Origin of the sequence: Streptomyces sp. NPDC051133, assembly GCF_040682635.1 — a bacterium.
GTDB lineage: Bacteria > Actinomycetota > Actinomycetes > Streptomycetales > Streptomycetaceae > Streptomyces.
The window spans coordinates 57,143-114,813 of sequence record NZ_JBFBBK010000027.1 but is presented as its reverse complement, the minus strand read 5'-3'; the positions used below and the strand labels follow the sequence as shown (position 1 = coordinate 114,813).

General features: G+C 71.4%; 43 protein-coding genes (2 of these 43 running past the window's edge). 12 read left to right on the top strand and 31 right to left on the bottom strand.

Features of this window, described 5'->3' with window-relative positions; translation table 11 throughout:
- The 4 genes from AB0N17_RS26675 to AB0N17_RS26660 form a co-directional block, all read left to right on the top strand.
- On the top strand, window positions 1–762 hold the 3' portion of the coding sequence (locus AB0N17_RS26675; protein ID WP_366014028.1) for a citrate synthase family protein. Its footprint begins 495 nt before the window's first position; 762 of the gene's 1,257 nt are visible here — the last part of the coding sequence; the start codon falls outside the window, past its left edge; its stop codon occupies window positions 760–762.
- A gap of 54 nt (window positions 763–816) precedes the next feature.
- Window positions 817–1,758: a sucrase ferredoxin gene (locus AB0N17_RS26670; protein WP_366014027.1), complete on the top strand. Its 942-nt coding sequence runs from the start codon at window positions 817–819 to the stop codon at window positions 1,756–1,758.
- A gap of 133 nt (window positions 1,759–1,891) precedes the next feature.
- Complete coding sequence (locus AB0N17_RS26665) at window positions 1,892–3,559, top strand: sensor histidine kinase (RefSeq protein ID WP_366014026.1); 1,668 nt, start codon at window positions 1,892–1,894, stop codon at window positions 3,557–3,559.
- A complete protein-coding gene (locus AB0N17_RS26660) occupies window positions 3,559–4,239 on the top strand; it encodes a response regulator (RefSeq protein ID WP_366014025.1) in 681 nt (226 codons plus the stop codon). The genes AB0N17_RS26665 and AB0N17_RS26660 overlap by 1 nt, the downstream gene beginning before the upstream one ends.
- Window positions 4,240–4,257: 18 nt before the next feature.
- Here the strand turns inward: AB0N17_RS26660 and AB0N17_RS26655 are convergent, their stop codons facing one another.
- The 3 genes from AB0N17_RS26655 to AB0N17_RS26645 form a co-directional block, all read right to left on the bottom strand.
- Window positions 4,258–5,316 (bottom strand): ABC transporter substrate-binding protein, encoded by a 1,059-nt coding sequence (locus AB0N17_RS26655; protein ID WP_366014024.1) that lies wholly within the window; start codon window positions 5,314–5,316, stop codon window positions 4,258–4,260.
- A gap of 79 nt (window positions 5,317–5,395) precedes the next feature.
- Window positions 5,396–6,259, bottom strand: coding sequence for an ABC transporter permease (locus tag AB0N17_RS26650; RefSeq protein WP_366014023.1), 864 nt, complete (start codon window positions 6,257–6,259; stop codon window positions 5,396–5,398).
- Window positions 6,249–7,064: an ABC transporter ATP-binding protein gene (locus tag AB0N17_RS26645; RefSeq protein WP_366014022.1), complete on the bottom strand. Its 816-nt coding sequence runs from the start codon at window positions 7,062–7,064 to the stop codon at window positions 6,249–6,251. The genes AB0N17_RS26650 and AB0N17_RS26645 overlap by 11 nt, the downstream gene beginning before the upstream one ends.
- A gap of 158 nt (window positions 7,065–7,222) precedes the next feature.
- On the opposite strand from AB0N17_RS26645, the gene AB0N17_RS26640 reads away from it, so the two are divergent.
- Window positions 7,223–7,915 carry a response regulator gene (locus AB0N17_RS26640; RefSeq protein WP_366014021.1) on the top strand — a complete coding sequence of 231 codons (693 nt, stop codon included), beginning with the start codon at window positions 7,223–7,225 and terminating at the stop codon, window positions 7,913–7,915.
- Between the two features lie 16 nt (window positions 7,916–7,931).
- Here the strand turns inward: AB0N17_RS26640 and AB0N17_RS26635 are convergent, their stop codons facing one another.
- The 6 genes from AB0N17_RS26635 to AB0N17_RS26610 form a co-directional block, all read right to left on the bottom strand.
- Window positions 7,932–9,524 carry a cation acetate symporter gene (locus AB0N17_RS26635; protein ID WP_366014020.1) on the bottom strand — a complete coding sequence of 531 codons (1,593 nt, stop codon included), beginning with the start codon at window positions 9,522–9,524 and terminating at the stop codon, window positions 7,932–7,934.
- Window positions 9,521–10,069 (bottom strand): DUF485 domain-containing protein, encoded by a 549-nt coding sequence (locus AB0N17_RS26630; protein ID WP_366014019.1) that lies wholly within the window; start codon window positions 10,067–10,069, stop codon window positions 9,521–9,523. The genes AB0N17_RS26635 and AB0N17_RS26630 overlap by 4 nt, the downstream gene beginning before the upstream one ends.
- A gap of 69 nt (window positions 10,070–10,138) precedes the next feature.
- Window positions 10,139–10,834 carry a response regulator transcription factor gene (locus AB0N17_RS26625; RefSeq protein ID WP_366014018.1) on the bottom strand — a complete coding sequence of 232 codons (696 nt, stop codon included), beginning with the start codon at window positions 10,832–10,834 and terminating at the stop codon, window positions 10,139–10,141.
- Window positions 10,831–11,982: a histidine kinase gene (locus tag AB0N17_RS26620; protein WP_366014017.1), complete on the bottom strand. Its 1,152-nt coding sequence runs from the start codon at window positions 11,980–11,982 to the stop codon at window positions 10,831–10,833. The genes AB0N17_RS26625 and AB0N17_RS26620 overlap by 4 nt, the downstream gene beginning before the upstream one ends.
- Window positions 11,979–12,500 (bottom strand): DUF1453 domain-containing protein, encoded by a 522-nt coding sequence (locus tag AB0N17_RS26615; RefSeq protein ID WP_366014016.1) that lies wholly within the window; start codon window positions 12,498–12,500, stop codon window positions 11,979–11,981. The genes AB0N17_RS26620 and AB0N17_RS26615 overlap by 4 nt, the downstream gene beginning before the upstream one ends.
- A 494-nt stretch (window positions 12,501–12,994) precedes the next feature.
- Window positions 12,995–15,118: a DNA topoisomerase IV subunit B gene (locus AB0N17_RS26610; RefSeq protein ID WP_366014015.1), complete on the bottom strand. Its 2,124-nt coding sequence runs from the start codon at window positions 15,116–15,118 to the stop codon at window positions 12,995–12,997.
- A 441-nt stretch (window positions 15,119–15,559) separates the two neighbouring features.
- On the opposite strand from AB0N17_RS26610, the gene AB0N17_RS26605 reads away from it, so the two are divergent.
- Window positions 15,560–15,790, top strand: coding sequence for a hypothetical protein (locus tag AB0N17_RS26605; protein WP_069778326.1), 231 nt, complete (start codon window positions 15,560–15,562; stop codon window positions 15,788–15,790).
- 99 nt (window positions 15,791–15,889) lie between these two features.
- Here the strand turns inward: AB0N17_RS26605 and AB0N17_RS26600 are convergent, their stop codons facing one another.
- The 7 genes from AB0N17_RS26600 to AB0N17_RS26570 form a co-directional block, all read right to left on the bottom strand.
- Window positions 15,890–16,750: a serine protease gene (locus AB0N17_RS26600; protein ID WP_366014014.1), complete on the bottom strand. Its 861-nt coding sequence runs from the start codon at window positions 16,748–16,750 to the stop codon at window positions 15,890–15,892.
- A 120-nt stretch (window positions 16,751–16,870) separates the two neighbouring features.
- The gene (locus tag AB0N17_RS26595; protein ID WP_366014013.1) at window positions 16,871–18,412 is read right to left on the bottom strand and encodes an RNA polymerase sigma factor; all 1,542 of its coding nucleotides are present in this window, start codon (window positions 18,410–18,412) and stop codon (window positions 16,871–16,873) included.
- A gap of 436 nt (window positions 18,413–18,848) precedes the next feature.
- Window positions 18,849–19,736 carry a FadR/GntR family transcriptional regulator gene (locus AB0N17_RS26590; protein ID WP_366014012.1) on the bottom strand — a complete coding sequence of 296 codons (888 nt, stop codon included), beginning with the start codon at window positions 19,734–19,736 and terminating at the stop codon, window positions 18,849–18,851.
- A gap of 162 nt (window positions 19,737–19,898) precedes the next feature.
- A complete protein-coding gene (locus AB0N17_RS26585; RefSeq protein ID WP_366014011.1) occupies window positions 19,899–22,493 on the bottom strand; it encodes an ATP-binding cassette domain-containing protein in 2,595 nt (864 codons plus the stop codon).
- A 164-nt stretch (window positions 22,494–22,657) separates the two neighbouring features.
- On the bottom strand, window positions 22,658–23,416 hold the full coding sequence (locus tag AB0N17_RS26580; RefSeq protein ID WP_366014009.1) for an NUDIX hydrolase: 759 nt from the start codon (window positions 23,414–23,416) through the stop codon (window positions 22,658–22,660).
- 152 nt (window positions 23,417–23,568) lie between these two features.
- Entirely contained in the window at window positions 23,569–25,518 is a 1,950-nt protein-coding gene (locus AB0N17_RS26575; RefSeq protein WP_366014008.1) for a glycogen debranching N-terminal domain-containing protein, read from the bottom strand.
- A gap of 815 nt (window positions 25,519–26,333) precedes the next feature.
- Window positions 26,334–27,917, bottom strand: a complete 1,584-nt coding sequence (locus AB0N17_RS26570; RefSeq protein WP_366014007.1) for a DUF4192 domain-containing protein — start codon at window positions 27,915–27,917, stop codon at window positions 26,334–26,336.
- A gap of 142 nt (window positions 27,918–28,059) precedes the next feature.
- Between AB0N17_RS26570 and AB0N17_RS26565 the strand changes: the two genes are divergently transcribed.
- Together AB0N17_RS26565 and AB0N17_RS26560 are read left to right on the top strand one after the other, a co-directional pair.
- Window positions 28,060–30,225: a RecQ family ATP-dependent DNA helicase gene (locus AB0N17_RS26565; RefSeq protein WP_366014006.1), complete on the top strand. Its 2,166-nt coding sequence runs from the start codon at window positions 28,060–28,062 to the stop codon at window positions 30,223–30,225.
- Between the two features lie 266 nt (window positions 30,226–30,491).
- Window positions 30,492–31,112: a hypothetical protein gene (locus tag AB0N17_RS26560; protein ID WP_366014005.1), complete on the top strand. Its 621-nt coding sequence runs from the start codon at window positions 30,492–30,494 to the stop codon at window positions 31,110–31,112.
- 468 nt (window positions 31,113–31,580) lie between these two features.
- Here the strand turns inward: AB0N17_RS26560 and AB0N17_RS26555 are convergent, their stop codons facing one another.
- The 3 genes from AB0N17_RS26555 to AB0N17_RS26545 form a co-directional block, all read right to left on the bottom strand.
- The gene (locus AB0N17_RS26555; protein ID WP_366014004.1) at window positions 31,581–32,213 is read right to left on the bottom strand and encodes a hypothetical protein; all 633 of its coding nucleotides are present in this window, start codon (window positions 32,211–32,213) and stop codon (window positions 31,581–31,583) included.
- 68 nt (window positions 32,214–32,281) lie between these two features.
- Window positions 32,282–32,983 carry a ribonuclease HII gene (locus AB0N17_RS26550; RefSeq protein WP_366014003.1) on the bottom strand — a complete coding sequence of 234 codons (702 nt, stop codon included), beginning with the start codon at window positions 32,981–32,983 and terminating at the stop codon, window positions 32,282–32,284.
- A gap of 81 nt (window positions 32,984–33,064) precedes the next feature.
- On the bottom strand, window positions 33,065–33,688 hold the full coding sequence (locus AB0N17_RS26545; RefSeq protein ID WP_366014002.1) for a TetR/AcrR family transcriptional regulator: 624 nt from the start codon (window positions 33,686–33,688) through the stop codon (window positions 33,065–33,067).
- Window positions 33,689–33,873: 185 nt separating this feature from the next.
- Here AB0N17_RS26545 and AB0N17_RS26540 point away from each other — a divergent pair, with 185 nt between their 5' ends.
- Complete coding sequence (locus AB0N17_RS26540) at window positions 33,874–35,421, top strand: MFS transporter (protein ID WP_366014001.1); 1,548 nt, start codon at window positions 33,874–33,876, stop codon at window positions 35,419–35,421.
- Between the two features lie 402 nt (window positions 35,422–35,823).
- On the opposite strand, the gene AB0N17_RS26535 is transcribed toward AB0N17_RS26540, so the two are convergent.
- The 3 genes from AB0N17_RS26535 to AB0N17_RS26525 form a co-directional block, all read right to left on the bottom strand.
- Window positions 35,824–36,729, bottom strand: coding sequence for an ADP-ribosylglycohydrolase family protein (locus AB0N17_RS26535; RefSeq protein WP_366014000.1), 906 nt, complete (start codon window positions 36,727–36,729; stop codon window positions 35,824–35,826).
- Window positions 36,730–36,741: 12 nt separating this feature from the next.
- The gene (locus AB0N17_RS26530) at window positions 36,742–37,401 is read right to left on the bottom strand and encodes a phosphoglycerate mutase family protein (protein ID WP_366013999.1); all 660 of its coding nucleotides are present in this window, start codon (window positions 37,399–37,401) and stop codon (window positions 36,742–36,744) included.
- Window positions 37,402–37,595: 194 nt separating this feature from the next.
- On the bottom strand, window positions 37,596–38,201 hold the full coding sequence (locus AB0N17_RS26525; protein ID WP_366013997.1) for a YdbC family protein: 606 nt from the start codon (window positions 38,199–38,201) through the stop codon (window positions 37,596–37,598).
- Between the two features lie 77 nt (window positions 38,202–38,278).
- On the opposite strand from AB0N17_RS26525, the gene AB0N17_RS26520 reads away from it, so the two are divergent.
- A complete protein-coding gene (locus AB0N17_RS26520; protein ID WP_366013996.1) occupies window positions 38,279–38,884 on the top strand; it encodes a TerD family protein in 606 nt (201 codons plus the stop codon).
- A 55-nt stretch (window positions 38,885–38,939) separates the two neighbouring features.
- On the opposite strand, the gene AB0N17_RS26515 is transcribed toward AB0N17_RS26520, so the two are convergent.
- Both AB0N17_RS26515 and nrdR read right to left on the bottom strand, forming a co-directional pair.
- The gene (locus AB0N17_RS26515) at window positions 38,940–41,837 is read right to left on the bottom strand and encodes a vitamin B12-dependent ribonucleotide reductase (protein WP_366013995.1); all 2,898 of its coding nucleotides are present in this window, start codon (window positions 41,835–41,837) and stop codon (window positions 38,940–38,942) included.
- A 166-nt stretch (window positions 41,838–42,003) separates the two neighbouring features.
- Window positions 42,004–42,555, bottom strand: a complete 552-nt coding sequence (gene nrdR, locus AB0N17_RS26510; RefSeq protein ID WP_366013994.1) for a transcriptional regulator NrdR — start codon at window positions 42,553–42,555, stop codon at window positions 42,004–42,006.
- 563 nt (window positions 42,556–43,118) lie between these two features.
- Between nrdR and lexA the strand changes: the two genes are divergently transcribed.
- Window positions 43,119–43,898 carry a transcriptional repressor LexA gene (gene lexA, locus AB0N17_RS26505; RefSeq protein WP_366013993.1) on the top strand — a complete coding sequence of 260 codons (780 nt, stop codon included), beginning with the start codon at window positions 43,119–43,121 and terminating at the stop codon, window positions 43,896–43,898.
- A 184-nt stretch (window positions 43,899–44,082) separates the two neighbouring features.
- Here lexA and AB0N17_RS26500 read toward each other — a convergent pair whose 3' ends face one another.
- From AB0N17_RS26500 to AB0N17_RS26485, 4 genes are all read right to left on the bottom strand, one after another.
- On the bottom strand, window positions 44,083–46,059 hold the full coding sequence (locus tag AB0N17_RS26500; protein WP_366013992.1) for an ATP-dependent DNA helicase: 1,977 nt from the start codon (window positions 46,057–46,059) through the stop codon (window positions 44,083–44,085).
- A gap of 249 nt (window positions 46,060–46,308) precedes the next feature.
- A complete protein-coding gene (locus tag AB0N17_RS26495; RefSeq protein ID WP_366013991.1) occupies window positions 46,309–47,079 on the bottom strand; it encodes a GNAT family N-acetyltransferase in 771 nt (256 codons plus the stop codon).
- A gap of 68 nt (window positions 47,080–47,147) precedes the next feature.
- Entirely contained in the window at window positions 47,148–49,169 is a 2,022-nt protein-coding gene (locus tag AB0N17_RS26490) for an IucA/IucC family protein (RefSeq protein WP_366013990.1), read from the bottom strand.
- A 298-nt stretch (window positions 49,170–49,467) separates the two neighbouring features.
- Window positions 49,468–50,940 carry a diaminobutyrate--2-oxoglutarate transaminase family protein gene (locus AB0N17_RS26485; protein WP_366013988.1) on the bottom strand — a complete coding sequence of 491 codons (1,473 nt, stop codon included), beginning with the start codon at window positions 50,938–50,940 and terminating at the stop codon, window positions 49,468–49,470.
- Between the two features lie 480 nt (window positions 50,941–51,420).
- Between AB0N17_RS26485 and AB0N17_RS26480 the strand changes: the two genes are divergently transcribed.
- Window positions 51,421–52,650: a hypothetical protein gene (locus AB0N17_RS26480; protein WP_366013987.1), complete on the top strand. Its 1,230-nt coding sequence runs from the start codon at window positions 51,421–51,423 to the stop codon at window positions 52,648–52,650.
- 62 nt (window positions 52,651–52,712) lie between these two features.
- Here AB0N17_RS26480 and hflX read toward each other — a convergent pair whose 3' ends face one another.
- The 3 genes from hflX to AB0N17_RS26465 form a co-directional block, all read right to left on the bottom strand.
- The gene (hflX, locus tag AB0N17_RS26475) at window positions 52,713–54,203 is read right to left on the bottom strand and encodes a GTPase HflX (protein ID WP_366013986.1); all 1,491 of its coding nucleotides are present in this window, start codon (window positions 54,201–54,203) and stop codon (window positions 52,713–52,715) included.
- Between the two features lie 157 nt (window positions 54,204–54,360).
- Window positions 54,361–55,854, bottom strand: a complete 1,494-nt coding sequence (locus AB0N17_RS26470; protein ID WP_366013985.1) for a M1 family metallopeptidase — start codon at window positions 55,852–55,854, stop codon at window positions 54,361–54,363.
- 85 nt (window positions 55,855–55,939) lie between these two features.
- A protein-coding gene (locus AB0N17_RS26465) for an HD domain-containing protein (protein ID WP_366013984.1) crosses the window boundary here: on the bottom strand, window positions 55,940–57,671 show its 3' portion. The gene runs 515 nt beyond the window's last position; the window shows 1,732 of its 2,247 coding nt (coding positions 516–2,247); its start codon lies beyond the right edge, outside the window; its stop codon occupies window positions 55,940–55,942.

Genomic DNA, 57,671 nt, shown 5'->3' with positions numbered 1-57,671 from the left:
CCGCTGCGCTTCGACCTGTCCGAGGAGGCCGTGCTGAACACCGCGCGGACCCTCATCCCCACGCTCGTCGCCGCCCTGCCGCCCGTCCTGTACGCCCCCCAGGACGACGGCCCGCTGGCCCACCGCCTGTGGGGCAGGCTGACCGCCCGCTCCGCCGACGAGGCCTCGCTGCGCGTCCTGGACACCGCGCTCGCCCTGCTCGCCGACCACGACCTGGCCGCCTCCACGCTCGCGGTCCGCGTCGCCGCCTCGGCACGCGCCCACCCGTACGCCGCCGTCTCCGCCGGGCTAGGCGTCCTGGAGGGGCCGCTGCACGGTGCCGCGAGCGGCATGGCCCACCGGCTGCTGCTCGACGTGCTCGACCAGGGCACCGCGGTCCCGGTGATCGCCGCGGAACTGCGCGAGGGCCGCCGGATCCCCGGGCTCGGGCATCGGCTGTACCCGGGCGAAGACCCCCGCGCGCGCGTGCTGTTCAGTCTCCTGGAGCAGATCCCGCAGGCGGAGCCCGCCCTGCTCGCGGCCCGCGACATCGTCGCCGTGACCGCCCGGCACACCCCGCTGCACGCCAACGTGGACCTGGCACTGGCGGTGTTCACGACCGCGTGCCGCATGCCGGCCACCGCGGGCGAGACGATCTTCGCCGTCGCCCGGACGGCGGGCTGGATCGCGCACGCCCTGGAGGAGTACGGCGAACGCCCGCTGCGCATGCGGCCCAGCGGTCACTACGTCGGCCCGCGACCGCCGCAGCCCCCGCCCGAGTAGGACACGACCAGGGCCGGAAGTCGCCTCGAGGGCAGTCAGGTTAGGCTCACCTCTGTGAGTAGGTGTGCGACCGTCTCCCGGAGTCTCGACGAGCCTGTTTCCGGTACGGCGGCCACGGCGACGACGTGGCTGCTGCTGGAACAGCCCGGCCCGTGGGGTGCCAAGGCGCTCACTTCGAGCCATCTGGACCCCGCACTCGGCCGGGCGCTGGAGGCCGCCGCCGAGGGGACCGGCGTACGCGTCGCGCTCATCCGCCGCCCGGGACGGCACGCCGACCCCGGCACGCCCCCGGTCCGGCACGTGTACGCCGCGCACACCGTCCCGGGACGCGTGTGGCTGCACGGCGCCGTCACCCGGGATCCGGAGCGGCTGCTCGACCTGGACTTCCCCGCCCTCGGCGCGGGCGACCACCGCGCGTTCGGCGCGGCGCTCGGCGGCCGGGCGCACACCGGCGACCCCTTGGCGCTCGTGTGCACGAACGCCAAGCGCGACCGCTGCTGCGCCCTCCTGGGCCGCCCCCTCGCCGCCGAGCTGGCCGCCTCCGGGGTGCGCGGCGTCTGGGAGGTCACCCATCTGGGTGGACATCGCTTCTCGCCGACCGTGCTGGTCCTGCCGTACGGCTACTCCTACGGCCGCGCCGAGGCGCACACCGTCAAGGAGGCCCTGCACGGCGCCCAGGCGGGGCGCGTGGTCGTCGAGGGGTGCCGGGGCTGCTCGGCCTGGGACCGGCCCGGCCAGGCGGCCGAGCTGGCCGTCCGCTCGGCCGCGGACGAGTACCGGGCGGGTGTGCTGAGCGTCGTACGGACCGACGGCGCCGCCCCGCGCTGGGACGTCACCGTCCTGCACGCGGACGGCCGCCGGTGGCAGGTCACCGTCGCGCAGGGGATGTCGCTCCCGCCCCGCCCGGAGAGCTGTGGCGCGACGGTCCTCGGGACGCCCGCGCGGATGGACGTGGTGGCCGTGCGCGAACTGCGGCCGACGGCGATGGCCGGCTGATCCGGCACCGCTCGTGCCGCCCGGTGGCGAACGTTGATCTTCCGCACGTATTGATCGCAGATCAAGAGTGGGTCAAGAGATCCACACCACATCTCCTGGGGCGGGTCCGGCGCTCCCACGTACCGTCGTGGGTATGAGCCCCACTCCCCCCGCACGCCGTCTCCGCCTCGGTCTGCCACGGCGGGTGTTCTCGCAGGTGCTGCTGATGCAGGTGACGATCGCCGCGGGGGTCGCCGTGCTCGCGACCGGCCTGTTCCTGGCACCCCTGAGCAAGCAGCTGGACCAGGAGGCGGAGCGCCGCGCGCTGTCCATCGCGCAGACGACGGCCCAGGACCCGCAGATCGCCGAGGGCCTGCTGAGCACCCCGCCGTCCGCGGACGGCCCGGTGCAGAAGGAGGCCGAGCGGATCCGGAAGGCCACGCACGCCGAGTACATCGTGGTGCTGGACACCCACAAGGTGCGCTGGTCGCATCCGACCACCTCGAACATCGGCCGTCTGGTCTCCACCAGCCCTCGCGAGGCCCTGGCCGGCAAGGAGGTCATGGAGATCGACAAGGGCACCCTGGGGCGTTCCGCGCGCGGCAAGGTGCCGCTGTACGACGCCCACCACCGCATCATCGGGGCGGTCTCGGTGGGTATCGCCTACGACAGCGTGCGGGCACGGCTGATCAACGCGATCCCGGGGCTGTTCGCGTACGCCGGCGGCGCTCTCGCGGTGGGCGCGCTGGCCGCCTGGCTGATCTCCCGCCGGGTCCAGCGGCAGACGCGGGACCTGGCCTTCTCCGACATCTCGGCGCTGCTCGCGGAGCGCGAGGCGATGCTGCACGGCATCCGGGAGGGCGTGGTCGCCCTGGACCGGGGCGGCCGCGTCCGCCTGCTCAACGACGAGGCGCGGCGGCTGCTGGGCATCGGTGACGAGGCCGTCGGCCGGACCCCTGACGAGGCACTGGGCGCGGGCCGTACGACGGACGTCCTGGCCGGCCGGGTGGCCGGCACCGACCTGCTGACGGTGCGCGGCCAGCGCGTGCTGGTCGCCAACCGCATGCCCACCGAGGACGGCGGCGCCGTGGCCACGCTGCGCGACCGTACCGAGCTGGAGCAGCTGGGGCGCGAACTCGACTCCACGCGCGGGCTGATCGACGCCCTGCGCGCCCAGGACCACGAGCACGCCAACCGCATGCACACCCTGCTCGGGCTGCTGGAACTGGAGATGTACGACGACGCGGTCGAGTTCGTCGGCGAGGTGGTCGGCGACCACCGGGTCACCGCCGAGCAGGTCACCGAGAAGATCCAGGACCCGCTGCTGGCCGCGCTGCTGGTCGGCAAGGCGACCGTGGCGGCCGAGCGCGGCGTCGCCCTGTGGGTCGCCGAGCGCAGCCGGCTGCCGGACCGGCTGATCGACCCGCGGGGTCTGGTCACGGTCATGGGCAATCTCGTGGACAACGCCCTGGACGCGGTCGCGGGCACCCCGCACGCGCGCGTGGAGGTCGAGGTGCGCACGCAGGGCCGGACCGTCGTCCTGCGGGTGCGGGACACCGGCCCCGGCATCCCGGCCGACCAGCGGGAACTGATCTTCACGGACGGGTGGTCCACCAAGAAGCCGCCCGCGCACGGCAAGCGGGGCATCGGGCTCTCCCTGGTGCGCCGGCTCGCCGAAAGGCAGGGCGGCAGCGCGACGGTGGGGACGGCGGACGGTGGCGGCGCGCAGTTCACCGTGGTACTGCCCGAGGCGCTGACCGAGCCGGGGCCGGTGGCGCCCGGGTCCCTGGAGCGCGTCGCCGTCGCCGAGGAGGAGGTGTGATGATCGAGGTGCTGGTCGTGGACGACGACGCCCGGGTCGCCCGGGTCAACGCCGCCTACGTGGAGAAGGTGCCCGGGTTCCATGTGGCCGGTGAGGCGCACAACGCGGCCGAGGCGCTGCAGCAGGTGGAACGGCTGCCGCGGGTCGACCTGGTCCTCATGGACCACTATCTGCCGGACGACACGGGTCTCGCCGTGGTCCGCGAGATGCGCCGGCGCGGCCACCAGACCGACGTGATCATGGTGACGGCGGCACGGGACGTGTCGACCGTGCAGGCCGCCATGCGGCAGGGGGCGCTGCAGTACCTGGTGAAGCCGTTCGCCTTCGCCGGCCTGCGGGCCAAGCTGGAGGCGTACGCCCGGCTGCGGCGCACCCTGGACGGCGGCGGGGAGGCCGAACAGGCGGAGGTGGACCGGATCTTCGGCGCGCTGTCCGCGCCGTCGGAGCCCGCGCTGCCCAAGGGGCACTCGCCCACGACGGCCGGGCTGGTGCGCCAGGCGCTGATGAACGCCGAGGGCGCGCTGTCCGCCCAGGAGATCGCCGAGCGGACGGGCGTGAGCCGGCAGACCGCCCAGCGGTATCTGAAGCTCCTGGAGCGCACGGGGCGGGCCCGGCTGACACTGAAGTACGGCGACGCGGGCCGCCCGGAACACCGTTACGTGTGGGCGACCCGCGCCTGAACGCGGTGACCGTGTGCCTTACTTGACGGCCTTGACGAACTCGGTCGTGTACGTCTTGCTCAGGTCGACCTTGGCGTTCTGGATGTTGGGGTTGAACGCCTTGAGGACCTTCTCGACGGTCTCCGGGCCGCCCTGGGGCATCACACCGTCGTCGGTGAACATGGGCAGGGTGCTCTTGACGGACTGCGCGTAGAGCGCCTTGTCGCCCTGGGAGTAGTCGGCGGGCATCCTGGCGGCGATCTCGTCGGCGCTGTGGGTGGACATCCACTTGAGCGTCTTGACGAATGCGTTGGCCAGCTTCTGGACGGTGTCCTTGTGTCCGTTCACCCAGTCCGTCTGCATGTACAGACTCGACGACGGGTACGGCCCGCCCAGCGCCTTCTGCGAGCCCTCGGGGGTGCGCATGTCGAGCAGGACCTTGCCGGCCTTCTTGTCCAGGATCGTCGCGACCGTCGGGTCGGTGGTCATGCCGCCGTCGATCGCGCCCTTCTGCAGGGCGGCGATGAAGGTCGGGCCGGCTCCTACCGCGACCGGTGTGAACTGGCTGACGTTCACGCCGTTCTTGACCGCCAGGTACTTGGTGAGGAAGTCGGTGGAGGACCCGAGTCCGGTCACGCCCAGCTTGCGGCCCTTGAAGTCCTTCGGAGAGGTGAGATCGCCGGCCGCCTTGTTCGACACGACCTCGACCTCGCCGGGCGCGTGCGAGAACTGCACGACCGACTCCACGGACTTGCCCTTCACCTGGAGGTCGAGGGTGTGGTCGTAGAAGCCGACCGCCCCCTGCACCTGGCCCGAGACGAGCGCGGTCTCGGCCTGGACCCCGGCGGGCTCGCTCAGGAGCTGGACGTTCAGCCCCTCGGCCTGGAAGTAGCCGAGGCGCTGGGTGAGCATCGCCGGCAGGTAGATGACCTTGTCCAGGCCACCGACCATGATCTTGACGTTCTCCCCCTTGCCGCCGCCCCCGCCGCTGCCGGTGTCGGCCGTGGAACTGGCCGCGTCGTTGGCGCAGGCGGTGAGCGAGGAGAGGGCGAGCAGGCCGGCGGCGGCCAGGGAGGCGTATCTGGCGGTCTTGCGCATGGCGGTTCACGTCCTTGTGAGAGGGCGGTGCGAGGTGGGGCGGGGGGTGGTTGCAGGGGTGATCGAGGAGGGGGATGGTTCAGCTGTCGGAACCGGTGGACTTCCAGCGGAAGATGCGGCGCTCGGCGAACGTCAGCAGTCCCTCGGCGGCGAGGGCGACGACGGCGAGGATGACCATCGCGGCGTAGACACCGGCCGGGTTGAACGTGTTCTGCGACTGCGAGACGAGCAGGCCGATGCCCTTGGTCGCACCGATGTACTCGCCGACGATGGCGCCGATGAGCGCGAAGCCGAAGCTCACGTGCAGGCTGGTGAAGATCCACGACGTGGCCGACGGGATGACCACCTGAAGGGTCACCCTGCGGTCGCTGGCGCCGAGGATGCGGGCGTTCGCCACCAGATTGCGGTCCACCTCGCGGGCGCCCTGGAAGGCGTTGAAGAACACCGGGAAGAAGACCAGCACGACGGCGGAGGCGACCTTGGAGATCGGGCCGAGCCCGAACCAGATCAGGAAGATCGGCGCAAGGACGATCCTGGGAATCGAGTTGAGCACCTTGATGTATGGACCAAGGACCTCGGCGAGCAATCTGATCCGTCCGAGCGCGATGCCGAGCAGTACACCGGCGACCACACCGAGGACCCAGCCGAGGAGTGCCTCGTAGAGCGTGTACCAGATCTGTTCGCCCAGCGAGCCGAGCGCGGTCCCGTGCATCACCCAGGTCCAGATCTGGTCCCAGATCTTCGAGGGCATGGAGAAGTTGAACGGGTCGATGATCTTCGCCCGGGACAGCCCCTCCCACAGGCCGAGGACGGCCACCAGGAGCAGCACGCGTGCGGCGTTCACGAACACCTTGCGGCGGCGGGCGGCCTGGGCGCGGGTCTGCGCGCGGTCGGGAACCTTGGCCGTGTCGACGACCGGAGTGCTGAGAACCTCAGGCGACACGAGCGGCACCCCTCTCGCGGGTGATGCGGACCTCTTCGCCGAGGGACTCCCATATCTCGCGGTAGATCTCGATGAACCGCGGTTCCAGGCGCACGGACTCGACCTTGCGCGGCCGGGGCAGATCGATGGCGAAGACCTGCTTCACGGTCGCGGGCCCGGCCGTCATCACGACGACCTTGTCGGCCAGCGCGATGGACTCCTCCAGGTCGTGGGTGACGAAGACGACGGAGGCGCCGGTGCCCTCCCACAGCTCCAGCAACTCGTCCGACATCAGCGCCCGGGTCTGCACGTCGAGCGCCGAGAACGGCTCGTCCATCAGCAGGATCTCGGGGTCGTTGACGAAGGTGGCGGCGAGGGCGACACGCTTGCGCTGGCCGCCGGAGAGCTGGTGCGGGTAACGGTCCTCGAAACCGGCGAGCCCGACCCGGGCCAGCCAGTCCCGTGCCTTCTCCTTCGCCTCCGCCTTGGGCACGCCCCGGAAGCGCGGGCCCGCCATGACGTTGGACAGCACCGTCCGCCAGGGGAACGTGGCGTCCTGCTGGAAGACGAAACCGACCTTGTCGCCGACGCCGTCGACCGGCTCGCCGGCCACCAGCACCTCACCCTCGCTGGGCTCCTCCAGGCCACTGACCAGGGTCAGCGTGGTGGACTTGCCGCAGCCGGTCGGCCCTACGACGGCCACGAACTCGCCGCGCTCGACGGTGAGGTCCAGACCGCGCACGGCCGTGTGCAGTCCCCCTGACGGGGTTCTGAAGGTCTTGCTCGCGCCCCGCAACTCGATGGCGGGGCTGGTGTGTGCGCTCATGGCCCGGGACGGTAGGTGTGGCCCCGGCCACAGCAGCAGTCTTGTGGGCACAAGCCGTTCTTTTGCTCGCAAGAACCTGTTGTGCTCATTTTGCTCGCGTTACAACTGCGGAGCCGAAACACGGGCTCACCGCTCGTCGGCCTTGAAGGAGAGGCCTGATGATTGACGTCCTGGTCGTGGACGACGACTTCCGCGTCGCTGAGATAAACGCCAAGTACGTGGGGAAGGTTCCCGGCTTCCGGGTGACCGCCCGGGCGCACAGCGCTGCCCAGGCCCTGACCGCGGTCGAGCGCGGCGGAATCGACCTGGTCCTGCTCGACCACTATCTGCCGGACGGGACCGGCCTCGACCTGGTCCACCGCATGCGCGAGCAGGGGCATGGCACGGACGTCATCATGATCACCGCGGCCGGCGATGTGACCACCGTCCAGCAGGCGATGCGCCTGGGCGCGCTCCACTACCTGGTGAAGCCCTTCACCTTCGCCGCGCTGCGCGCCCGCCTCGACTCCTACGCCGCCCTGCGCCGCACGGTGGACCGGGTGGGCGGCCGGGGCCTGACCGGCCAGGAGCAGGTCGACCGGATCTTCGGGGCGCTGCGGACGGCCCCCGCACCGTCCGCGCCCGGCCTTCCGAGCGGACACTCGGAGCCCACCACCGATCTCATCTGCGGCGTTCTGCACGGGGCCGGCCATCCGCTGTCCGCCCACGAGGTGGCCGCCAGGACCGGCCTGAGCCGGTCCACGGCCCAGCGCTATCTGCGCCACCTGGAACAGGCGGGCCGCCTCCGGCTGTCGCTGAAGTACGGCGACACCGGCCGCCCGGAGCACCGGTACGCGTGGGTGGCGCCGTGACGGACCGAGTGGCCCGCTAGACGGCCCCGGCGCCGGTCAGCGACCGTACCTCGGTCTCGGCGTACTTGGCCTCGTCTGCGGCCTCGTCCGAGGTAACCGTGCCCAGCCAGCCGGCGAGGAACCCGAGCGGGATGGAGACGATGCCCGGGTTCTGCAGCGGGAAGTACTGGAAGTCGACGTCCGGGAAGAGCGAGCCGGGACTGCCGGACACCACCGGGGACAGCAGCACGAGCACCAGCGCCGGGACCAGCCCGCCGTAGACGGCCCATACCGCGCCACGGGTGGTGAAGGCGCGCCAGAACAGCGAGTAGAGCAGCACCGGCAGGTTCGCCGACGCGGCGACCGCGAAGGCGAGTCCGACCAGGAAGGCGACGTTCATGTCACGGGCGAGCAGCCCGAGCGCGATCGCCACGACGCCGATGCCGACCGCGGCGAACCGTGCCACGGCCACCTCGCTGCGCCCCGCGCCCCGCGACCGTCGCAGCGAGGCGTAGAGGTCGTGGGCCACCGAGGCGGAGGACGCCAGCGTGATACCGGCGACCACGGCGAGGATGGTGGCGAAGGCGACGGCGGCGACGACCGCGAACAGCACCGTTCCCCCCGTGGAGTCCGCTCCGCCGCCCAGGTCGAGGGCGAGCAGCGGAATCGCCGTGTTCCCGGCCGCGTTGGCACCGCGCACGGCGTCCGTCCCCACCACCGCCGCCGCACCGAACCCGAGGACGATCGTCATCAGGTAGAACCCGCCGATCAGCCCGATGGACCACACCGCGGAACGGCGGGCGGCCCGCGCGGTCGGCACCGTGTAGAAGCGGGACAGGATGTGCGGCAGGCCCCCGGTGCCCAGCACCAGCGCGAGTCCCAGGCTGATGAAGTCGAGACGGGCGGTCCAGTCCCCGCCGTATTTCAGGCCAGGCGCCAGGAACGCCCTGCCGTGTCCGCTGTGCTCCGCGGCCGTGAGCAGCAGCCGGTCGAAGTCGCCGTGGAAGCGGAGCAGGACGAGCACGGTCAGCGCGATCGTCCCGCTCAGCAGCAGGACCGCCTTCACGATCTGGATCCAGGTGGTGGCCCGCATCCCCCCGAACGTCACATAGATCACCATGAGAGCGCCGACGCCGATGACCGTCCAGGTCTGGGCCGGCCCGCTGGTCCGCCCCACCAGCAGCGCCACCAGGCTGCCCGCGCCGACCATCTGCGCCACCAGATAGAGCACGGACACCGTGACCGAGGACGTCCCCGCCGCGATCCGCACCGGCCGCTCGCTCATCCGCGCGGCCACCACGTCGGCCAGGGTGAACCGCCCGCAGTTGCGGACCAGTTCGGCCACCAGGAAGAGCACGACCAGCCACGCCACCAGGAAGCCCACGACATACAGCATCCCGTCGCACCCGTACAGCGCGATCAGCCCGGTGACGCCGAGGAAGGAGGCCGCCGACATGTAGTCGCCCGCGATGGCAAAACCATTCTCCATGGGGGAGAACAACCGGCCGCCCGCGTAGAACTCCTCCGCCGAACCATGCCGTCTGCGGCTCACCCAGGTCGTGATCCCGAGGGTGACGGCCACGAAGCCGCTGAACAGCAGCAACGCCAGCGTCTGATGGTCGCCGGTCACGAGGCACCTCCCTGCGCTTCGCGCGTCAGTTCCTGGGTGTCCCAGCGCAGCTCCAGCGCGGCCCGGTCCCGGCGCAACCGAGCATGCCGGGCATAGGCCCAGGTCAGCAGGAACGTGGTGAGGAACTGCCCGAGCCCCGCCAGCATGGCCACGTTCACCGCCCCGGCCACCGGCCGGGCCATGAGTCCGGGCGCGGTCGTCGCCGCGACCACGTACCCCACGTACCAGGCCAGAAAGACCGCGACCCCCGGCACCACGAACCGCCGGTACCTGCTGCGCACCTCCTGGAACGCCGCGCTGCGCTGCACCTCGACGTACACGTCCCGCGCTCGGACCACCGCCCCGCTCCGCTCCTCACGGGGGGCCGGTACGGCCGGCGCCGGCATTCCGGCGCCGTCCAGCTCACCCCAGCCGGAGGCCAGCGCGTCGTACCAGGGGTCCTCGTGCGCGGCGTCACGGGAGGGCGTGCCGGCGTCTTGCTGCCTCTCGCCCGAACTCTCGGGACCGTCCCCGACTCCGCGGGCACGACCGTTGCCTGACTGCATGCCCAAGGATGGACAGATCGGGAAGTTCCCCGACTCTTCTTCCCCCCGCTCTTCACCCCATCAGGTGACTCACTTCACCGGTGGCCGCACCAGCCCCTTACTGAAGGCGTAACGCACCGCCTGCGCCCGGTCCTTGAGACCCGTCTTCGAGAAGAGGTTGTTGATGTGCGTCTTCACGGTCGCGGTCGAGACATGCAGCCTGCGGGCGATCTCCTGGTTGCTCAGCCCGTCGGCGATCAGCAGCAGGACCTCGGTCTCACGCGCGGTCAGCCCGTCGGGCGGCTCGGACGGAGCCGGCGTCGGGGCCGGGGTGGGCTCGGGCTGCGACAGCCGCTCCAGCAGCCGACGCTGCACGCTCGGCGACAGACCCGCGTCCCCCGACAGCACGCTCTCCACGGCACGCACGATCTCGTCGCCGCCCGCGTCCTTGGTCAAATATCCCCGCGCACCGGCCTGCAGGGCGGGGAACAGCGACTCGTCGTCCGCGTACGTGGTGAGCACCACGACCTGGGTCCCGGGGTACCGGGACCGGATCCGCCGGGTGGCCTCCACGCCGTCGCAACGCGGCATCCTGAGATCCATCAGCACCACGTCCGGGGCGAGTTCCCCGACGAGCCGCACGGCCTCCTCGCCGTCTCCCGCGGCGCCGACGACCTCGACCCCGGGCAGCAGCCCGAGCAGCATCACGATGCCCTCGCGGACCACGGTCTGGTCGTCGGCGACCACCACCCGCGCGGGCTTCTTCCCCTCCTCCGTCTCCGTCATACCGGCACCTTCAGCGTCACCACGAATCCCTCCTCGTCCGGCCCCGCGTCGAGCGAGCCGCCGAGCAGTTCGGCGCGCTCACGCATACCCAGCAGACCGTACCCGCCTCCGGCCCCCGCCAGTTCGCCCGCCTGACCGCCCGAATCCCTTACCCCCAGCGTCACTTCACGCTCGCTGTAGTCGAGCCGCAGCTGCACCTTGGCGCCCTGGGCGTGCTTCCGGACGTTCGTCAGCGCCTCCTGCGCGACGCGGCGCACCGCCTGGGACGCCTCGGCCGACAGGAGTCTGCGCTCACCCGTCACAGTGACCTCGGCACCGGCCGTCCCACTGACCAGTTCGCTCAGGAAGTCCTCCAGCGGGGTCAGTTCGCCCCGCAGCGCGGACAGCGCCTGACGGGTCTCGGCGAGGCCGTCGCGGGCCATGCCCCGGGCGGCCACGACCCGCTCCAGGATCCGGTCACGGTCGGCGCCGTTCTCGATCAGCAGCCGGGCCGCCTCCAGGTGCACCAGCTGCGCCGAGAGGCTGTGCGCCAGCACGTCATGGATCTCCCGCGCGATCCGGGCCCGCTCGGCCAGGGCGGCGGACTCCGCCTCGGCGGCGCGGGCGGCCCGCTCCTGGGCGAGCAGCTGCTGCGCGTTGCCGCGGGCCTCGGCGTCCAGCCGCAGGACGTATCCGGCGAGTGCCATGCCCACCACCGAGGCGGCCGTGGTCAGCCATACGTCGTTGTTGTAGGCGGAGTACGCGGCCAGGCCCACCGATGTCACCGGGGTCGCGGCGGCGAGCGGCATCCGTTCCAGTGCGGTGATGCCACAGCCGCACCAGAGCACGAGGGAGAGGCCTCGGAATCCCGTGCCCTCGGCGGCGACCGCGATGGCCAGCAGGGCGCCTATCAGTGCCAGGGAGGGCACCAGCCGGTGCTCGTAGGTCGTCCGGAAGAAGGCCCAGCCGAGGGCAGCGGCGGCCAGAACTCCGGCCAGCGCCGCGAAGCCGCTCCAGAGGCCGACATGCTTCTGGTGGTACGCGCCCCACAACAGCATGGCGATCACCAGGAGCCTGACGGCCAGGGTGAGCAGGCGCCGGGCCCGAGAGGCTCCCTCGCGGCCGAGCGCCTCCCGCGACGGCCAGCGTGTCCAGGCATTCTCCGTCACGCGTGCTCCTTCCGGGCCGACGGCATGCCGTCACCGTACGCCGGGGCGGGCCGGCTCGTGCCCTGCAGGGACTGCGCCCGCCAGACCAGGACACCGGCCCGGCCCAGCAGGGTGGCGGCGAGACCGAGCATCAGGGCGGAGCTGTCCTGGTGCACGCCCAGGGCGGCTCCGAGGGCGAAGACACCGATCCGCAGGGCGATGCCCAAGGCCCAGACCGCGGCACTCGCCTTGGTGCTCTTTGCCCACATGACACCGTCCGGTGCCGCCCAGACCCGGCTCGTCCAGGCCCAGCCCGCGCCGATGGCCAGGCCGAGGACCAGCTCCACCGCGAGGAGCGTGGCGGACTCGGTGCGATGGTGGGCGTCGAGTATGGCGGGCTCGCGCAGCGCGACGACGGCGAGGATCACGGGCAGCAGCCACCAACGCCGGTCGGCCTGGATCACGCGAGGGCGAAGCTGCCGCCCGATCACGATGGCGGCGACGGCCACGATCACCAGCACGTTGACGAGCCCGGACATCAGAACCTCCGTGAGCGGAAGGGAGCGGTGCCGGAAGCGAGCACCGCCGACACCATCGAAGCTACGGAAATTCCCAGGCCAGGAGATCGGAGCGGGGGTGGATCAAGGGTGGAACCCGGAGGCGGGCACTCTCAACCCAGGGGTGGAGAAACCCGGCGGCCGGAAGGACGGGCGGCGCTGGGGCGGGCGTGCCGGGCGGGAGCGGCGGGCTGGGGCGGCGGGCTGGGCGGGAGGCGCCCGAGCCGGACTCGGCCGGGTGGAGGAGCGGTAGGCGGCCGGGGTGGAGGGGCGGTAGGCGGAGGTGGCGGGGCCGGCCGCGCACGCCGTGGCGGCGGGGCGCCGTAGGGCGGCACCACCCCATGCCGACCGAGGGCCGGGACCATGGGTCCCGGCCCTGACCCGTGAGTGGCCGGCCGAACCCGGACCACAGTCCCGGCTTCTGCACCGAGCTGGGCCCCGGCAAGCTCCCGCTCGGCCGAAGCCCAGCGCAGCGGCTACGCGTCGATGCGCGACCGGTCCAGCGTCGCCGCCGAGCTGGAGATGAACTCCTTGCGCGGCGCCACGTCGTTGCCCATCAGCAGGTCGAAGACCTGTTCGGCGGCCTCCAGGTCGGCGAGGTTGATGCGGCGCAGGGTGCGGTGGCGCGGGTCCATCGTGGTCTCGGCCAGCTGGTCGGCGTCCATCTCGCCCAGACCCTTGTAGCGCTGGATCGAGTCCTTGTACCGGATGCCCTTGCTCTGGAACTCCATGAGCTTGTCCCGCAGCTCACGGTCCGAGTACGTGTAGACGTACTTGTCCTGCCCCTTCTTCGGCTGGATCAGCTCGAGGCGGTGCAGCGGCGGCACCGCGGCGAAGACGCGGCCGGCCTCGACCATCGGCCGCATGTAGCGCTGGAACAGCGTGAGCAGCAGGCAGCGGATGTGGGAGCCGTCCACATCGGCGTCGGTCATCATGATGATCTTGCCGTAGCGGGCCTGGTCGATGTCGAAGGTACGGCCCGAGCCCGCTCCTATGACCTGGATGATCGCCCCGCACTCGGCGTTCTTGAGCATGTCGGTCACCGAGGACCGCTGCACGTTGAGGATCTTGCCACGGATCGGCAGCAGGGCCTGGAACTCGGAGTTCCGCGCCAGCTTGGCCGTACCGAGCGCGGAGTCGCCCTCGACGATGAACAGCTCGCTGCGGTCGACGTCGTCGCTGCGGCAGTCGGCGAGCTTCGCCGGCAGGGACGAGGACTCCAGGGCCGTCTTCCGCCGCTGGGCGTCCTTGTGCTGGCGGGCCGCGACGCGCGTACGGGCGGCCGCGACCACCTTCTCCATCACGACGCGGGCCTGCGCGGCGGCGTCCCGCTTGGTGGCGGTCAGGAACGCCTTCAGCTCCTTGGTGACCACGTTGTTCACGATGCGGCGGGCCGCCGAGGTGCCGAGGACCTCCTTGGTCTGCCCCTCGAACTGCGGCTCGGCCAGACGCACCGTGACGACGGCGCTCAGTCCCTCCAGGGCGTCGTCCTTGACGATGTTGTCCTCGGCCACCCGCAGCATCTTCTTGGCCCGCAGCACGTCGTTCATCGTCTGGGTGAGGGCCTGCTCGAAGCCGGCGACATGGGTCCCGCCCTTGGGGGTGGCGATGATGTTCACGAAGGACCGGAGGGTGGTGTCGTAGCCCGTGCCCCAGCGCAGCGCGATGTCGACGCCCAGCTCGCGGGTGACCTCGGTGGGGGTCATCTGGCCGTGCTCGTCCAGGACCGGGACGGTCTCCTTGAAGGAGCCCTGGCCCGAAAAGCGGAGCACGTCGCAGACCGGCTTGTCACTGGCCAGGTACTCGCAGAACTCACTGATGCCGCCGTCGAAGCGGAAGGACTCCTCGCCCTTGCTGCCGCCCTCACCGAGACCGAACTCGTCGCGGACGACGATGGTGAGACCGGGCACGAGGAAGGCGGTCTGCCGGGCGCGCTGGTGCAGGTTCTCCAGGGAGAGCTTGGCGTCCTTGAGGAAGATCTGCCGGTCCGCCCAGTACCGCACGCGCGTGCCGGTGCGGGTCTTGGGGATCTTCTTGGCCTTGCGCATGCCGCTCTTGGCCTCGAACTTCGCGTCGGCGCCGTCCGCGGCGAAGGCGCCGGGCACACCGCGCCGGAAGCTGATCGCGTGCGTGTTGCCGCCGCGGTCGACCTCGACGTCGAGGCGGGCGGAGAGGGCGTTGACCACGGAGGCGCCGACGCCGTGCAGACCGCCGGAGGCGGCGTAGGAGCCACCGCCGAACTTGCCGCCCGCGTGGAGCTTGGTCATGACGACCTCGACGCCGGAAAGGCCGGTCCTGGGCTCGACGTCCACGGGGATCCCGCGGCCGTTGTCGCGCACCTCCACGGAGCCGTCGTCGTGGAGGATCACCTCGATGTGGTCGCACACGCCCGCGAGGGCCTCGTCCACGGAGTTGTCGATGATCTCCCACAGGCAGTGCATCAGACCACGGCTGTCGGTCGAGCCGATGTACATGCCCGGGCGCTTGCGCACGGCCTCGAGACCCTCGAGGACGAGCAGGTGCCGCGCGGTGTAGTTGGAACCGTCCCGGTCTGCTCCTGCCAGCAGCGCTGTGGACGGCACGGACGTATCGGCGGTCACGCGGTTCGCTCCTCGCTGAATTTCAGGTGGCCCCCTCTTGGGTAGAGGGGCGGCTTCGGTTGCCGCTCAGAGGGTACCGAGGCCTGGTAGAGCCGGTGTAACGCCACCCTCGCTGGGGAACTCAGACTAGTCCAGGCTCGTATGCGTGTTCGATCCCTCGTTGGAGTGAAGTACATATCACGTTCCCTTGGAGGCATGAACCATTTAGGCTCCGGGCACGTCCTCATGAACAACCGGCAACCCCGCCGGGAGGACCGAGACACACAAGACCGCGCGAAACCGTAAGCACACAGATACGCACTACGGCACATTCGCCGCCAACCGGCAGCAGACAGCCGCCCCGAAAGATTTTTTCGAGGAAAAGCCACGAGCGGGAACGTTTTCGGGCTGGTTGGATGTTGACCCTGGTACGACAGCTCGTCGAGCTAGAGAAGAGGCGACGTGACTACTGTTCTGACCCCCGCGAGCCCGTTGACGGCCGCCGATCGCTGCGACCGCTGCGGCGCCCAGGCATACCTGCGCGTCGTCCTGCTCAGCGGCGGAGAACTGCTCTTCTGCGCCCACCACGGTCGCAAGTTCGAGCCGGAACTCAAGAAGATCGCCGCTGAGATACAGGACGAGACGGAGCGGCTGACGACCGTTCCGAACACCGCTTCTGAAGAAGAGCGCTGAATCTCGCACACACGACGAGCCAGCCCCGGCACAGGCCGGTGAACGGGCGGCCGCTCCTCTCCAGGAGCGGCCGCCCGTGCTCATGCCTTCACAGAGCCCTCAGGAGGGCCTGGTGGTGCCCTTCGGAGCCGTCGAGGACGCGTTGAGCACGCGCACGACGTCGGAGACGCGCGTATACACCCCAGGGCTGCCCGGCTGCCCGCAGCCGTCGCCCCACGACACGAGCCCGATCAGCATCCCTCCGGCCACCAGGGGGCCGCCGCTGTCGCCCTGACAGGCATCTGGGCCGCCTGCGGCCTCCCCCGCGCAGAGCATGGAGCCGGCGCGGTAGGCGCCGTCCGGGCCGCCGGGATAGGCGCGGGAACAGAGATCGTCGGGCAGCACCTGTACGTGCGCGGCGTACAGCCGGTGCGTGTAGGCGCCCCCGCCTGTCGTGTCGCCCCACCCGGACACGAGCGCCTTCGTACCCGGCGCGTAGGCCGGGTCGCCGGCGCCCGCCATAGGGACGACCGCGCTCTGGGGCAGCGGCTCGGCGAGGGTGAGCACGGCGAAGTCACCGGAGTTCGACGCGGTGTCGTAGCCGGGGTTGACCCGCACGTCCCGTACGGCGACCTCCTGGCCCTCGCTCGACAGCAGGTCCGTGCGGCCCGCGATCACCTTGAGGTCACGCGCGCGGTCCGGCGGCGCTCCCAGGACTTCGTCGCCCATGCAGTGGGCCGCCGTGAGCACGAGGGTCCGCGCGACCGCCACACCGCCGCAGAACTGGCCGGCCCGGGTACCCCCGAACCGGTCACGACTGGACAGCGCCACGGTCCACGGAGCCTGCGAGACCTCTATCGGAAACCCCCCGACCACCACGCTGTCGGCGGCCACCGGCGCCGCACCGACCAGGGGTATGGCGGTCATGGCGGCCGCCATGACCAGCGGCCGGATCAGCGCCCGGGCAATGGAGCGATGCATGCAGGCTCCTCACTCTGGAGATCTACTGGGACACCCAGAGTCATCCAGAGTCCGGTCTCGCGCAGCACGAAGGCCCGGCCCCCACGTGAGGGCCGGGCCTTCCGCGTCGTACGGACCGACCTAGTCGAGGTAGTCGCGCAGCACCTGCGAACGCGACGGGTGGCGCAGCTTCGACATGGTCTTGGACTCGATCTGGCGGATGCGCTCACGCGTCACGCCGTACACCTTGCCGATCTCGTCGAGGGTCTTCGGCTGACCGTCGGTGAGACCGAACCGCATGGAGACGACGCCGGCCTCACGCTCGGACAGGGTGTCCAGAACGGAGTGCAGCTGCTCCTGAAGGAGCGTGAAGCTGACGGCGTCGGCGGGGACGACGGCCTCGGAGTCCTCGATGAGGTCACCGAACTCGCTGTCGCCGTCCTCACCCAGGGGGGTGTGCAGCGAGATGGGCTCGCGGCCGTACTTCTGGACCTCGATGACCTTCTCCGGGGTCATGTCGAGTTCCTTGGCCAGCTCCTCCGGGGTGGGCTCGCGGCCCAGGTCCTGGAGCATCTGGCGCTGCACGCGCGCGAGCTTGTTGATGACCTCGACCATGTGCACCGGGATACGGATGGTGCGGGCCTGGTCGGCCATGGCGCGGGTGATCGCCTGACGGATCCACCAGGTGGCGTACGTGGAGAACTTGTAGCCCTTGGTGTAGTCGAACTTCTCGACCGCGCGGATCAGACCGAGGTTGCCTTCCTGGATGAGGTCCAGGAAGAGCATGCCGCGACCGGTGTAGCGCTTGGCCAGCGAGACCACCAGGCGGAGGTTGGCCTCCAGGAGGTGGTTCTTGGCGCGGCGGCCGTCCTCGGCGATGATCTCCAGCTCGCGCTTCAGCTTCGGCGCGAGCTTGTCCGCGTTGGCCAGCTTGTCCTCGGCGAACAGACCCGCCTCGATGCGCTTGGCGAGCTCGACCTCCTGCTCGGCGTTGAGCAGGGGGACCTTGCCGATCTGCTTCAGGTAGTCCTTGACCGGGTCAGCGGTGGCGCCGGCCGCGGCGACCTGCTGGGCAGGCGCGTCGTCCTCGTCCTCGTCGGACAGGACGAAGCCGGCGCTCTCGGTGCCCTCGGGCTCGTCGCCGACCTTGGTCTCCTCGAGAACCTCGTCCTCGAGAACCTCGGCGTCGTCCTTCTTCGCGGTGGTCTTCTTGGCGGCCGTCTTCTTCGCGACGGTCTTCTTGGCGGCCACCTTCTTGGTGGTCGCCTTCTTGGCGGCGGCCTTCTTGGCGGGCGCGGTGTCCTCGGCGGAATCGACTTCGGCCGGATCGGCGGGCGCCGTGGGGGCGGCCGTGGCGGCGGTGGCCTTCCGGGTGGTCACCGTCTTCGCCGCGACCGTCTTGGTGGCGGTGCGCTTGGCCGGGCTCTTCGCTGCGACGCTCTTTCGGGTGCGCTTGGGCTCTGCTGCACTGACCATCAGCGTCACACCCTCTTCCTCAAGAATCTGGTTGAGGCTGCGCAGTACGTTCTTCCACTGAGTGGCCGGAATCTGGTCAGCTTCGAAGGCCCGACGCACATCGTCGCCGGCGATCTGCCCCTCAGCCTTTCCCCGCTCAATGAGCGCCATGACAGAGACGGACTCGGCGATCTCCGGCGGGAGCGTACGGGATGTGCTGGCCGACACGAACAACCTCTCGGAACGTTGGAAAACGGCTTCCGGCACCGTCCACTGCGGACTGGAGCCGACCACCGGCCTGGGGATGGGCCGACGGAGCGGGCGGGGGCCGGGAAGATGCACAGCGCCTTGCATGGCGTCCGTATTCCCTCCGCGGCTGTCACCTCTTAGGTCATCGCGTTGCTTCCACGAGCGTTACGCCCAATCTGCGTGGCCCGAGTCACACCCCGTAAGCGGTCAGATCCTGTCAATTACGGACAGAATGGCTCACTCGCATCGTCATACCCAGTCACGACCCCGACGGCCACCACACCGCCGGGCCCCGCCGGACCCCGCCGGACCCGCAAGGATCCGGCGAGGTCCGGCGACGGCCGGTACCGGCCCGGCGCCGCCCCGAGAACCACGAGGACGCCGCACTCTGGCGACCGCACCACCTTCGTCTCGGTCAGTGCTCGCGCGGGGCGGGCACCACTCGCTCCACCTCGGGGTGCACCGTGAGCAGTTGACGCATGGCCGCCTCCGCCGCCGTGCCGTCGCCGGTGCCGAGGGCGTCGACGATCCGCGCGTGCTGCGCGAGCGACGTCTCGTTCGGCCGGTCACAGCCGGTGACCGGACCGCCCGAGACCTGCAGGGCGGCCGAGACGATGCCGGAGAGGTGCTCCAGCATGCGGTTGCCCGCGATCTGGATGAGCAGCGCGTGGAACTCGGTGTCGGCGCGCGAGTAGGTCAGTGCGTCGCCCTGCGCCATGGCGTGGCTCATGATCTCCACCATGTCGCACAGGCGCTGCTGCACCTCCTCACGCCCGTGCCCGGCGGCGAGGCGAGCGGCGAGCGGCTCGATCGTCCACCGCAGCTCGCTGAGCTCGCGGCGCTGGTCGTCGCGCTGGGGCCCGAACGCCCGCCACTCGATGATGTCCGGGTCGAGGAGGTTCCAGTCACTGACGGGGCGCACGCGCGTGCCGACGTTCGGACGGGCGCTGACCAGGCCCTTGGCCTCGAGGACGCGGAGGGACTCGCGGACGACGGTACGGGAGACCTCGAAGCGCTGGCCGATCTCCTCGGGCACCAGCGGGCGGTCCGCACCCAGGTCGCCGGAGACGATCATCTGTCCCAGCTGCTGAACGAGTTGGCCGTGCAGGCCGCGGCCGCGGCTGCCCGCGGCCCGCCGGCCGACACGGCCCAGATCGGGTTCCGCGCCGTCCCAGGAGGGCGCTCCGACGCGGTCGGCCACCGGGGCCTCGGCGTAGGGGTAGCGGTCGAGTTCGCCCGGGCCGGCCAGACCGGAGTCGGAGGAGCGGGCGGCGGTCATCATGGTGTGCGCAAGGGTACTCACGGATCCTTTGTCGGCGTCGTCTCCAACTCCCTTGAGGTCTTTGGTGAAAAGCACACGAAAGGGTGATCGCTCACCCCGTCGCAATTGACGCCTTATCGGAAAGAAATGGGCTTTCTGTGGGGAGTTGCGCACACACCAGGATCAGAAACTTACGCACAGTCGTCACCGGAGCCTGGAGCGCAGTGCGGTGAGCAGATACGCGCAGAGCAGCGCCGCCAGCGACAACGCCAGTGCGCCGCCGTACGGTTGGGCGAGAATCCGTACCCCGCCGACCAGATAGCGCTCGCCCCCGAAGGGCCACTGCAGCAGCAGGAGCTCCCGCATCCGTTCCGACAACCCGGCTGCCATCCGCACGCCGGACCCCTGGAGCACCATGTGCGCCAGGGGAACGACGAGGACGGGTACGGCGAGTACGGCGGCCAGGCCGGCCGTGGTCGACCGGAAGACACCGGCCGCCAGCACACCGGCCCAGGCGCAGCCGACGACCAGTCCGAACCAACTCGCGGCCAGCGGGAGCCAGTCCGGGGGAACTTGTGTGAGCTCCCGTCCGTAGAAGATGTAGAGCACTTCGGCGTCGCAGCCCATGGTGAGGAAGGCCAGCAGCATCGCCGTGGCCCCGGAGACGAGCAGTTTCGCGGTCAGCAGCCCGAGCCGGCGGGGCACGGTGCCGCGGTCCGCCGCCAAGGCGGGGTGGCGGAATTCGTCCCCGAAGGCCAGCGCGCCGAGCAGCCCGGCCGCGAGCGCCGCGGGCGGCAGCGGCAGTTCCCGTGGCCACGCCGCGAACAGCCGCGCCTGCGGGGTGTGGCCGATTCGGGCCAGAAGTACGGCGGTGATCGCCGACACCGCCAGGACGGCACCGCAGGTGAGGAATCCGGCACCGACACCCGCGGCACGCCGGATCTCGTAACGCAGGGGACGAAGGGGGCTGGGGGCGGGGCGGACGGAGATGGGGGGTGGCAGGGGGGTCAGGGCTTCGAGCGTGCGGGCCGTGTCCGGCCGGACGGTGCGGCGGGCCGGTGCGAGACCGGCGCCGGGGTTTCTGGCACCGGGGAGGCGGGTGCGACTGGCGGGGATACCGGCCGAGGGAGTGGCGGTGCCGCGGTCGTGCGACTCGGAGACGGTCGAGTCGGAGACGGTCGAGACGGTGGCCCGACCGGCGTGCGCCGTGGCCGTCGCGTCGGCGGACCGTCCGCGGTCGGCCGTCGCGAGCGCGTCGGCGGAGACGGCCCCGCCGGAAAGTGCCCTGCGACCGCTGCCGGGTACGTCCTCGTCGGCGGGCGCGACGGCCCCGTGCTGCGCGTCGTCGGCTTCCGAGATCACGGTCGTCGACGACGCGGTCTGAACGGTCTCCATGCGTTCGGACTCCGGCAGGTGGTCGGAGCCATCCCTGAGCACCGTCCGCTCGCCGCCACCGGCCTGTGTCCGCTCCGGCGCCGAGAAGCCGAACACTCTCTGGGGCTCCGCGAGCGTGGAGAGGCCTGACAGCGCCCGCTCCGCCTCCGGCACCGAAGCGGTCACGGTGACGTGGTCCCGCTCTTCCGACGAGCGGCCTGTTGCGGTCGCGTCCTGTGGCTCTGACGCGGCGCGCTCCCGCTCCTCCGCGGAGAGGCCGACTGCGGGGGCGTCCCGCTCGGGCGCGCCCGAGTCGACCTCGGCATCATCGCTCTGCGCGGCCGGCAACCCGGGCGTCGCCGTGTCCGGCTCCTCCGCCGGCAGGTCGGGTGCCGCGCCCTCCGTGTCGGCCGTGGGCGCCCCGGGGTTGGCGTCGTCGGACTCCGGCTCCGCCCGGACGGGAGCGGCCATCTCGCGTTCGGCCTGCGCCTCCTCCCCCGCGGCATGCCCCTGTTCCGCCGGGGAGGCGCCGGACGCGGCATCGGCGCGCGGCCCCATGTCGCCCACCTCGTCGGCGAGTTGATGTACGAGGATGCCGTGCCGGAATGCCGTCTCGCCGATGTCGGCGGTGGTGGAGCCGTACACCGAGAGGCGGTTGCCGCCCTCCCTGACCACCTCCACGGAGCGGCGGGCGGTGCGGGCCTCCTTGGTGAGCAGAGCCGCGAGACGCGCGGCGTGAGGGCTGCGGACGGCCACGCGCGGACGCAGCCTGGTGCGGGCGAACTCCTTGGCCTCCTGGTCGGCGACGAGCCTGCCTGCGTCGAGGGTGACGACCCGGTCGGCCGTGCGTGCCGCCTCCTTGGAGTCGGCGGTGGTGAAGAGGACGGTGCCGCCCTGGTCGGCGTGAGCGCGCAGCATGCTGTGCACCCATTGCGCCTCGCGGGCGGAGAGTCCCTCGGTGGGGTCGTCCAGGACGAGCGTGTGCGGGTCGGGCAGCAGGGCAGCGGCCAGGCCGAGTCTGCGGTCCATGCCGCGTGAGAGCGTGCCGAGGCGCTCCTCGCGCAGGCTGACGAGGCCGACCGCTTCGAGGACTTCGTCGGCGCGCCGGGCAGGCACTCCGGACGCCGCGCACAGCATGCGCAGATGTCCGCGGACCGAGCGGGAGGGATGCCCCGGCACGTCACCGAGGAGCACCCCGACTTCCTGTGCCGGATGGGCGATCCGGTGCAGGGGGCGTCCCTTGAAGTATGTGATGCCGCGGCCCGGTTGGAGCTCGAGCATCAGTCTGAGCGCCGTTGTCTTGCCCGCGCCGGTGGCTCCTTGGAGCGCGGTGACATGCCCGGCGCGCGCCTCGAAGGAGACGTCGTCGAGGGCGGGCGGGTGCGCCTTGCGGGGATTGCTGGTCAGTCCGAAGGCCTGGATCACCTGCAGCAAGATAGCGTGCGATGTCCAGTTTTTCCGGTATAACCCGGTCCGCTCCCACACTGTCGTGGATGCGGACCCGGCTCATGTCCACCGTTCGACGCAGCCGGGGGTCATCCGGCGCGGTCGGTCCGCCTCGTCGTCACGCCGGCCGACCACCGCGCGTTTCACACCTCGGGGCGCAGCATCGGGGGGTTGAGCAGGGTGGCGCCGCCGGCCCGGAAGAGCTGAGCGGGCCGGCCGCCCTGGCGCGTGGTCGTTCCTCCCGTGGGCACGAGGAATCCGGGGGTCCCGGTGACCTTGCGGTGGAAGTTGCGCGGATCGAGGGCCACGCCCCACACCGCCTCATACACCCTGCGCAGCTCCCCGACGGTGAACTCGGGCGGGCAGAACGCGGTGGCCAGCGACGAATACTCGATCTTGGAACGGGCCCGTTCCACCCCGTCGGCGAGGATCTGGGCGTGATCGAAGGCGAGCGGTGCCACGGGCTCGCCGTCCCGGCCGTAGCCGCCCTGCTGGAGCAGTTCCTCGACCGGCGCCCAGCGCGCGTTGCTGGCGTCGCCTCCCGCGCGGGGTGCGGGCAGGTCGGGCGCGAGCGCCAGGTGGGCGACGCTGACCACGCGCATGCGCGGGTCCCGCTCAGGGTCGCCGTAGGTGGCCAGCTGCTCCAAGTGGGCACCGTTGTCCTGCGCCGGAGCCGAGGGGTCGTGTGCACACAGCCCGGTTTCCTCGGCCAGCTCGCGCGCCGCCGCCTGGGACAGGTCCTCGTCGGCCCGTACGAAACCGCCGGGAAGCGCCCAGCGCCCCTGGAAAGGAGGCTCGCCCCTGCGCACCGCCAGCGCGCACAGGGCATGGCGGCGCACGGTCAGCACGACCAGATCCACGGTGACGGCGAAGGGCGGAAAGGCTGACGGGTCGTAGGGCATGTCGCGATCATAGTCGTCTGCCTGACGATAAACACTCCCTTCGCCGACCGCATCGGTGGTGGTTCCGCTTCGTTCCGTTATGAGGCTCGAGGATGGCTCCTGTCCGTCGCCCCGACCGTGTCGTACGAGGTCACACGCCCTGTCGTACGAGCTCACACTCCCAATTGGAGGCCGTCCGCCGCTTCCTCGACCATCGCGAGGCCCAGCCGGCTGATCCGTACGGCGAAGGGGGCGCCCGCCACGCGCAACCCGGTCAGCCCCAGTTCGCCGAGCGGGGCGCTCCGCACCGGGCGAAGGGTGACCGTACCGGCGGGGGCGTCGGGGCGGATACCCGCGAGCGCGGTGAGCATCAGGATCACGGAGGCCGCGGCAGTGGCCGCCGGGCGGCAGGCCGCGGGGTGCGGGACGGGAGCGCTCCCGGCAGTGCGCTGTTCGCCCGCGAACATCTCGGGCAGCCGGTGACCGAAGTGTTCCGCGGCGTCCAGTAGTCCTCTCAGCAGACCACAGGCTTCCTTCTCATAGTCGGCGGCGGCCAGTCCGGCGACGGCCAGCGCGGTCTCGTGGACCCGCACGGCTCCGGTCCGGTGACCGAACGGATTGTGCCCCGGCTCCTTGGCACCGAGACCGCGCAGCCCCCAGCCCGCGTCCATGGCGGGGCCGCCGAGCAGCCGGGCGAGATGTTCGGTCTGCACCTTGTCGAGCAGGCCCGGGGCCGGCCGGCCGGAACCGAGGAGGCCGGTGTCGAGCAGATGGACGGCGTGGGAGCCCAGATACGGCAGGGGTCGCCTGTCCGGTGCCAGGGCCGCGGCCGGGCGTCCGCCGCTGTGATCCTCCATCCAGAAGTCGCTCCGGAACGCCGTCCGCAAGGCTCGCGCCCACTCGCGCAATTCCATGGCTCCCGGTCTGTCGTAGGCCTCCAGGAGGTCGGCACCGAGCTGGGCCGCGCGGCAGGCATGGGCCTGTGTCTCGCAGCGGACCGGGCCTGCGGGCTGCGGGTCGGGGAGGTACGGGCCGTCACCTGCGGCGGTGCGCAGCCAGGTCAGGCAGCGTTCGGCCGTGGGCAGCAGCTTTTCCGTCTCCTGTTCGGGCAGTCCCCAGCGGCGGGCCTCTGCGAGCACTGCGGGGAAGAGCAGGGTGGCCTCCGTTCCGGTGCAGCTCGGCGGGAGGAGCGGTCCGGCGTCTCGTCGTGGCCCGGGGATCATGCCCGCCTGCGGTCCGGGCCCGCTGAGCTGCGTGCGGGCCAGGGTGCGCAGTGTTCCCGCGGCGAGTCGGGTGCCCAGCGGCAGAGTCATGCGGGCGGCGGCGAGAGCCTCGGCAGGGGCCATCCCGCAACGCCACGGCGCGCCCGCCGCGAGGTAGGTGTCGGACGGGTGTGCGGGGTCGCGCACGAGCAGTGCCTGGAGGTCGGCGACAGCCGTGTGCAGCAGGGCTGCCACGCGAGGGTCGTCGCCCGCCGCGCGGGCGGGGGCGAGGGCGCTGGTCGCGGCGTGGCCCGCCGCCCGCAACGGACCCGCGCCGGCCGGGCGTACCCGCAGTTCCACGGCTGCCGTGCCGCCAGGTGGCAGTTCCACTTCCCAGCGCAGCAGTCCGGCGGACGCCAGTGAGTCGGACGGCGGCGGATCGGAGGTGACGCAGGCGGCGAAGTCGGCCTTGGCCCAGCGCAGGCCCGAGTCGTGGACCGTGGCCGGGAGTTCGGGGCCCGCCGTGCCCGAGGCGATGGTGCCGAGCTCTGCGAGATCCGTGCCGAGGGCGACTTCGACGGGCAGCCGCAGAGCACGCGGCGCGGCGTTGCGGAGGGTGATCCGCTCGGTTCCGTCGGCGTGACGCGTCCGCTCGACCACGACGTCCGGATCGGGGCGGGCGGTCTGTGACATGCGCAGCGTGCCCACGAAGCGGGCGCTGTCGGCTCCCGTCATCCTTGCCTGCAGCGGTAGTGGCTCACGGCCTGCGACGCGGAGCTGGCACCGCGAGAGCAGGCGCCTGCCGTCGCGGTAGTACCCGTCCAGTCCCCGGCCGGTCAGCTGTCCCAGCTCGTCGGAGATGACGAGGCCGGGCAGGGCGACGCAGACCAGCGCCGCATGGGTGGGCGGCAGCTCGGGCACCGGACGGCTGCCCTGGGGCGTACGGGCCGGTGGGGCGGAGGGACGGGAGCGGCCGGGGTCCGGTGACGGGTACCTGCGTCGGCCGACCGGGGAGGCCGGCCTGAGGGCCGGAGGCGGTGGTGCCGGCGGTGGCGGTGGCACGCCGATGGCCGTCCGGGGGACGGCTCCGACGCGGCCCGGCGGGGGCGGCTCGCGCCTGTCCCAGGGCGGACGCTCGTCGTCGGCGGCGGAGGGCGAAGTCGGCTGCTGGTACATGGGGTGGCCTCTTCTGCGCTCGGTGGGCCTCGGACGTGCTGGGCGGCCGATGGGGCGCACCGGGGAGCTGGGGTCGTGCGGCGGCAGGGCCCGTCGGGGCGTTCCGCCACTCAGGTGAACGGAGACGGACTCGTCCGGGTCACGGCTCGGCTGGGGGATGCCGACCGAATGGCGGCGTGGCGGGGTGGAGAAGGCGCCTGTGAGCGCTCTGCCGAGCCGGTGCCACCACCCGTCGCGCCGTGCGCCTGCGCGGACCGGCGGCGCGCTCCGGCGTGCGCGGTGGGGCCGGCCCGGGACATGGGCCTGGCGAAGGGAGGAGGCCGGGCCGAGCGAGGAAGCCGGGCCGAGTGAGGTATCGAGCGGGGTGACGGTGTCCAGGAGGCGGAGGTCGCCGAGCGAGCCGTACGCCCCCGGACGGGTCAACGGGGGCCGGTAAGCCGACCGCCCACGGCGGACCAGGCACGCAAGACGGTTCAGGTGGACCTGCCCGACCGGGCGCCGGTCCGCGCGGGCGGGCTTCTGCCGGGCCGGCCGCCTGCTCGGGCTTCCTGGCCCGGCGTTCATCCGTCCCCCTCGGCTCCACAGTGACCGCTTCCCGGCTGTGCGCCCCTCGCCGTGCCGTCGTCGGCGCCGGCCGCACGCGTGCGCGTGGCGCCCCGGCCCCTGGTTCCGGGCCGCGAGGGTTCGGCGGCGGACGATCGGGGGTGGGAGCCCGTCGGACGCCGTCGTCCGGCCGCCGCGCGGGCGCTGCGGACACCGTCGCCGGGGTCGGCGGACCGGACGCGGTGCCGACGCCGGGTGACCTTCCCGGCGTCCGTCTCAGCCCTCTCTTCGGCACCCGGTTCACCGACCTGATGATCCGTCCCCTCGATCGCTCCCGGCGTCGCCACCGGTGATGCAGCGGGCTCGGTCAGGGTCGTTCCCGGCGCCGGGTCGGAGTGCCCGGCGTGCTCCGGCGATGTCCGCTCCGTGCGTTCCGCGCGCAGGCAACGTCGGATCGATTCGGGGTCCAGTCCTTCGTTGCACGCCTGGTGCAGCAGACGCGCGAAGAGGTAGTCGGGATCGGCGCCCAGCGCCATGGCCAGCGCCTCTCGGGCCTCCAGCTCGTCACCCGTCGACCAGGCGACCCAACCGGCCAGGGTCAGCGGTGCGGCGGCGTGCTCCCCGTAGGGCCCGACGCAGCGGCGGGCCAGGGCGCGCCAGAGCCGGAGCGCCGGGCCTGCCTCGTCGCCCTCCATCCACGCGGCTGCCCGGTCACGGGTCGTGCGGTCCTGGAGGCCGAGGATCAGTGTCGCCGCCTCGTCGTTTCCGAGCAGGTCGTCGTCGCGCAGGTCGGCCGGATGCGTGCCGGACACGGGCGCTGCCACGGCGAAGCGGCGGATGACCCGCTCGGCCAGGTCGAGGGTCTCCTCCGCCACGTCCGCCCGGATCGCCTCGTCCAGCATCCGGGGCACCAGGGACATGCCGGCCGCGTCGAGCACGATCTCCTGCTCCAGGGCCGCGCTGGTCTCCCAGGGTTGCAGCCTGGCACGCAACTCCCTGAGGGTGCCGCGCACCTGGATGCCGGCGTAGGTGGCCGCGGCGGCCAGTACGGAGGTGCCGGGAAGGCCCATCGGCGAGCCGTCGGCGGGGCAGCAGCCCTTGATCGGACAGCAGTACGACCAGTAGCGGCCGCCGGAGATGCACAGCGCCTCGATGACCGGCACGTCGAGGTCGCCGCACCGGGTGCGCAGCAGGTCGGCCAGCCGCTCGAGTCGTCGCTTGACGTCCCGGCCCGACTCTCCCGGGCCGGGTTCCTGGCAGATGTAGGCCACCATCTGCTCGGGCCGGGTGCCGCGCCGCTCGCTGCCGGTCACCAGACCGTGGACCAGCTGGTGTGCGGCCGCGTCCCAGTCCTCCTCGTTCTCGGGGATGCCGAGCCGGGCCCGGCCGCCGAACCTGCCCCGGCCTTCGCGGTCGTGGAGGGCGACCAGCACCATGCTGTCCTCCGGGCGGTAACCGAGCAGGTAGGGCAGGGCGTCGGCCAGTTCGGCCGGGGTGCGCAGGGTGACCTGCGGGTCGTGCGCGGACGGTCCGGATGACGGCTTCCGCCCCGGGATGTCGCTGTTCTCGAACGGTCCGGTGGTTTCGCTGTGATTCGTCATGCGCCGACGATCTCGCGGATCTCGAGAGTCCGCTTGAGCCTGTGGATAAGTCGAATCAGGGACACGACAAGATCGCCGTGGTTGTCCACAGCTTCGGGCCGGGCCGGCCCGCTTGTCGGTCCCGTCCTGTTGTATGGGAGGCATGGAGCACACGAGCAACGCGGATCTCCGGGCCCAGGCCGACGCCGTCCTCGCCCGGCTCGTCGGGGATGCCACGGGCGCGGCCCGGCTGCGCGAGGACCAGTGGCGGGCGATCGAGGCGCTGGTGGCCGACCGCCGCCGGGCCCTGGTCGTGCAGCGGACCGGCTGGGGCAAGTCCGCGGTGTACTTCGTGGCGACGTCACTGCTGCGGGCCGGCGGAAGCGGCCCCACGGTGATCGTCTCGCCCCTGCTCGCGCTCATGCGCAACCAGGTGGAGGCCGCCGCCCGGGCCGGGATCCACGCCCGCACCATCAATTCCGCCAACACCGAGGAGTGGGAGGCGGTCCAGGCCGAGATCGCGGCAGGTGAGGTCGATGTCCTGCTGGTCAGCCCGGAGCGTCTGAACAACCCGGACTTCCGCGACCAGGTCCTGCCCAAGCTGTCGGCGGCCACCGGGCTGCTGGTCGTGGACGAGGCCCACTGCATCTCCGACTGGGGCCACGACTTCCGGCCGGACTACCGGCGGCTGCGCACCATGCTGGCCGACCTCCCGCCCGGTGTCCCCGTGCTGGCCACCACCGCCACGGCGAACGCCCGGGTGACCGCTGACGTCGCCGAACAGCTCGGCACCGGCGGCGCCTCGGACGCCCTGGTGCTGCGCGGACCGTTGGACCGGGAGAGCCTGAGCCTCGGCGTGCTGCGCCTGCCGGACGCCGCGCACCGGATGGCCTGGCTCGCCGACCACCTCGACGAGCTGCCGGGCTCCGGCATCGTCTACACGCTGACCGTCGCCGCCGCCGAGGAGGTCACCGCGTTCCTGCGGCAGCGTGGGCACACGGTCGCCTCGTACACGGGCAAGACGGAGAACGCCGAGCGGCAGCAGGCCGAGGAGGACCTGCTCGGCAACCGGGTCAAGGCGCTGGTAGCCACGTCGGCGCTCGGTATGGGCTTCGACAAGCCCGACCTCGGGTTCGTGGTCCACCTCGGCTCACCCTCCTCCCCCATCGCCTACTACCAGCAGGTCGGCCGGGCCGGCCGCGGTGTGGAGCACGCCGAGGTGCTGCTGCTGCCGGGCAGGGAGGACGAGGCGATCTGGCAGTACTTCGCGTCGCTCGCCTTTCCCTCCGAGGAGCTGGTCCGGCGCACCCTGGACGTCCTCGCCCGTGCGGACGGGCCGCTTTCGCTGCCGGCGCTGGAGCCACGTGTGGAACTGCGCCGTTCCCGGCTGGAGACGATGCTGAAGGTCCTCGACGTGGACGGGGCGGTGCACCGCGTCAAGGGGGGCTGGATCGCGACCGGACAGCCATGGTCGTACGACGCCGAGCGCTACGACTGGGTCGCCCGGCAGCGGACGGCGGAACAGGAGGCGATGCGCGCCTACGCGTCCACCACCGAGTGCCGCATGGAGTTCCTGCAGCGCCAGCTGGACGACGAGGGAGCCAAACCCTGCGGCCGGTGCGACAACTGCGCGGGTCCGCGCTTCACCGCCGACACGTCCGCCACTGCGGTGGACGCCGCGCGGAGCGACCTGGGCCGTGCCGGGGTCGAGGTGGAGCCCCGGCGCATGTGGCCGACCGGCCTGCCGGCCATCGGCATCGATCTCAAGGGGCGCATCCCGGCCGGTGAGCAGGCCTCGCCGGGCCGCGCTCTCGGGCGCCTTTCGGACATCGGCTGGGGCAATCGGCTCCGTCCGCTCTTCGCGCCCCAGGCGCCGGACGCGCCGGTGGCGGACGACGTGGCGCGAGCCGTGGTCGACGTGCTGGCCGACTGGGCCAAGGGGCCCGGCGGCTGGGCTTCCGGGGCGCCCGACGCTCCGCCCCGGCCTGTGGGTGTGGTCACCGTCGCCTCACGCTCCCGGCCTCGGCTGATCGAGTCGCTGGGCGCGCGGATCGCCGAGATCGGCCGGCTGCCCCTGCTCGGCTCCGTGGACCACGCCGGGGACGTGCCCCGGCTGCCGCGCAGCAACAGCGCGCAGCGGCTGAAGGGCCTCGACGGTGTGCTGTCGGTGCCGCCCGCCCTCGTCTCGGCCCTCGCCGACGCCCGCGGACCGGTGCTGCTGGTCGACGACTTCACGGAGACGGGCTGGACGCTCGCGGTCGCGGCACGCCTGCTCAGGAAGTCCGGGGCCCAGGGGGTGTTGCCGCTGGTCCTCGCCGTCCAGGGCTGACCGGGTCGCGGTTCACCGGGCGGCCGTACACGCCCTGACGGGGCCCAGGCGTCAGCAGTCGAACCTTTGGGTAGGGATATAAGCCTCACACCGCCAGATAAGAGTCGGTGGCCCCAATTGCTCGTTGCCGCAGCCAAGTTCGACAGGAAGAATTGAGGTCCGCTCCCCGCACGGCTCGTCCGTGATCCGGTAGGGCTTCGCTGCGGTGCGCGCTCCCCCGAATCCGACCTCGCCCGCAGTATGGGCGCGTAGCCGAAGGGAGGAACGTGACCTTCGGATTCGCCTCGTCGTCGGCGGCATCGTTGTCGACCTCCGTGTCCGCCGCTTCCGCCAGTCGCCTGCTCGAGCCGGCCGAGTGGGCTGCCGCCGGAATCCCTCTGCTGCGCAGCCCTCGTGAGGTCGTCAGCGGGCTCCATACGCGCCATCGCCCCGAGCCGGCGACGGCGGTCGTGGCGGTGCTCGATCCGGAGGAGCGGCTGTGCGCCAGCGCCTCCTTCACGCGGCGTCCGGCCCCGGCCGACGGCTGGATGTTCCGCAACGCGCTGCTGTCCCAGCTGCGCCGGATCATCCCGCACGACTTGCGCCGCCGTACGCCCGTGCGCACGGCCGTACTGCTCTACTGCCGTGAGGGCGACGGGCGTTGGACCGAGGAGGACGGCGCCTGGATGTGGGGCCTGCGCGACGCCTGCACCCTGCACGGGCTGCGGTGCGGGGCGTACATCACGCTGACCCATGAGGGCTGGCAGGTCCTCGGCGAGGGACGCGGTGGACGCCGTCCGAACGCTCACTCGGAGCCGGAGTCATTCGCCATGGCGGAGGCCCCGCCGCGCGCACCGCGCACCGGCGGCCCGGTCTCCGAGGTCCTGCGCCGCGCCGCGGCCCGCTGAAGAACGGCACCGGCCTGGCCGCACGCCCGCCGTCCGGGGCCGCCCGTCAGCACGGGATGGGCGGCGATTTCCGGTGGCGGCCCGACCGGGACGCCATGCGCGGCAACCGGCGCCGAACAGCCGAGGGGCCGGCACCCGCTCATCGCGCTACGAACCACCGCGCGGCAGAACCGGCGGACCGCCGCCGCCCCCAGTCACCGCAGGAGCACCGCATCCCGGCACGGCGGGGTACGGCTGTGCGGGGCGTGGGCCGCGAGCCGGCCCGGCGTGGACGGCCACGGCGGACTGGGGCCCGCCCGGCCTGAACGCTCTGTCCTGCGTGCGCGGGGAGAGCCGCGCCATCAGCGCAACGGCCCCGCACCCTCGTGGCCCCCGCATGTCGTCCGGGCATGCCGAAGGGCACACCGTGCGGACGACCGCGGGAGCGGCTGCCACTTCACGCCGGTGCCCCGAGGGGCCGGGATCGGCTCAGACCCCGGCGCCCAGCACCGAGTTGATCTGCTGCGGGTCGCCGCAGACGATCAACAGGGCACCGGCCCGTGCGTGGGCCAGCGGGAGGGCGGCGACCGCGGCGGAGGCGGGGCCTCCGTTCACGGCCACGACGACCACGGGGCGGGATCCGGCGCGAGCGGCGGCGGCACCGTCGGCGTAGAAGACGTCGTCCCCGGCGTCGTGCTGCGCCCAATAGGCCGCTTCGCCGAAGGACAGCTCATGCTCCGCCCACGGGTGCTGGGCACCGGTGGTGAGCACGAGCACGTCGCCGGGGGCACGGCCCGAGTCCAGGAGCAGGTCCACCGCCTCTTCGGCGGCGTCCAGCGCACCCTCGGCCGAGGCCGGGATCAGCTGGATCTGCGGGGTCGCCGCTGCGGCGACGGAAGCGGTCGGGCCGGACGGGCCCGACTTGGCCGGAGCCACGTCACGCGGCGTGCGCTGCACCGGCGCCGTGGGCCGCGGGGGGCCGGGACGACCAGGGCGGGCCGGAGCCGCGGGGCGGGGGCCGGGTACGGGGCGGGGGGTCGGCGCGGTACGGCCGCTGGCCGGAGTGACGCGGGGACCCTGGGCACTCTCGTGAATCTGAGGCTCCTCGGGAATGAGAGGCATGAGCTGATTTTTATCAAACGTTGGTGCGGCGCGGATGACCGGGTGGCACATCAGTGCGAGCGGAACCGTCAGAAATCGAAGCCGAGCTGACCCTCGATTTCCGGAACGCTTCCTTCCGTCCAGCTGCGGACCTTCTTGAGGTGCCGCCACTGAGGCAACGCATCAAGATACGCCCACGACAAGCGGTGGTGCGGGGTGGGCCCCCACTCCTCCAATGCGGCCTTGTGCACGGGGGACGGATACCCGGCGTTGTCCGCAAATCCGAAGTCTGCATGGTCGATACCCAGTTCGGCCATCATTTTGTCGCGCTGAACCTTGGCGATCACCGACGCGGCGGCGACGGCCACACACGATCGATCGCCCTTGATCACCGTGCGCACCGCCCAGGGGGCGCCGAGATAGTCGTGCTTTCCGTCGAGGATGACGGCGTCGGGGCGGACCGGAAGCGCGTCCAGGGCGCGAGCCGCGGCGAGCCGCAGCGCGGCCGTCATCCCCAAATCGTCGATCTCCTCGGGGGAAGCATGCCCCAGCGCATGGCACGTCACCCACGCATGCAGAATCTCGGCCAGTTCCGTACGCCGCTTGATCGTCAGCAGCTTGGAGTCGGTCAGCCCCTGCGGGGGCCGGCGGAGTCCGGTGATCGCGGCACAGACGGTGACGGGTCCGGCCCAGGCGCCGCGCCCCACCTCGTCGATACCGGCAATGACCTTCGCTCCGGTCGTGGCGCGCAAGGAGCGCTCGACGGTGTGTGTAGGCGGTTCGTACGGCATGGCGCCCTTAGCCTACGCCGCCGGGATCGCCCGGCGACACCCCGGTCTCCCGGCCCTCGGCAAGATCGCCGGCGCGAGGAATCAAGCCGCGTGCGGACGTAGCAGCGGGACCATCAACTGGTCGATCATCTCCTCGAGATCCTCATCGCTCCATTCGCTCAAGCACATCTTCGAGCGGTACATCATCATGGCCGGGACGGCATCGAAGACATACCCGTTCGCCGCGTCCGGCCGGACATCTCCGCGCTCTATACCCCGCATGATGACCTCGCGGAGCAGCTGGACGGTCGGTTCCACCACTCCTCCGACGATCACGCTCTGGAAGCGCTCGGCCTGCACCTGATCGCATTCGTGAATGACAGCGCGGAGCGCGAGGCCGGGTGGTGAGTACATGATCCGCCGGACCTGCCGACACAGGGCGAGGAGGTCCTCGCGAACGCTCCCGAGGTCCGGAGCCGTCTCCATCCGAGGCAGGCCCGTCACCAGGGCGTCCGCGACGAGGTCCTCCTTGCGGGGCCATCGGCGGTACACCGCGGCCTTGCCGGTCTGAGCACCGGCCGCGACGCCTTCCATGGTCAGCCCCTTCCAGCCGACCGCGCCGAGCTGCTCCAGGGCGGCGTCCAGGATCGCTCGTTCCAGCACCGCACCGCGCCGACGGGGGGACACCGGCCGCGCAGAGGCGGCGGACCAGCGCGAGGTAACCATGAGCGTTTCTCCAACATGCAAAGGAAGCGGGGATTCCGGGGCGGGGAGCGCCGCGCGGCAGCAACAGGGGGACGCCGAGCAGCACACGAGATTAAGTGAACGCTTGCGTTCACTGTTGGGGACTCACTACCGTGGACGCGACAGTGAACGCGAGCGTTCACTAATGCCTTTATGGGGGACCCATAGTGACGACCTCTCAGCTGCTCCAGGACCAGAAACCGGGCGTGGCCCGCCGGGAGGGGCATCCCGGCATCGCACTCACCGTCATCGCGGCCTGCCAACTCATGGTGGTACTCGACGCGACGATTGTGAACATCGCGCTCCCGCACATTCAAGACGCGCTCAAGTTCAGCACGACCGACCTCACATGGGTGGTGAGCGCCTACACCCTCACCTTCGGCGGTCTGCTGCTGCTCGGAGCGCGGGCCGGTGACATCCTCGGCCGCCGCCGGGTGTTCATGGCCGGCATCCTGCTCTTCACCTTCGCTTCGCTGCTGGGCGGTCTGGCCCAGGAACCCTGGCAGCTGCTCGCCGCGCGCTCCCTGCAGGGCATAGGCGGCGCGATCGCGTCGCCCACATCGCTGGCGCTGATCACCACGACCTTCCCCGAAGGCCCGGAACGCAACCGGGCCTTCGGCGTGTTCGCCTCCGTCTCCGCGGGCGGAGGGGCCATCGGCCTGCTCGCGGGCGGCATGCTCACCGACTGGCTGGACTGGCGGTGGGTGCTGTTCGTCAATGTGCCCATCGGCATACTGATCGCCTCGCTCGCGCCGCTGTACATCAACGAGTCCCCGCGGCACCCGGGACGCTTCGACATCACCGGCGCGCTGACCTCGACGGCGGGCATGGCCTCGCTCGTGTACGGCTTCATCCGCGCCGCGGAGAACGGCTGGCGGGACAGGCTCACCCTCGGCTCGTTCGTCGCCGCCGTGGTGCTGCTGCTCGCCTTCGTCTTCACCGAGATGCGGGCGAAAGAGCCGATCACCCCGCTGAAGATGTTCGCCGACCGCAATCGCTGGGGCACATACGTGATCATGCTGAGTCTGGCCGCGGCCATGTTCGGCATGTTCTTCTACATCGTGCTGTTCGTGCAGGACGTGCTCGGCTACAGCGCCATCAAGGCCGGCCTGGCCTTCCTCCCGGTGACCGTCGCCATCGCGGTGGGCGCGGGCCTGTCCCAGCGCTTCCTGCCGGCACTGGGTCCCAAGCCGTTCATGATGGCCGGCACCGCGCTCGTGGCGATCGGCCTGGTCTGGCAGGCGTTCATCCGGCCGGACAGCTCCTACCTCGGTGGAGTGCTCGGGCCGATGCTGGTGTTCGGGTTCGGCATGGGCCTGAACTTCGTGACGGCCACCGTCACGGCGGTCTCCGGTGTCGCCCAGCACGAGGCGGGCGCGGCTTCCGGGCTGCTCAACGCCATGCAGCAGGTGGGTGGTTCGCTGGGCCTGTCCATCCTGACGACCGTCTTCGGCTCGGCCGGCAAGGACGAGATGAAGAAGCAGTTGCCGAAGTTCCTCGCCGATGCCTCGCCCGAACAGAAGGCCCAGTTCGCCAAGACGCATCAGCTGCCCGCACCGTGGGGCCACGAGGTGCTCGCCCACGGCATCTCCACCGCCTTCGTGCCGGCCGCCGCGATGGCCGGACTGGCGTTCCTCACCGCCTGGCTGGTGATCCGGGTCCGCAAGAGCGACCTCGATTCCCTCGCCGGCGTGGCGGGGCCGGGCATGGGCTGAGCCACCGCGAGCCGCGCAGAGCCGCGGCCGACCGGACCGCCACCCAGCCGCTGACGGCGCACACGGCGGCCCGATCGGCCGCACCGCGGCCACCGGCACCGCCGACAGCAGAGCCGGCACCAGCAGCAGAACCAGCACCGGAATCAACGGCCCAAGCACCGCGGGCGCCATCGAACCGGGCATCATGGCTCACCCCCTTCGTCCCCCTCCGCACCTCACCGCCGGCCTGACATCCTTCGGCCTGACACCGAACAACGCGGCACAGGCGGATACGGGAAGAACGGGCCGCGGTCACGGAGAGTTCCCGGCAGGCACAGAGAGTTTTCAGCATCTGTCCCCGAGGGTCACGCAGGGTGAACGCTCACGGACGCCCGGCCGGGCAAGCCACGCCGCTCGGCACCCTCACGCCCCCGAGGGGACCCAGTCCGGCAGGGCCTCGGTCCGCTCCACCCATGTGGCGGGCGGTGCCCCCGCCTTGCCGGATGCGAGCACGCCGCCCATGATCGCGCAGGTCGTGTCCATGTCCCCGCCCGCCTGCGCGGTGGTCCAGAAGGCCGTCTCATAGTCGCCGAGGCTCCGGGCCGCGGACCAGAGGGCGAAGGGCACGGTGTCATGGGCCGTCGTACGGCGCCCGCATCCGAGAACCGCCGCGACCGTGGCCGCGTCGCCGTAGTCGAGCATGTCACGGGCCCGGCGCAGCCCCTGGCCGACCGCGCTCTTGGGCACCAGCGCGATGACGCCGTCCAGGAGCGCCTCGGGGCCGGGCGGCCCGTCGGGCGAGCCGGCCAGCGCCGCCGCGGCGGCCACCGCCATGGCGCCGACCACGGCCTCCCGGTGCTGGTGGGTGGGATAGGCGGAGATCTCCGCCTGGTGGGTCGCCTGCTCCGGATCGTCCGCGTACCAGGCACCCAGGGGCGCGATCCGCATCGCCGCTCCGTTGCCCCAGGAGCCCCGGCCGTCGAAGAGCCCGGCGGCCAGCTCACGCCAGTCCTGGCCCTCCCGGACGAGCCGCAGCAACCGGTTGACCGCGGGTCCGTAACCCCGGTCGAAGTCGTGGTGCTCGGCGAAGGAGCGGGCGAGCGCGTCCTGGTCGATGCGGTGGTGAGCGGCGAGCACCGCGACCACGGAGCCGGCCATCTCGGTGTCGTCCGTCCACTGCCAGGGTCCCGCGGGCAGCTCGCGCCGCTTCAGCAGGGGGTAGTTCGCCGGAACGAAGAACTGGGAGCCCAGGGCGTCCCCGACGGCCAGTCCGCGCAGGCTGGCCAGGGTGCGCTCCAGGCGCCCGAGAGAAGAGGAGTCAGCGGTCATCGCTCTGTCACTTTATCCGTTGACCCAGTTCGGCACCGGCTTGCGCCAGCGCTCGAAGGGCCGGTCGAGTGTGTACTTGCCGTCCTCACCGAGGACGAGCATCCGCATCTCACCGTTCCCGGGATTCGACAGGGACTCGAATTCCGCGACCGTCCAGTGGAACCAGCGCATGCAGAACAGCCGCATGGCCAGCCCGTGCGTGACCAGGAGCACGTTCGGGGGATGGTCGGGGGCCTCGAAACTGCGGAACAGGCTCTCCAGGAAGCCGCCGACCCGGTCGTACACGTCGGCGCCGGACTCCCCCTGCGGGAAGCGGAAGAAGAAGTGGCCGTACGCGTCACGGTAGGCCTTCTGCAGGCGCACGTCGTCGCGGTCCTGCCAGTTTCCCCAGTCCTGCTCGCGCAGCCGGGGCTCCTCCCGGACGCGTATGAGGTCGGGGTCGAGGTGGAAGGCGTGGAGCGTCTCATGGGTACGGCGGTACGGGGAGACGTACACGCTCACGCGTTCGCGGCCGAAGAGCTCCCGGACCTGTTCGCCGGTCTCCTCGGCCTGCCGCCGGCCCCGCTCGGTCAGCGCGAGAGCGTGGTCGGGCTCGCGCTCGTACACGGAGTCGTCGACGTTGCCCGTTGACTCGCCGTGCCGGACAAGGACGATGCGCCGTGGTCGTGCCATGCCAAAACCCTAGATCCAGCCGGGCGAAGTCGAGCACTCGTAGGGGCCTCATACGGCGTACGTCACACGAATCCGACGCCCGGGACAGTTCGTGAGCACGGTCTGCGGCACTCTCGTTGGTTTCGCGCACCCTCCGCACATCCACGACCCGTGGGTTTGATTTTCAAACCCGTTTCGCGTCACCCCGTGAGACCTCAGACCGTCCAGGACGGTTCAAGATCCACGATGTCGCCCGAGAGCGCCGCGACGTCCGCCTCGGTCTGGGCTCGCAGGGCGAGGCGTTCCACCCGTTCGGTGCGGTACTTGCCGTGCTCGGCCGCCGACCGCCACATCGACAGCACCAGGAACTCCTGCGCGGGCGCTTCGGCGAACATCCCGCGGATCATGCCGGGGGAACCGGCCATCGCGGGGTTCCAGACCTTCTCCTGCATGAGCGTGAAGTGTTCGACGCGCTCCTCGTGGATCCGGCAGAGGGCCACCCGGATCAGATCGGCGTCGGTGAAGCGCGGCTCGAAGCCCGTCTTCACGTCGAAGCGGTATTCGAAGAGTTTGACCTGGGCGTCCTTGAACGTGCCGGACTGGGCGGCCGCCAGGCGGTCGTGCGAGCGGGCCATGAAGGAGTCGTAGAAGGCACGGTTCTCCCAGAAGGCGAATATGTGCGCCCTCCCCGGCCGCTGCCGGCTCCAGCCCCCGCCCTGTCCGCGAAAACCCGGCTCTCCCGGAAGCCCCGCCCATTTCCGCTGCCCCCGCTCGAACCCGCGGCGGTCCACCACGGTGCAGCGAATCCACTTGACCAGCACCGCGCCATCGTAAGGCCACCGGGCGTGGCGTCGGTCACGCTCCGGCGGAGATCGCCCGCGCGTGCGCCCCCGCGCGCGTGGCACGATGGACAAGGAGCCCTGACTCCGGGCGAGTTGGGGACCGTGGTTCCTACAAGGGGGGAAGGGGAAGCCTGGTGACCGGCTTCAGCAAGGGGATCCGCAAGGTCGAGGTCGCGCTCAAGTGGGACCCCAGCCCGGCGGGGCAGCCGCCGACGGATCTGGACATCGTCGCCGCTACCTTCGTCTCGGCCGACGCGTACGGCACTCCGGCCTATCTGGTGCACTTCGACAGCCGCTCGCCGGACGGCACGATCTTCCTGAACCGGGACAGCACCGACGGCAGGGGTTTCGGCTGGGACGAGGTCATGACACTCGAACTCGACCGCCTCGACGGCCGGTACGCGCGCGTGGTGGTGGGTGTCGTCATCCAGCAGCGAGCCGCGCACAAGGCGTTCGTCGACGTGCTGAATCCGGCCATGCGGATCAGGGAGGGCTATACCGTGCTCGCCGAGGACGACTTCGGCTCCGTCCTCGGGGCCACGGCGGCGACGATCGCCGAGTTCGTCCGGGACGAATCCGGGGAGTGGGCGTTCCGCCCCGGTGTGCACGGCTTCGACGAGGACCCCGCGGACTTCCCACGGGTCATGGGCAGAGCCCGATAGCGGTAAGGGGCGCCGGCCCATGGCCGGCGCCCCTTACTTCAGCAACCGTGTGTCATCAGCTGCAGCCGCTGGTCGAGCCGCAGCCCTCGCAGATGTAGCAGGAGCCGGCCCGCTGCATCTTCGTACCGCAGGAGAAGCACAGCGGGGCGTCGGCCTGGATGCCCAGCTGCATCTCCACCAGCTCCGCGCTGGTGTGCGCCTGCTTCGGGGCGGGCTTGGCCACCTCGGCCTCGGCCTTCGGCATGGCGACCGCCTTCAGTTCCTGCGCACGCGGCGCCGACTGGGCCAGGCCCTCGACGTCGACCTCGTCGTCGGAGGGCTCGTAGGAACCGGTCTCCAGGTGACGCTGACGCTCCTCGGCGGAGTGGATGCCGAGCGCGGAGCGGGTCTCGAAGGGCAGGAAGTCCAGCGCCAGGCGGCGGAAGATGTAGTCGACGATCGACTGCGCCATCCGCACGTCCGGGTCGTCCGTCATGCCGGCCGGCTCGAAGCGCATGTTGGTGAACTTCGAGACGTACGTCTCCAGCGGCACGCCGTACTGCAGACCGACGGAGACCGCGATGGAGAAGGCGTCCATCATGCCCGCGAGCGTCGAGCCCTGCTTGGACATCTTCAGGAAGACCTCGCCGAGACCGTCGTCCGGGTAGGAGTTGGCGGTCATGTAGCCCTCGGCGCCACCGACCGTGAAGGAGGTGGTGATCCCCGGACGGCCCTTGGGGAGGCGCTTGCGGACCGGGCGGTACTCGATGACCTTCTCGACCGTCTCGCGGATGGCCGCCTCGGTCTTCTCCGTGACCTCGGCCTTCTCCTTCTCCTTGGTCTTGGCGGAGAGCGGCTGGCCGACCTTGCAGTTGTCGCGGTAGATGGCCAGCGCCTTGACGCCCAGCTTCCAGGCCTCGAAGTAGATCTCCTCGACCTCCTCGACGGTCGCCGTCTCCGGCATGTTGACCGTCTTGGAGATGGCGCCGGAGATCCACGGCTGGATCGCGGCCATCATGCGGACGTGGCCCATCGGGGAGATGGCACGCTCGCCCATGGCGCAGTCGAAGACCTCGTAGTGCTCGTGCTTGAGACCGGGGGCGTCGATCACATTGCCGTGCTCGGCGATGTGGGCGACGATCGCCTCGATCTGCTCCTCCTGGTAGCCCAGGCGGCGCAGGGCCTGCGGCACGGTGCCGTTGACGATCTGCATCGAGCCGCCGCCGACGAGCTTCTTGAACTTCACCAGCGCGAGGTCCGGCTCGACACCGGTGGTGTCGCAGGACATCGCGAGACCGATGGTGCCGGTCGGGGCGAGGACGGACGCCTGGGAGTTACGGAAACCGTTCTTCTCGCCGAGACGGACGACGTCCTGCCAGGCCTCCGTGGCGGCGGCCCAGACCGGGGTGTCCAGGTCGTCCATGCGGACGGCCGTGCCGTTGGCGTCGGCGTGCTGCTTCATGACGCGGTTGTGGGCGTCGGCGTTGCGGGCGTAGCCGTCGTAGGTGCCGACGACCGCGGCCAGCTCGGCGGAGCGGCGGTAGGCCGTGCCCGTCATCAGGGAGGTGATGGCGCCGGCGAGGGCGCGGCCGCCGTCCGAGTCGTACGCGTGGCCGGTGGCCATCAGCAGGGCTCCGAGGTTGGCGTAGCCGATGCCGAGCTGGCGGAACGCGCGCGTGTTCTCGCCGATCTTCTGGGTCGGGAAGTCCGCGAAGCAGATCGAGATGTCCATCGCGGTGATGACCAGCTCGACGACCTTCTGGAAGCGCTCCGTCTCGAAGGACTGGCTGCCCTTGCCGTCGTCCTTCAGGAACTTCATCAGGTTCAGCGAGGCCAGGTTGCAGGACGTGTTGTCCAGGTGCATGTACTCGCTGCACGGGTTCGACGCGGTGATCCGGCCGGACTCGGGGCAGGTGTGCCAGTGGTTGATGGTGTCGTCGTACTGGATGCCGGGGTCGGCGCAGGCCCAGGCGGCCTCGGCGATCTTGCGGAACAGCGCCTTGGCGTCGACCTCCTCGATGACCTCGCCGGTCATCCGGGCGCGCAGGCCGAACCGACCGCCGCCGTCGACCGCCGTCATGAACTCGTCGTTCACACGGACCGAGTTGTTGGCGTTCTGGTACTGGACGGACGCGATGTCGTCGCCGCCCAGGTCCATGTCGAAGCCCGCGTCGCGCAGGACGCGGATCTTCTCCTCTTCCTTGACCTTGGTCTCGATGAAGTCCTCGATGTCGGGGTGGTCGACGTCGAGCACGACCATCTTGGCGGCGCGGCGGGTGGCACCACCGGACTTGATGGTGCCGGCGGAGGCGTCGGCGCCACGCATGAAGGAGACGGGACCGGAGGCGTTGCCGCCGGAGGAGAGCAGCTCCTTGGAGGAGCGGATGCGGGAGAGGTTCAGGCCGGCGCCGGAGCCGCCCTTGAAGATCATGCCCTCTTCCTTGTACCAGTCGAGGATCGACTCCATGGAGTCGTCGACGGACAGGATGAAGCAGGCGGAGACCTGCTGGGGCTGCGGGGTCCCGACGTTGAACCAGACGGGGCTGTTGAAGCTGAAGATCTGGTGCAGGAGGGCATACGCCAGCTCGTGCTCGAAGATCTCGGCGTCGGCGGGCGAGGCGAAGTACTTGTAGTCCTCACCGGCCTTCCGGTACGTCTTCACGATGCGGTCGATCAGCTGCTTCAGGCCGGTCTCGCGCTGCGGGGTGCCGACGGCACCGCGGAAGTACTTGCTGGTGACGATGTTGACCGCGTTCACCGACCAGAAGTCGGGGAACTCGACGCCGCGCTGCTCGAAGTTGACCGAGCCGTCGCGCCAGTTGGTCATGACGACGTCACGGCGCTCCCACGAGACCTCGTCGTACGGATGTACGCCGGGGGTGGTGTGGATGCGCTCGATGTGCAGTCCCTTGTTGCCCGTCTTGCCGCCCTTGGCTCGGGAACCTCGTGCCGGACCGCTCGCCGTCTCTGTCATGCCGCCTCCCTATACGGGCAAAAAACGCCCTGAAGTGCCCCGTTTGTTCCCGTGGCACGGTGTTGTGTCGTGTGTTGCGGGCACCCTCAGCTGCCACCCGCAACAGGTCTTCGGTCGCCGCCTGCCGGCCGGAACCCGGGGCTCCTCCCGGTTTCCGGCCCGCCGGTCAGTCGGCGGCGTGGGCGGGCACGGGAACCTGGGAGGTTCCGTCCGGCCCGCGATCGTCTTCCTGGCTCCCCGTGCCCGCGCCTTCCTCGTCCACGGCGCGGCCTCGCGTCGCCTCCCTCAGTTCCGCGATGGCGGCCTCGAAATCCTCGAGCGAGTCGAACGCCCGGTAGACGGAGGCGAACCGCAGATAGGCCACGAGGTCGAGCTCCTGCAACGGGCCGAGTATGGCCAGCCCCACGTCGTGAGTGGTCAGCTCGGCGCTTCCGGTGGCCCGCACCGCCTCCTCGACCCGCTGGCCGAGCTGGGCGAGCGCGTCCTCGGTGACAGGCCGTCCCTGGCATGCCTTGCGCACACCGTTGATGATCTTGGTGCGGCTGAACGGTTCGGTGACGCCGGACCGCTTGACCACCATGAGCGAGCACGTCTCCACGGTCGTGAAACGACGGGAGCAGTCAGGGCACTGGCGGCGCCGGCGGATCGACGTGCCGTCGTCGGTCGTACGACTGTCGACCACGCGGCTGTCGGGGTGCCTGCAGAAGGGGCAGTGCATGATCTCCAACCCTCCTCACAGCAGACTCAAAAGCCTCGTCAGACCCCATGGGTCCCGCGAAGCAGCCCTAAGCATAGGCGATCGCGGAGTCGACTCCGACCGGGGGGACCACAACTTGTGGGCTGCTGTAGCCATCCAACCACTACATGTGGGGATTGGCTCATACACCGAGGCAGACTCGCGTGTCGCAGTGCGACGACACGCCACAGGCACCTTCCACGGCCGTCCGGGACACGCGGACGCACAGCCGTATCGCTGTGGCACTTACGGAGATACCGTGGGCGCGGCACGGAGGACGCGTAGGACTCCGGCACAGAAGGGGCCCGAGTCACGGAGGAACGGGTTCCGGATGGCACACTGGGCCGCAGCCCACGAGGCGAGCCACCCCGGCGGTGAAGGGTACAACAATGGGCGCTTTTGTCCGCCAGGTGTCGCGTTAGCCATACACCCAGACGCATGATCACGTCAGGTGAAACGCACTTTTTCACTCGAACGTGTGTTTGGCGCAACCTTTCGAAAGCAACTACCGTTGTCCAGCAGGGAGACCATCGAGAGGGGCCGACGTGACCACCACCGCAGACAGTGCCACCATCACTGCCCAGGACCGCTCCCAGGGCCGAGTCGAGCCGGTACATGCGATGAACGAAGCCGCGAATCCCGAGGGGCACAAGCGCTCCCTGCCGGGCCGACCTCCAGGGATCCGGGCGGACAGCTCGGGACTCACCGACCGGCAGCGCCGGGTGATCGAGGTCATCAGGGATTCCGTCCAGCGGCGCGGCTACCCGCCGTCCATGCGCGAGATCGGCCAGGCCGTCGGCCTCTCCAGCACGTCCTCGGTCGCACACCAGCTGATGGCACTGGAGCGTAAGGGCTTCCTGCGCCGGGATCCGCACCGTCCGCGTGCGTACGAGGTGCGCGGCTCCGACCAGGCCGTGACGGTGCAGCCCACGGACACCGCCGGCAAGCCCGCCGCGTCGTACGTCCCGCTGGTCGGCCGTATCGCCGCCGGTGGCCCCATCCTCGCGGAGGAGTCCGTCGAGGACGTCTTCCCCCTCCCCCGCCAGCTGGTCGGCGACGGCGAACTGTTCGTCCTGAAGGTCGTCGGCGACTCCATGATCGAGGCGGCGATCTGCGACGGCGACTGGGTCACCGTCCGCCGCCAGCCGGTCGCCGAGAACGGCGACATCGTCGCGGCCATGCTCGACGGCGAAGCCACCGTCAAGCGCTTCAAGCGCGAGGACGGCCACGTCTGGCTCCTCCCGCACAACGCGGCCTACGAGCCGATCCCCGGTGACGACGCGACCATCCTCGGCAAGGTCGTCGCCGTGCTGCGCCGCGTGTGACGTCCGCGGCGGGCGGGCCGGCCGGCTCGCTCCCTGACCGGGCCCCGGAACCCCTGCGCCGGTTCCGGGGCCCTGCATGTTCCACTCCGTGCTCGGCCTCGGCCCTTCCCGCCCGGGCGCCCTGACCTACCGGCGCGCTCCCTCGTTCGGGCGGGAAGGGTTCTCCCGGCCGTCCGGAAGGGCTCTACCGGGCTTCCGCCTGCTTCGCCGCCGCGTCGATCGCCGCGAGCGACTTACGGATCTGGCTACGGTCCGTGGTGTACCAGAAGTCCGGCATCGAGGACTTCAGGAAGCCGCCGTACCGCGCGGTGGCCAGGCGCTGGTCCAGTACGGCGACCACGCCCCGGTCCCCCGACGCGCGGATGAGACGGCCGGCGCCCTGCGCCATCAGCAGGGCCGCGTGCGTCGCGGCCACCGCCATGAAGCCGTTGCCGCCCGCCTCCTCCGTCGCCTTCTGCCGGGCGCTCATCAGCGGATCGTCGGGGCGGGGGAACGGAATCTTGTCCATGACCACCAGCTGGCAGCTGGGGCCGGGGACGTCGACGCCCTGCCAGAGGGAGAGCGTGCCGAAGAGGCAGGTCTTCGGATCGGCGGCGAAGTTCTTGATCAGTTCACCGAGTGTCTCCTCGCCCTGGAGCAGGATCGGGAACTCCGGGATCCGGGCACGCAGCTCCTCCGCCGCGAGCTGGGCCGCCCGCATGGACGAGAACAGCCCGAGGGTGCGACCGCCCGCCGCCTGGATCAGCTCGGTCAGTTCGTCCAGCATGTCGGCGCGCTCGCCGTCACGCGCGGGACGCGCCAGATGCTTGGCGACGTACAGGATGCCCTGCTTGCGGTAGTCGAAGGGTGAGCCCACGTCGACGCCCTTCCACGCCGGCAGGTCGTCGCCCTCGGCTCCCTCGGGACCGAGCCCGAGGGAACCGCCGACCCCGTTGAAGTCGCCGCCCAGCTTGAGGGTCGCGGAGGTGAGGACGACGCTGCGGTCCGCGAAGAGCTTCTCCCGCAACAGCCCCGAGACCGACATGGGAGCGATCCGCAGCGAGGCGCCGAAGCGGTCGTGGCGCTCGTACCAGACGACGTCCCACTCCGAGCCGTTCAGGACCCGCTCCGCCACGTCGTGCACCGTCTCCACGGACGCCAGCGCCTGCTTGCGTACCGCGTCCTCGTCCTGCACCGACTTGTCGCGCGTCGCGCCGATCGCGGAGATGACCGTACGGGCGGCGTCCCTGAGCGCCATCAGGGCGTAGCCGAGATCCTCCGGAATCTCCTCCAGCCGGCCCGGCAGCGCCAGCTCCATCAGCCGTTCGAAGCCCTCGGCGGCTGTCTGGAGCTGGTCCGCGGCCTTCTCGTTGACGAGCTTGGCCGCACGCCGCACGGCGCGGTTCACCTGGCCGGGCGTGAGCTCGCCCGTGGCCACGCCGGTGACGCGGGAGACGAGCTCGTGCGCCTCGTCCACGATGAGCACCTCGTGCTGGGGCAGCACCGGGGCGCCCTCGATGGCGTCGATGGCGAGCAGCGCGTGGTTCGTCACCACGACCTCGGCGAGCTTGGCGCGCTCGCGCGCCATCTCCGCGAAGCACTCGGCCCCGTACGCGCACTTCGACGCGCCGAGGCACTCCCGTGACGACACCGACACCTGCGCCCACGCGCGGTCCGAGACGCCCGGGGTGAGGTCGTCCCGGTCGCCGGTCTCGGTCTCGTCCGACCAGTCGCGCAGCCGCAGGAGGTCCTGGCCCAGCTTGCTGGTCGGTGCGGCGGCCTCGAACTGGTCGAAGAGGCCGTCCTCCTCGTCCTGCGGTACGCCCTCGTGCAGACGGTGCAGACAGAGGTAGTTCGACCGGCCCTTCAGCATCGCGAACTCCGGGCGACGGCGCAGCAGCGGGTGCAGGGAGTCGACCGTGCGCGGCAGGTCACGCTCCACGAGCTGGCGCTGGAGGGCGAGGGTGGCCGTCGCGACGACCACCCTTTCCCCGTGCGCGAGCGCGGGCACCAGGTAGCCGAGAGACTTTCCGGTGCCGGTACCGGCCTGGACCAGCAGGTGGGATCCGTCGTCGATCGCCTCGGCGACCGCTTCGGCCATGGTCACCTGGCCAGGGCGCTCCGTGCCGCCGACGGCTGTGACAGCGGCATGCAGGAGTTCGGGGAGTGAGGGCTTCGTCATAGCCCGACCACCCTACGGCCCGGCACTGACAAACGGGCGATCAAGGCGGTGACGTGGGACGGGATGACAAGCGGGACCACGAGCGGGATCACGGCCGGGCTCCTGGGTGGGGGCGGTGGAAGCGGGAGGACTACGGGGGCCGGGGGCCAGGGGGGCGGGCGCGGGAACGGGAAGGGGCAGGTGGACGACCGAGTGGGAACCGGATCGACTCGGGCGGCGCACCCCATGTGAAGCTGTCGTCACTCGGCGCTACGGCGCATCGCGCGGGACTCGGTCCCGCACCATGAGGGCGGCCCGCTTGCCGGGCAGGTCGATCTCGGCCGCGAGACGGAAGCCGGCACTCCGAAAGGCCGCGACGGAGGAGGTGTTGCGGAGGTCGGGTTCCGCTACGACACGTGCGCACGCGGGACGCCGGTCGAGGATGAGGTCGCTCACGGCTCCGAGCAGGGCGGTCCCCAGCCCGCGGCCCCGGTCCGCGGCGTCGCCGACGAGGAGGTGGATCCCGGTGTCGTGCGGACGGGCCGGATAGCGGCGGGCCAGGGGATCCAGGTCCGCCCGGTAGATCTCCCAGTAGCTCATGGGGGTGCCGTCCAGGACTCCGAGGCACGGCACGCTGCGTCCGTCACCGTGGAGCTGGGCCCGGAGATGCTCCTCCGTCCGGTTCGGGGGCCCGGCCAGCTCCCAGAATTCCGCGACGGCGGGGTCGTTCATCCAGCGGTGGACGAGCGGCAGGTCGGTTTCGAGGCGTACGGGCACGAGCTGGAAGGAGCCGGCCGGGGTGACGACCGGGCCCCAGGTGGGGAGCCGGTCGAGGAGGTAGTCCGTTCCCCCGGCGAAGAGGGCGACGAACTCCGAGGGCAGGTGGAGGTCCAGCGTGTCCTCGCTGTCGGCGTCGTCGTCCTCGACGGCGAAGTGGCTGAACAGGGCGTCCGGCATGCCCGCGCTGCCCGTTCGGGTGCCGGTGCGGCTCAGTGGGGCGGCGGTGGGACCGGAGCCGGCGCTCGCGTCGGTGGGAGGCACGGTGCGCTCCTCTCGGAAGACGTGGTGGGTCATGTTCCTCGGAAGTGCGGGAGGTCGGTGGGAGGCGGTCAGGAGTGAAGGGGGTTGGCGATGGTGACGTAGACGGACTGGGTGTCGACCGGACCCACGAGTTCGTCCAGGCCGTGCAGCCGGGTCAGCAGGTTGGCCTTGCAGCGCAGGACGGGTGAGTCGAGCAGGCGGCCGGGCAGGGTCGTGCGCAACGGAGCGTCGCCGGAGGTGAGCTGGGTGAGGAACCGGCGGAAGGCCGCGAGGAGGAGTCCCTCGTCGGCAAGTCCCTCGGAGCCGAACGCACCGATCAGGCCCAGCACGTTGTTGACGGCGAAGTAGTAGGTGAAGCGTTCGTCGGTGACCTCGTCGGAGACGAAGGTGTCGCTGCGCTCGCCGATGCCGGGGAGCAGCGCGTCCAGCTCGGCCCGCCGGGACTCGCGGAAGTAGTAGCCCTGGTTGTCGCGGTAGCGGCCGCCGACGGGCCAGCCTTCGCCGTCGAGCAGGAGCAGCGTGTTCTGCTGGTGGGCTTCGAGGGCGATGCCGGCCTCGCTGTCCAGCCACAGCACGGGCCGCACGACCTGCTCCAGGTAGCGCAGGAACCACTCGGCGGCGACGGCTCCGACGGGTCGGCCGGTGCGGACGGCGAGCCGGGCCACGAGCTGGGCCAGCCGGGATCGCATGGGCCATGTCGTGGACTGCGTGTCCGGGCCGCTTCCCGGCCCGGACAGGACGGGCCGGGGTGAGACGAGTCCGGCGACGCAGCCGACGTCGTCGGCCGGGGTGAACGGGTTGTGTCTGATCATCACGTCGAGTCCGGGCACGGGCAGGCCGTCCGGGCCGTCGACGGCCAGCCAGGCCGGGTCGCGGACGATGTCGAAGCCGGGGTGGGCGGCCTGCCACCGCTTGCACAGACCGGTGCGCAGCAGCCGGTGCACCTCGACTCCCCGGTGGAGTTCCTTGCGCAGGTTCTCGCGGCGGGAGTTGGTGATGCGCAGGCCAAGCGACAGCTTGAGCATCGCGGGGGCACCGGTTCGGTGGACGGTCCGCACGGAGGAGGTGGGGTGCCAGGCGGGGCCGAGGGGGCCGAGGTCCCGGAGGAGCCCGGCGTCGAGCAGGGCGGCCACGGGTTCCCGGTGCCGTAGCTCGCGTGCCTGCCACGGGTGCAGCGGCAGGGCGGTGCAGCCGTCGGGCAGGGGGAGTCCGCCTCTGGCGAGGCGTCGGATGAGGTGGCCGGCGGGGACGGTGCGGCCGCGTTCGGTCCAGGCCGAGTCGGTGGCGAGCAGAGAGGGGGCGACAGCCAGCCAGTGCAGGGGGAAGGCGCCGCGCAACTCCGGTGAGTACAGCCGGGCTTCGGACTCGGTCAGGCCTTCGCGGCTCTTGGGGGTCGGGTGCAGGGGGTGTCCGAGGAGGAGGGCCTGCTCGGTACTGAGGAAGAGGTCCGGGGTGTCTGCGGGGTGTGCGCGTCGGTCGCGGATGAAGGTCGCGGTCCGGCGGAGTGAGTCGGCCACCCTGGCCACCAGGTCGGCGCCGTCGCCGCTGCCGTCGCCGGTGGCGGTGGCAGTGGCCGTGGCCGTGGCGGCGGGGTCCGGGGTGTGGGCTGTGCCGTTCAGCGTGCTGCCGGTGCCCCCGGCCGTCTCGCGGGTGAGCAGCGCGGCGAGGGTGACGGCGTCGACGGCAGGAGCGGTGTCCGGGGCGCCGGTGAGGCGCGGTGGTCCGAAGCGGTGCCAGCCCGTCGGGGACCAGTAGCGGACCGGGGTGATCAAGGAGGTGCCGCTGGCGGGAAGCGGGATGCGGAGACTGCCGGTGGTGGGGGCGGCCAGATCGGTCTCGCGTACCCAGCACCGCAGGAGGTTCTCCACGGCGGCGGCCTCGGCGGCGGTGCGCGGATCGGGGTCTTCCAGCAGATCGGGGCCGGGTTCCGTGCGGCGCGTCAGGTCCGCGGTCCGCCGCTTCTGCTGGGGCACCGACTCGGCGAGCGGCACGGGCGCGTTCGGGGTGCCGCTGTCCTCCTGCTCGTCGGGGGTGTCGGAGCGGCCGTCGGGGGTGTCGGAGCGGCCGTCGGGGGCGGGCGTGGCGTTCATGGCGGCTCCTCGGGGGCTGGGGCGGGTGGTGCGCGGGGCGGTCACGGCAACGGCTCGGCCGCCCTGCCCCTCGTGGGCGGCGCCGAGAGGTAGTCGGCCGGTGGGACGGGCCGGTCGGGCGGCGTTCGCCGGCCGCTTCGGTGGGTGCGGGTGGGCGTGAGGTGAAGGTGCGGGTCGTCTGCGGAGGCCGCTGGACGGACTGGATGTTCGTGTGGAAAAAAAGCGTGCGTGTGACGGGCATCGGTCGTGGTGCCGTGGCTGGTGCCGGGCTCGGGGCCTGGGTGGCGGGCGGCCGTCGTCAGCCCGCGCACTGGGCGGGGCCGTGGTGTCGGCGGGGCTGTGGGCCGTGCTCCTCATGGTGGCGGGCCACCGCGGCCAGCGCGTCGGCCAGGCGGTCGAGCACGGCCGCCGCCTGTTCGTCGCTGATCGTGAGGGGAGGGAGCAGCCGGACGACGGCGGAGTGTCGGCCGCCGAGTTCGACGATCAGCCCGCGCTGGAGACATTCCCGCTGCACGGCTGCGGCGAGTTCCGGGGCGGCGGGGCGTGGGGAGTGCGTGGGGTCCGGGCCGGTCGGCGTGAGGGCGCGTTCGCCGGTGGCGGGTGCCTCGGCGGACGTGGCTCCGTCGGCCTCCGGTTCCACCAGCTCGACCCCGATCATCAGCCCACGGCCCCGCACCTCCCCCACGCACGCGAACTGCCGGGTGTGCTCCCTGAGCTGGGCGAGCATGCGGGCGCCGAGGTCGGAGGCTCGTCCGGCGAGGGCGTTCTCGCGGACGTACGCGAGGGTGGCGGTGCCCGCGGCCATGGCGAGCTGGTTGCCGCGGAAGGTGCCCGCGTGGGCGCCGGGTTGCCAGACGTCGAGGTCGTCGCGGTAGACGATCACGGCGAGCGGAAGGCTTCCCCCGATCGCTTTGGACAGGACCATCACGTCGGGGGTGATGCCGCTGTGGTCGACGGCCCAGAAGGCGCCGGTCCGGCCGACTCCGGTCTGGATCTCGTCGGCGATCAGCGGGACGGACCGGTCCGCCGTGAGCTGCCGCATGCGGCGCAGCCAGTCGTCCGGTGCGGGGATCACCCCGCCCTCGCCCTGGACGGGTTCGAGGATCATCCCTGCGGGCAACGGCACGCCCGACTTGGGGTCGTCGAGGAGGGACTCGGTCCAGCGGGCCGCGAGTTCGGCGCCGCGCGGGCCGCCGACGCCGAAGGGACAGCGGTAGTCCTGGGGATAGGGCAGCCGGGCGACCTGGATGTCGCGGGCGCCGCCGGACGCGGCCAGGGCACCGGCGGTCATGCCGTGGTAGGCGCCGGTGAAGGCGAGGATGCCGGTGCGCCCGGTCGCGGCCCGGACCAGTTTGAGGGCGGCCTCCACGGCGTCGGTGCCGGCCGGTCCGCAGAACTGGACGCGGGCCCGGTCGGCGAGGCCGGGCGGCAGGGTGCGGAACAGCTCGGTGATGAACGCGTCCTTGACGGGGGTCGCGAGGTCGAGGACGGAGAGGGGGGCGCCCGAGTCGAGGACGCCGCGGATGGCTTCCAGCACGACGGGGTGGTTGTGGCCCAGGGCGAGGGTGCCGGCGCCGGAGAGGCAGTCCAGGTAGCGGCGGCCGTCGGCGCCCTCGATGGTGAGGCCGCGCGCCCGGACGGGCACGATGGGCAGGGCCCGGGCGTAGGTGCGCGCCGAGGACTCGCGCGCCGACTGGCGTCTGAGGATCCCCTCGTGCACGGCGCGTGCTTCCCCGTGCGTGCCCTCAGCCACCGACTCCGTTACGGCCACGGCTCGCTGTCCTCCCCCGTTGTTCACAGGCATGTCGATCCGCGGGGACCGGACACAGACAGCAGGCCCCCCACCCTTACAACCGCCGACCGCCCGGCGGGTTACGGGTCCCCGCAAGATCATTGCCGGAGGGGGGTCCCCGGCCGCTCCAGGACCGCCTTGTACGGGCCCGCCTCGGGCGGTGGAGCGGGTACGGAGACCGGCAGAACCGTCCGTGCCGCCCTCGGCCGTCCGGCCGGCACGGTCGAAACCGCCTCAGACGTGAGCGGACGTCAACTCGGGTCAGAGCTGCCACGATTGACCAGGTCAGGCCGCTTGTAGCCGAACCGTTGCCGTACCGTCGGAACTCCCCCACAGCGACCGCATAGTCTGTACAGCCGTTCCCAGACGGTCGTGAGAGCGGCATGAACTCCCCACGAGTTCACCGCCGGTGGCACGGCCGAAGCGCCTAGTTCCTTCACAGCAGGGGGAGTCAAGAGCATGCGATCCATACGGCCGTCGTTCACCGTTCGGCGAGGGAGGGGCACCCGCCGCACCTCCTCCGCGCTGGCGACGGTCGCCCTCGTCTCGGCGCTGGCGATGACCGCCACCGCCTGCAACGGCGACGGTGACGACCACGCCGACGGCACGCCGACCGCCACCGCGACCGCGGGCGGCTCCGATGACGGAAAGATCAGGATCCCGGACGACCTCAGGAAGAGGCTCAAGGAGCACGGGATCGACATCGACAAGTGGAAGAACGGCGCCTGGAAGAACTGGAACAAGCAGGACTGGCTGCGCGAGGCCAACGACTTCATCAACCCGATCATCAAGGGCCTGTGGGACCCGGACCGGATGCGTCACGCCAACGACCCGACCAAGGGCGTCGACGACAACGACATCTCCGGTGACCAGGGCGTGACGGACCCGATCCCGCAGCCGGTGAAGGCACAGTCGGTCGCGGCGCCGTACCACACCAACGCGGCGGCCTCGGGCAAGGTGTTCTTCGACTCCCCCGAGGGCCACATGGTCTGCTCGGGCACGGTGGTGGAGGACCCCGCGCACCCGGGCAAGTCCAACCTCGTCTGGACGGCCGGGCACTGTGTGCACGCCGGCAAGGAGGGCGGCTGGTACCGCAACATGGCGTTCGTGCCGTCGTACAACAACGCCGGCAAATCGGCCGACCAGCTGCAGAACGCCAGCCGGTCCGAGATCGCGCCGTACGGCGTGTGGTGGGCCGATGCGGCGCAGACCTCCCAGCAGTGGATCGACCAGGGCGGTGAGACCGGCGGCCACGGCGCCCCGTACGACTTCGCGGTGATCCATGTGACCCCGGAGCAGGGCAGCGGCGGCAAGTCGCTGGAGGAGACGGTCGGCGGGGCGCTGCCGGTGAACTTCAACGCCCCGGCGGTCCCGAAGGTCGCCGGCATCACGGCGTCCGGTTACCCGGAGGCGGCTCCGTTCGACGGTCAGCTGCTGTACCAGTGCAAGGACAAGCCGGGCCGGCTCTCGATCGAGCAGTCGGAACCGACGATGTACCGGATCGGCTGCACGATGACCGCCGGTTCCTCCGGCGGCGGCTGGGTGGAGACCGGTGCGGACGGCAAGCCGGCGCTGGTGTCGAACACCTCCATCGGCCCGGTGAGTTCGGGCTGGCTGGCCGGTCCCAGGCTGGGTGACGTGGCCAAGGGTGTGTACCAGTCGGTGAGCAAGAAGTTCGCCGGGCAGTAGGGGCGTGAACGCGGAAAGGCCCGCCCCCTCGGTGGGAGGCGGGCCTTTCGTACAGCCGTGGATCAGACCGCCGGGACCGGTGTGTACGGCGCCAGGTCGGCCGCCAGCTCCTCGTGCACCCGGACCTTGAGCAGGGTGCCCTCCGCGGTGTGCTCCTCGGAGATCACCTCGCCCTCGGTGTGGGCGCGGGCGACGAGCTTGCCGTGGGTGTACGGCACGAGCGCCTCGATCTCGACCGAGGGACGGGGCAGCTCGTCGTCGATCAGGGCGAGCAGCGCGTCGATGTTCCGGCCGGTGCGGGCCGAGACGGCGATCGAGCGCTTCTCGACCCTGAGCAGCCGCTGCAGGACCAGCGGGTCGGCCGCGTCCGCCTTGTTGATCACGACGATCTCGGGCACGTCGGTGGCGCCGACGTCCCGGATCACCTCGCGCACGGCGGCGAGCTGCTCCTCCGGGGCGGGGTGCGAGCCGTCCACCACGTGCAGGATCAGGTCGGAGTCGCCGACCTCCTCCATGGTGGAGCGGAACGCCTCGACCAGGTGGTGCGGCAGGTGGCGTACAAAGCCGACGGTGTCCGCCAGCGTGTACAGCCGGCCGCTCGGGGTCTCCGCCCGGCGGACGGTCGGGTCCAGGGTCGCGAACAGGGCGTTCTCGACCAGGACGCCGGCGCCCGTGAGGCGGTTGAGCAGGGAGGACTTTCCGGCGTTGGTGTAGCCCGCGATGGCGACGGACGGCACCTTGTTGCGCCGGCGCTCCTGGCGCTTGATCTCGCGGCCGGTCTTCATCTCCGCGATCTCCCGGCGCATCTTCGCCATCTTCTCGCGGATCCGTCGCCGGTCCGTCTCGATCTTGGTCTCACCGGGGCCACGCGTGGCGAGGCCGCCGCGACCGCCACCCATCTGCCGGGACAGCGACTGACCCCAGCCTCGCAGCCTGGGCAGCATGTACTGCATCTGCGCCAGCGCGACCTGCGCCTTGCCCTCCCGGGACTTGGCGTGCTGGGCGAAGATGTCGAGGATCAGGGCCGTACGGTCGATGACCTTGACCTTGACGACGTCTTCGAGCTGGATCAGCTGGCCGGGGCTCAGCTCACCGTCGCAGATGACCGTGTCCGCGCCCGTCTCGAGCACGACGTCCCGCAGCTCGGCGGCCTTGCCGGAGCCGATGTAGGTGGCCGCGTCGGGCTTGTCGCGGCGCTGGATGACGCCGTCGAGCACGATCGCGCCCGCGGTCTCGGCGAGGGCGGCCAGCTCCGCGAGGGAGTTGTCGGCGTCCTGCGCGGTGCCGGTGGTCCACACACCGACGAGCACGACCCGCTCCAGGCGGAGCTGGCGGTACTCGACCTCGGTGACATCCTCCAGCTCGGTGGAGAGGCCCACGACACGGCGCAGAGCGGCGCGCTCGGAACGGTCGAACTGTTCGCCGTCACGCTCGCCGTCGATCTCGTAGCTCCAGGCGACGTCCTCTTCCATCAGGGCATCGGCCCGAAGGCCCTCGGGATAGGCGTGCGCGAGGCGCTTGGCGTCCTGGGAAGGGGAAGAAGAGGAGGTCATTGGATCCTTACGTCGATGGAATGCCGTGACGGCGCCGGGACGGCGGTCACCGGGACCGCTCGCCCTTTTCAACGCACGAGTACCCCGGGAGATTCCCGTGTCCCGTGCCGTGCCGACCCGAAAATGGTCGCACGGGTCGGCACGCCCCGTCACCGTCTTATTCGTGGGCCGGGGCCTTGGCCGGCTGAGTGCTCTTCCAGTCCGGGTGGCCCGGCATCGGCGGGGTCTTCTCGCCGTACAGCCAGCCCTGGAAGAAGCCGGTCAGGTCACGGCCGGACACCATGGAGGCCAGCTGGACGAAGTCGGCGGTGGTGGCGGTGGAGTCCCGGTGGTCGCGGACCCAGATCCGCTCCAGCCGCTCGAAGGCGGGGCGGCCGATCTCCTGCCGGAGGGCGTAGAGGATGAGCGCGGCACCGTCGTAGATGTTGGGCCGGAAGATGCCGATCTTCTGGCCGGGCGCGGGAGGCTTGGGCCGGGCGGGCGGCCCGCCGGCCTCGCGCCAGCGGTCGGAGGCGCCGTAGGCGGCCTTCATCCGGTCGTCCATGGGCCGGTGCGCCTTCTCCTCGGCGTACAGCTCCTCGTACCAGGTGGCGTGCCCCTCGTTCAGCCAGACGTCGGACCAGGTGCGGGGGCTGACGCTGTCGCCGAACCACTGGTGGGACAGCTCGTGCACCATGACCGACTCGATGTACCACTTGGGGTAGGCGGGGTCGGTGAACAGGTTCTTCTCGAACAGCGAGAGGGTCTGTGTCTCCAGTTCGAAGCCGGTGGAGGCCTGGGCCATGAGCACGCCGTAGTTCTCGAACGGGAACCGGCCGACCTTGCTCTCCATCCAGGCGATCTGGCCGGGCGTCTTCGCGAGCCAGGGTTCGAGGGTCTTGCGGTCGCCGCTCGGCACGACGTCACGCATCGGCAGCCCGTCCGGTCCCTCGCGGTGCACCACGGTGGAGCGGCCGATGGACACCTGGGCGAGTTCGGTGGCCATGGGGTGCCGCGTGCGATAGGTCCAGGTGGTGGTGCGTCCGGTCCGGTCCGCTCCGGTGGGCAGGCCGTTGGCGACGGCGGTGTAGCCGTTCGGGGCGGTGACGTGGAAGGTGAACATCGCCTTGTCGGACGGGTGGTCGTTGCACGGAAAGACCAGGTGGGCGGCGTCGGCCTGGTTGGCCATGGCGAGGCCGTCGGAGGTCCGCACCCAGCCGCCGTCCGCGTCCTTGCCGGCGACGGGGTCGCTGGTGTGCCGCACGGTGATCCTGGTCCAGCTGCCTTCCCGGAGGGGGTGGGCCGGGGTGACGACCAGGTCCTCGCCGGCGTCGGCGAAACCGGCGGGACGGCCGTCGACCTCGACGGACTTCACGGTGCCGTGCGCGAAGTCGAGGTTGATGCGGTCCAGGTCCGCGGTGGTCCAGGCGGCGATGGTGGTGACGGCCTGCAACGGCTTGTCATTGGTGCCGGCGTACGTGAAGGACAGGTCGTACGACGCCACGTCGTAGCCGGGGTTGCCCAGGTGGGGGTAGAGCCGGTCGCCGACGCCCAGGGGCTCGGGCGGGGCCGCTGCGGCGAGGAGACAGACGGAGACGGCGGAGGCGAGCAGGGCCGCCTTCCGATGCCGGGAGATCCCGGACTTGAGCCGGGGGCGCGGGGTGAGCAGCATGGACCACCGCTACCAGTGCGCGCCCGCGCTGCGACGGCGACGCGCGCCCGGCCCACTCGAACGGGTTGGCCCGAGGAGGCCGTCTTCAGGAGGCCGGTGCCTGGTGCTGGGACCGGCTCACGTCGTACACGCCGGGCACGTCCCGCATGGCGCGCATCAGGGCCGGCAGGTGGGCCGCGTCGGGGAGCTGAAGGGTGTAGGTGTGCCGGACCCGCTGCTGGCTGGGCGGCTCGACGGTGGCGGAGACGATGTCGCCTCCTGCCGAGGCGATCGCCTCGGTGAGGTCGGCGAGCAGATGCGGGCGGCCGAACGATTCAGCGACCAGCGTGACCCGGCACCCGGTGGTCTCCCCCCAGCTGACGCCGATCTCCGCGCGCCCCCGGCTCTTCATGTGCGCCACCGCGGCGCACTCCGCCCGGTGCACGGTCACCACTCCCCCGCGGACCGCGAAGCCGGTGATCTCGTCCGGTGGTACGGGCGTGCAGCACCCGGCGAGCCGTACGGCGGCCCCGGGCCGGTCGACGAGCACCTCGGCGCCCCGGGGGCGCCGGGCGGAGGCGGCGGGGCGTGTGGGAGAGGCGCTCTCACCGGTCGCGCTCACCGCGGATCCCGTGGGCGTCGTGCCCGTGGCGGGTGCGGAGCGGGGGCCGCCGTCCTCGGCGAGGTCGCGGCGGGGGTCGCTCGCCGCGTCGGTGTCGGTGCCGCCGCCGGGGTGGGTGGCGAGCCACCGCTGGATGGCGATGCGGGCGGCCGGGGTGTGGGCGTGCTCCAGCCATTCCCGGGAGGGCTCGGAGGCGGGGTCCTGGCCCATGAGGAGCTGGACGGTGTCGCCGTCCTTCAGGACGGTGCTGAGGGTTGCCAGGCGGCCGTTGACCCGGGCGCCGATGCAGGCGTGCGCGTCCTCTCCGTACTGCGCGTAGGCGGCGTCCACACAGGTGGCGCCCTCGGGCAGGCCCAGGGTGCCGCCGTCGGGGCGGAAGACGGTGATCTCGCGGTCCTGGGCGAGGTCCTCACGGAGGGTGGACCAGAACGTGTCGGGGTCCGGGGCGGCCTCCTGCCAGTCGAGCAGGCGCGAGAGCCAGCCGGGGCGGGTGGGGTCGGCTCGCTCGCCGTCGGCGAGGGCGTCGGAGGCGGGGGCGTCGGAGGCGGGGGCGTAGGGGTTGCCCAGCGCGACGACGCCGGCCTCGGCGACCTTGTGCATCTGGTGGGTGCGGATGAGGACCTCGACGACCTGGCCGTCCGCCCGGGCGACGGCGGTGTGCAGCGACTGGTACAGGTTGAACTTCGGTACGGCGATGAAGTCCTTGAACTCCGAGACGACCGGCGTCATGCACGTGTGCAGTTCGCCGAGCACGCCGTAACAGTCCGCGTCCTCCGCCACCAGCACCAGCAGGCGGCCGAAGTCGGTGCCGCGCAGCTGTCCGCGTTTGCGGGCCACGCGGTGGACGGAGACGAAGTGCCGCGGCCGGATGAGGACTTCGGCCTGGATTCCGGCCTCGCGCAGCACGCCGCGCACCTCGTCGGCCACTTCGGCGAGCGGATCGCCGGAGCGGGCGGCGTTCGCGGCGATGAGTTCTCTGGTGTGGTCGTACTCCTCGGGGTGGAGGATGGCGAAGACCAGGTCCTCCAGTTCGGTCTTCAATGCCTGCACGCCGAGGCGCTCGGCGAGCGGGATGAGGACGTCGCGGGTGACCTTGGCGATCCGCGCCTGTTTCTCCGGGCGCATCACGCCGAGGGTGCGCATGTTGTGCAGGCGGTCGGCGAGTTTGATCGACATCACGCGCACGTCGCTGCCGGTGGCGACGAGCATCTTGCGG

Bases quoted from the DNA above. Each gene is read 5' to 3' on its own strand.
- AB0N17_RS26470 (WP_366013985.1), bottom strand. From the start codon at position 55,854: ATGCTGCTCACCCCGCGCCCCCGGCTCAAGTCCGGGATCTCCCGGCAT.
- AB0N17_RS26625 (WP_366014018.1), bottom strand. From the start codon at position 10,834: ATGACGGAGACGGAGGAGGGGAAGAAGCCCGCGCGGGTGGTGGTCGCC.
- AB0N17_RS26630 (WP_366014019.1), bottom strand. From the start codon at position 10,069: ATGCAGTCAGGCAACGGTCGTGCCCGCGGAGTCGGGGACGGTCCCGAG.
- AB0N17_RS26565 (WP_366014006.1), top strand. From the start codon at position 28,060: ATGGAGCACACGAGCAACGCGGATCTCCGGGCCCAGGCCGACGCCGTC.
- hflX (WP_366013986.1), bottom strand. From the start codon at position 54,203: ATGACCTCCTCTTCTTCCCCTTCCCAGGACGCCAAGCGCCTCGCGCAC.
- AB0N17_RS26500 (WP_366013992.1), bottom strand. From the start codon at position 46,059: ATGACGAAGCCCTCACTCCCCGAACTCCTGCATGCCGCTGTCACAGCC.
- AB0N17_RS26480 (WP_366013987.1), top strand. From the start codon at position 51,421: ATGCGATCCATACGGCCGTCGTTCACCGTTCGGCGAGGGAGGGGCACC.
- AB0N17_RS26515 (WP_366013995.1), bottom strand. From the start codon at position 41,837: ATGACAGAGACGGCGAGCGGTCCGGCACGAGGTTCCCGAGCCAAGGGC.
- AB0N17_RS26600 (WP_366014014.1), bottom strand. From the start codon at position 16,750: ATGCATCGCTCCATTGCCCGGGCGCTGATCCGGCCGCTGGTCATGGCG.
- AB0N17_RS26490 (WP_366013990.1), bottom strand. From the start codon at position 49,169: ATGAACGCCACGCCCGCCCCCGACGGCCGCTCCGACACCCCCGACGGC.
- AB0N17_RS26535 (WP_366014000.1), bottom strand. From the start codon at position 36,729: ATGACCGCTGACTCCTCTTCTCTCGGGCGCCTGGAGCGCACCCTGGCC.
- AB0N17_RS26665 (WP_366014026.1), top strand. From the start codon at position 1,892: ATGAGCCCCACTCCCCCCGCACGCCGTCTCCGCCTCGGTCTGCCACGG.
- AB0N17_RS26580 (WP_366014009.1), bottom strand. From the start codon at position 23,416: ATGCCCTACGACCCGTCAGCCTTTCCGCCCTTCGCCGTCACCGTGGAT.
- AB0N17_RS26545 (WP_366014002.1), bottom strand. From the start codon at position 33,688: ATGGTTACCTCGCGCTGGTCCGCCGCCTCTGCGCGGCCGGTGTCCCCC.
- AB0N17_RS26555 (WP_366014004.1), bottom strand. From the start codon at position 32,213: ATGCCTCTCATTCCCGAGGAGCCTCAGATTCACGAGAGTGCCCAGGGT.
- AB0N17_RS26530 (WP_366013999.1), bottom strand. From the start codon at position 37,401: ATGGCACGACCACGGCGCATCGTCCTTGTCCGGCACGGCGAGTCAACG.
- AB0N17_RS26655 (WP_366014024.1), bottom strand. From the start codon at position 5,316: ATGCGCAAGACCGCCAGATACGCCTCCCTGGCCGCCGCCGGCCTGCTC.
- AB0N17_RS26550 (WP_366014003.1), bottom strand. From the start codon at position 32,983: ATGCCGTACGAACCGCCTACACACACCGTCGAGCGCTCCTTGCGCGCC.
- AB0N17_RS26640 (WP_366014021.1), top strand. From the start codon at position 7,223: ATGATTGACGTCCTGGTCGTGGACGACGACTTCCGCGTCGCTGAGATA.
- AB0N17_RS26570 (WP_366014007.1), bottom strand. From the start codon at position 27,917: ATGACGAATCACAGCGAAACCACCGGACCGTTCGAGAACAGCGACATC.
- AB0N17_RS26645 (WP_366014022.1), bottom strand. From the start codon at position 7,064: ATGAGCGCACACACCAGCCCCGCCATCGAGTTGCGGGGCGCGAGCAAG.
- AB0N17_RS26660 (WP_366014025.1), top strand. From the start codon at position 3,559: ATGATCGAGGTGCTGGTCGTGGACGACGACGCCCGGGTCGCCCGGGTC.
- nrdR (WP_366013994.1), bottom strand. From the start codon at position 42,555: ATGCACTGCCCCTTCTGCAGGCACCCCGACAGCCGCGTGGTCGACAGT.
- AB0N17_RS26615 (WP_366014016.1), bottom strand. From the start codon at position 12,500: ATGTCCGGGCTCGTCAACGTGCTGGTGATCGTGGCCGTCGCCGCCATC.